General features: G+C 65.7%; 51 protein-coding genes, 2 tRNA genes, 11 pseudogenes and 2 other annotated features (2 of these 66 cut by a window edge). Of the genes and pseudogenes, 39 read left to right on the top strand and 25 right to left on the bottom strand.

Going from position 1 to position 56,686, the window contains the following annotated elements; genetic code table 11:
• The 13 genes from RNZ50_04735 to ureG form a co-directional block, all read left to right on the top strand.
• A protein-coding gene (locus RNZ50_04735; protein MDT8854356.1) for an energy-coupling factor ABC transporter permease crosses the window boundary here: on the top strand, positions 1-295 show its final stretch. 383 nt of this gene lie to the left of the window's left edge; the window shows 295 of its 678 coding nt (coding positions 384-678); the start codon falls outside the window, past its left edge; its stop codon occupies positions 293-295.
• 144 nt (positions 296-439) lie between these two features.
• Complete coding sequence (cobF, locus tag RNZ50_04740; GenBank protein MDT8854357.1) at positions 440-1,186, top strand: precorrin-6A synthase (deacetylating); 747 nt, start codon at positions 440-442, stop codon at positions 1,184-1,186.
• A 169-nt stretch (positions 1,187-1,355) separates the two neighbouring features.
• Complete coding sequence (locus RNZ50_04745) at positions 1,356-2,183, top strand: urease accessory protein UreD (GenBank protein MDT8854358.1); 828 nt, start codon at positions 1,356-1,358, stop codon at positions 2,181-2,183.
• A gap of 18 nt (positions 2,184-2,201) precedes the next feature.
• On the top strand, positions 2,202-2,504 hold the full coding sequence (locus tag RNZ50_04750; GenBank protein ID MDT8854359.1) for an urease subunit gamma: 303 nt from the start codon (positions 2,202-2,204) through the stop codon (positions 2,502-2,504).
• 9 nt (positions 2,505-2,513) lie between these two features.
• Entirely contained in the window at positions 2,514-3,080 is a 567-nt protein-coding gene (locus RNZ50_04755; GenBank protein MDT8854360.1) for a HupE/UreJ family protein, read from the top strand.
• Positions 3,081-3,091: 11 nt separating this feature from the next.
• Positions 3,092-3,397 carry an urease subunit beta gene (locus RNZ50_04760; GenBank protein MDT8854361.1) on the top strand — a complete coding sequence of 102 codons (306 nt, stop codon included), beginning with the start codon at positions 3,092-3,094 and terminating at the stop codon, positions 3,395-3,397.
• 21 nt (positions 3,398-3,418) lie between these two features.
• Positions 3,419-3,730 (top strand): antifreeze protein, encoded by a 312-nt coding sequence (locus tag RNZ50_04765; GenBank protein MDT8854362.1) that lies wholly within the window; start codon positions 3,419-3,421, stop codon positions 3,728-3,730.
• Positions 3,731-3,796: 66 nt separating this feature from the next.
• The gene (gene ureC / locus RNZ50_04770) at positions 3,797-5,506 is read left to right on the top strand and encodes an urease subunit alpha (GenBank protein MDT8854363.1); all 1,710 of its coding nucleotides are present in this window, start codon (positions 3,797-3,799) and stop codon (positions 5,504-5,506) included.
• 100 nt (positions 5,507-5,606) lie between these two features.
• Positions 5,607-5,831 (top strand): hypothetical protein, encoded by a 225-nt coding sequence (locus tag RNZ50_04775; protein ID MDT8854364.1) that lies wholly within the window; start codon positions 5,607-5,609, stop codon positions 5,829-5,831.
• Between the two features lie 113 nt (positions 5,832-5,944).
• Positions 5,945-6,169 carry a hypothetical protein gene (locus RNZ50_04780; GenBank protein MDT8854365.1) on the top strand — a complete coding sequence of 75 codons (225 nt, stop codon included), beginning with the start codon at positions 5,945-5,947 and terminating at the stop codon, positions 6,167-6,169.
• A 115-nt stretch (positions 6,170-6,284) separates the two neighbouring features.
• Positions 6,285-6,833, top strand: coding sequence for an urease accessory protein UreE (gene ureE, locus RNZ50_04785; protein MDT8854366.1), 549 nt, complete (start codon positions 6,285-6,287; stop codon positions 6,831-6,833).
• A complete protein-coding gene (locus RNZ50_04790; GenBank protein MDT8854367.1) occupies positions 6,830-7,468 on the top strand; it encodes an urease accessory UreF family protein in 639 nt (212 codons plus the stop codon). Before ureE ends, RNZ50_04790 begins: the two co-directional genes overlap by 4 nt.
• Positions 7,465-8,088, top strand: coding sequence for an urease accessory protein UreG (gene ureG / locus RNZ50_04795; GenBank protein MDT8854368.1), 624 nt, complete (start codon positions 7,465-7,467; stop codon positions 8,086-8,088). Before RNZ50_04790 ends, ureG begins: the two co-directional genes overlap by 4 nt.
• A 5-nt stretch (positions 8,089-8,093) precedes the next feature.
• Here the strand turns inward: ureG and RNZ50_04800 are convergent, their stop codons facing one another.
• Positions 8,094-9,029, bottom strand: coding sequence for a LysR family transcriptional regulator (locus tag RNZ50_04800; protein MDT8854369.1), 936 nt, complete (start codon positions 9,027-9,029; stop codon positions 8,094-8,096).
• Between the two features lie 159 nt (positions 9,030-9,188).
• On the opposite strand from RNZ50_04800, the gene chvE reads away from it, so the two are divergent.
• The 3 genes and pseudogenes from chvE (at position 9,189) to RNZ50_04815 (ending at position 12,337) form a co-directional block, all read left to right on the top strand.
• Positions 9,189-10,256, top strand: coding sequence for a sugar ABC transporter substrate-binding protein (gene chvE / locus RNZ50_04805; protein ID MDT8854370.1), 1,068 nt, complete (start codon positions 9,189-9,191; stop codon positions 10,254-10,256).
• A 57-nt stretch (positions 10,257-10,313) separates the two neighbouring features.
• Entirely contained in the window at positions 10,314-11,849 is a 1,536-nt protein-coding gene (gene gguA / locus RNZ50_04810) for a sugar ABC transporter ATP-binding protein (protein ID MDT8854371.1), read from the top strand.
• A pseudogene (locus RNZ50_04815) lies at positions 11,846-12,337 on the top strand (sugar ABC transporter permease). The gene gguA and the pseudogene RNZ50_04815 overlap by 4 nt, the downstream one beginning before the upstream one ends.
• A 16-nt stretch (positions 12,338-12,353) precedes the next feature.
• Here the strand turns inward: RNZ50_04815 and RNZ50_04820 are convergent.
• Positions 12,354-13,417 (bottom strand): IS630 family transposase gene (locus tag RNZ50_04820; GenBank protein ID MDT8854372.1). Its coding sequence is split into 2 segments (ribosomal slippage): positions 12,354-12,923 and positions 12,926-13,417, totalling 1,062 coding nucleotides; the frame shifts between segments, so codons are not numbered across the junction.
• A 127-nt stretch (positions 13,418-13,544) separates the two neighbouring features.
• On the opposite strand from RNZ50_04820, the pseudogene RNZ50_04825 reads away from it, so the two are divergent.
• The 4 genes and pseudogenes from RNZ50_04825 to RNZ50_04840 all read left to right on the top strand — a co-directional run bounded on the left by RNZ50_04825 (position 13,545) and on the right by RNZ50_04840 (position 17,874).
• Positions 13,545-14,207 (top strand): annotated as a pseudogene (locus tag RNZ50_04825) (sugar ABC transporter permease).
• Positions 14,208-14,214: 7 nt separating this feature from the next.
• Positions 14,215-15,186 carry a GguC family protein gene (gene gguC / locus RNZ50_04830; protein MDT8854373.1) on the top strand — a complete coding sequence of 324 codons (972 nt, stop codon included), beginning with the start codon at positions 14,215-14,217 and terminating at the stop codon, positions 15,184-15,186.
• Positions 15,187-15,209: 23 nt separating this feature from the next.
• Positions 15,210-16,952 carry an L-arabinonate dehydratase gene (gene araD / locus RNZ50_04835; protein MDT8854374.1) on the top strand — a complete coding sequence of 581 codons (1,743 nt, stop codon included), beginning with the start codon at positions 15,210-15,212 and terminating at the stop codon, positions 16,950-16,952.
• Between the two features lies 1 nt (position 16,953).
• The gene (locus RNZ50_04840) at positions 16,954-17,874 is read left to right on the top strand and encodes a Gfo/Idh/MocA family oxidoreductase (protein ID MDT8854375.1); all 921 of its coding nucleotides are present in this window, start codon (positions 16,954-16,956) and stop codon (positions 17,872-17,874) included.
• A 3-nt stretch (positions 17,875-17,877) separates the two neighbouring features.
• Here RNZ50_04840 and RNZ50_04845 read toward each other — a convergent pair whose 3' ends face one another.
• Positions 17,878-18,729 carry a hypothetical protein gene (locus RNZ50_04845; GenBank protein ID MDT8854376.1) on the bottom strand — a complete coding sequence of 284 codons (852 nt, stop codon included), beginning with the start codon at positions 18,727-18,729 and terminating at the stop codon, positions 17,878-17,880.
• A gap of 389 nt (positions 18,730-19,118) precedes the next feature.
• On the opposite strand from RNZ50_04845, the pseudogene RNZ50_04850 reads away from it, so the two are divergent.
• Positions 19,119-19,321: pseudogene (locus RNZ50_04850) on the top strand (transposase).
• Here the strand turns inward: RNZ50_04850 and RNZ50_04855 are convergent.
• A pseudogene (locus tag RNZ50_04855) lies at positions 19,320-19,544 on the bottom strand (acyl-CoA transferase). The pseudogenes RNZ50_04850 and RNZ50_04855 overlap by 2 nt on opposite strands.
• 261 nt (positions 19,545-19,805) lie before the next feature.
• On the opposite strand from RNZ50_04855, the gene RNZ50_04860 reads away from it, so the two are divergent.
• The 9 genes and pseudogenes from RNZ50_04860 (at position 19,806) to RNZ50_04900 (ending at position 27,083) form a co-directional block, all read left to right on the top strand.
• A complete protein-coding gene (locus tag RNZ50_04860; GenBank protein ID MDT8854377.1) occupies positions 19,806-20,660 on the top strand; it encodes a universal stress protein in 855 nt (284 codons plus the stop codon).
• A gap of 120 nt (positions 20,661-20,780) precedes the next feature.
• Positions 20,781-21,752: a tripartite tricarboxylate transporter substrate binding protein gene (locus tag RNZ50_04865; protein ID MDT8854378.1), complete on the top strand. Its 972-nt coding sequence runs from the start codon at positions 20,781-20,783 to the stop codon at positions 21,750-21,752.
• A gap of 38 nt (positions 21,753-21,790) precedes the next feature.
• Entirely contained in the window at positions 21,791-22,294 is a 504-nt protein-coding gene (locus tag RNZ50_04870) for a tripartite tricarboxylate transporter TctB family protein (GenBank protein ID MDT8854379.1), read from the top strand.
• Positions 22,295-22,306: 12 nt separating this feature from the next.
• Complete coding sequence (locus RNZ50_04875) at positions 22,307-23,827, top strand: tripartite tricarboxylate transporter permease (protein MDT8854380.1); 1,521 nt, start codon at positions 22,307-22,309, stop codon at positions 23,825-23,827.
• A complete protein-coding gene (locus RNZ50_04880) occupies positions 23,824-24,183 on the top strand; it encodes a transposase (protein MDT8854381.1) in 360 nt (119 codons plus the stop codon). Before RNZ50_04875 ends, RNZ50_04880 begins: the two co-directional genes overlap by 4 nt.
• On the top strand, positions 24,180-24,527 hold the full coding sequence (gene tnpB, locus RNZ50_04885; GenBank protein MDT8854382.1) for an IS66 family insertion sequence element accessory protein TnpB: 348 nt from the start codon (positions 24,180-24,182) through the stop codon (positions 24,525-24,527). Before RNZ50_04880 ends, tnpB begins: the two co-directional genes overlap by 4 nt.
• 218 nt (positions 24,528-24,745) lie before the next feature.
• Positions 24,746-25,066: a transposase gene (locus RNZ50_04890; protein ID MDT8854383.1), complete on the top strand. Its 321-nt coding sequence runs from the start codon at positions 24,746-24,748 to the stop codon at positions 25,064-25,066.
• Positions 25,067-25,136: 70 nt separating this feature from the next.
• A pseudogene (locus tag RNZ50_04895) lies at positions 25,137-25,787 on the top strand (transposase).
• Positions 25,788-25,839: 52 nt separating this feature from the next.
• Positions 25,840-27,083, top strand: a protein-coding gene (locus tag RNZ50_04900) for an IS3 family transposase (protein MDT8854384.1) whose coding sequence is annotated in 2 segments (ribosomal slippage) — positions 25,840-26,143 and positions 26,143-27,083 — 1,245 coding nt in all. Because the reading frame shifts where the segments join, the coding sequence is not laid out codon by codon here.
• Positions 26,136-26,252, top strand: a sequence feature (AL1L pseudoknot). Its footprint overlaps the gene before it by 117 nt.
• A 57-nt stretch (positions 27,084-27,140) precedes the next feature.
• Here the strand turns inward: RNZ50_04900 and RNZ50_04905 are convergent.
• From RNZ50_04905 to RNZ50_04920, 4 genes and pseudogenes are all read right to left on the bottom strand, one after another.
• Positions 27,141-27,471: pseudogene (locus RNZ50_04905) on the bottom strand (hypothetical protein).
• A pseudogene (locus RNZ50_04910) lies at positions 27,461-27,928 on the bottom strand (IS21 family transposase). Before RNZ50_04910 ends, RNZ50_04905 begins: the two co-directional pseudogenes overlap by 11 nt.
• A gap of 114 nt (positions 27,929-28,042) precedes the next feature.
• On the bottom strand, positions 28,043-28,387 hold the full coding sequence (locus tag RNZ50_04915; protein MDT8854385.1) for a hypothetical protein: 345 nt from the start codon (positions 28,385-28,387) through the stop codon (positions 28,043-28,045).
• Positions 28,320-29,843: pseudogene (locus tag RNZ50_04920) on the bottom strand (glycoside hydrolase/phage tail family protein). Before RNZ50_04920 ends, RNZ50_04915 begins: the two are co-directional and overlap by 68 nt.
• Positions 29,844-30,059: 216 nt before the next feature.
• Here RNZ50_04920 and istA (RNZ50_04925) point away from each other — a divergent pair.
• The 3 genes from istA (RNZ50_04925) to RNZ50_04935 all read left to right on the top strand — a co-directional run bounded on the left by istA (RNZ50_04925) (position 30,060) and on the right by RNZ50_04935 (position 33,546).
• On the top strand, positions 30,060-31,598 hold the full coding sequence (gene istA, locus RNZ50_04925; protein MDT8854386.1) for an IS21 family transposase: 1,539 nt from the start codon (positions 30,060-30,062) through the stop codon (positions 31,596-31,598).
• Between the two features lie 12 nt (positions 31,599-31,610).
• Entirely contained in the window at positions 31,611-32,372 is a 762-nt protein-coding gene (gene istB / locus RNZ50_04930) for an IS21-like element helper ATPase IstB (GenBank protein MDT8854387.1), read from the top strand.
• Between the two features lie 130 nt (positions 32,373-32,502).
• The gene (locus RNZ50_04935) at positions 32,503-33,546 is read left to right on the top strand and encodes an IS5 family transposase (protein MDT8854388.1); all 1,044 of its coding nucleotides are present in this window, start codon (positions 32,503-32,505) and stop codon (positions 33,544-33,546) included.
• 15 nt (positions 33,547-33,561) lie between these two features.
• On the opposite strand, the gene RNZ50_04940 is transcribed toward RNZ50_04935, so the two are convergent.
• The 7 genes and pseudogenes from RNZ50_04940 to RNZ50_04970 all read right to left on the bottom strand — a co-directional run bounded on the left by RNZ50_04940 (position 33,562) and on the right by RNZ50_04970 (position 41,519).
• Positions 33,562-34,542: a DUF2163 domain-containing protein gene (locus RNZ50_04940; GenBank protein MDT8854389.1), complete on the bottom strand. Its 981-nt coding sequence runs from the start codon at positions 34,540-34,542 to the stop codon at positions 33,562-33,564.
• Positions 34,539-34,748, bottom strand: coding sequence for a hypothetical protein (locus RNZ50_04945; GenBank protein MDT8854390.1), 210 nt, complete (start codon positions 34,746-34,748; stop codon positions 34,539-34,541). The genes RNZ50_04940 and RNZ50_04945 overlap by 4 nt, the downstream gene beginning before the upstream one ends.
• Before the next feature lie 187 nt (positions 34,749-34,935).
• Positions 34,936-35,745: pseudogene (gene istB / locus RNZ50_04950) on the bottom strand (IS21-like element helper ATPase IstB).
• A complete protein-coding gene (gene istA, locus RNZ50_04955; GenBank protein MDT8854391.1) occupies positions 35,678-37,246 on the bottom strand; it encodes an IS21 family transposase in 1,569 nt (522 codons plus the stop codon). Before istA (RNZ50_04955) ends, istB (RNZ50_04950) begins: the two are co-directional and overlap by 68 nt.
• A gap of 345 nt (positions 37,247-37,591) precedes the next feature.
• Positions 37,592-38,407 carry an IS21-like element helper ATPase IstB gene (gene istB, locus RNZ50_04960; protein MDT8854392.1) on the bottom strand — a complete coding sequence of 272 codons (816 nt, stop codon included), beginning with the start codon at positions 38,405-38,407 and terminating at the stop codon, positions 37,592-37,594.
• The gene (istA, locus tag RNZ50_04965; GenBank protein ID MDT8854393.1) at positions 38,404-39,882 is read right to left on the bottom strand and encodes an IS21 family transposase; all 1,479 of its coding nucleotides are present in this window, start codon (positions 39,880-39,882) and stop codon (positions 38,404-38,406) included. The genes istB (RNZ50_04960) and istA (RNZ50_04965) overlap by 4 nt, the downstream gene beginning before the upstream one ends.
• A gap of 203 nt (positions 39,883-40,085) precedes the next feature.
• Positions 40,086-41,519, bottom strand: a pseudogene (locus tag RNZ50_04970) (IS1634 family transposase).
• A 150-nt stretch (positions 41,520-41,669) separates the two neighbouring features.
• Between RNZ50_04970 and RNZ50_04975 the strand changes: the two are divergent.
• Positions 41,670-41,846, top strand: a pseudogene (locus tag RNZ50_04975) (recombinase family protein).
• A gap of 357 nt (positions 41,847-42,203) precedes the next feature.
• Here RNZ50_04975 and RNZ50_04980 read toward each other — a convergent pair.
• Positions 42,204-42,293, bottom strand: a tRNA-Ser gene (locus RNZ50_04980).
• Positions 42,294-43,063: 770 nt separating this feature from the next.
• Here RNZ50_04980 and RNZ50_04985 point away from each other — a divergent pair.
• A protein-coding gene (locus tag RNZ50_04985; protein MDT8854394.1) for an IS3 family transposase occupies positions 43,064-44,307 on the top strand; the annotation gives its coding sequence in 2 pieces (ribosomal slippage) (positions 43,064-43,367 and positions 43,367-44,307; 1,245 coding nt in all).
• Positions 43,360-43,476: a sequence feature (AL1L pseudoknot), on the top strand. It overlaps the preceding gene by 117 nt.
• Before the next feature lie 186 nt (positions 44,308-44,493).
• Here the strand turns inward: RNZ50_04985 and RNZ50_04990 are convergent.
• From RNZ50_04990 to RNZ50_05030, 9 genes are all read right to left on the bottom strand, one after another.
• Complete coding sequence (locus RNZ50_04990; GenBank protein ID MDT8854395.1) at positions 44,494-44,670, bottom strand: hypothetical protein; 177 nt, start codon at positions 44,668-44,670, stop codon at positions 44,494-44,496.
• Positions 44,671-44,869: 199 nt separating this feature from the next.
• On the bottom strand, positions 44,870-45,205 hold the full coding sequence (locus RNZ50_04995) for a hypothetical protein (GenBank protein MDT8854396.1): 336 nt from the start codon (positions 45,203-45,205) through the stop codon (positions 44,870-44,872).
• A 3-nt stretch (positions 45,206-45,208) separates the two neighbouring features.
• Positions 45,209-46,272 (bottom strand): IS630 family transposase gene (locus RNZ50_05000; GenBank protein ID MDT8854397.1). Its coding sequence is split into 2 segments (ribosomal slippage): positions 45,209-45,778 and positions 45,781-46,272, totalling 1,062 coding nucleotides; the frame shifts between segments, so codons are not numbered across the junction.
• 32 nt (positions 46,273-46,304) lie between these two features.
• Positions 46,305-46,550 (bottom strand): hypothetical protein, encoded by a 246-nt coding sequence (locus RNZ50_05005; protein ID MDT8854398.1) that lies wholly within the window; start codon positions 46,548-46,550, stop codon positions 46,305-46,307.
• A 421-nt stretch (positions 46,551-46,971) separates the two neighbouring features.
• Positions 46,972-47,478, bottom strand: coding sequence for a BON domain-containing protein (locus RNZ50_05010; protein ID MDT8854399.1), 507 nt, complete (start codon positions 47,476-47,478; stop codon positions 46,972-46,974).
• Positions 47,438-48,406: an alpha/beta hydrolase gene (locus tag RNZ50_05015; protein ID MDT8854400.1), complete on the bottom strand. Its 969-nt coding sequence runs from the start codon at positions 48,404-48,406 to the stop codon at positions 47,438-47,440. Before RNZ50_05015 ends, RNZ50_05010 begins: the two co-directional genes overlap by 41 nt.
• A 20-nt stretch (positions 48,407-48,426) precedes the next feature.
• Complete coding sequence (locus RNZ50_05020) at positions 48,427-48,672, bottom strand: DUF378 domain-containing protein (GenBank protein ID MDT8854401.1); 246 nt, start codon at positions 48,670-48,672, stop codon at positions 48,427-48,429.
• A gap of 93 nt (positions 48,673-48,765) precedes the next feature.
• On the bottom strand, positions 48,766-51,186 hold the full coding sequence (gene ligD, locus RNZ50_05025; protein MDT8854402.1) for a DNA ligase D: 2,421 nt from the start codon (positions 51,184-51,186) through the stop codon (positions 48,766-48,768).
• A 3-nt stretch (positions 51,187-51,189) separates the two neighbouring features.
• Positions 51,190-52,071, bottom strand: a complete 882-nt coding sequence (locus RNZ50_05030) for a Ku protein (protein ID MDT8854403.1) — start codon at positions 52,069-52,071, stop codon at positions 51,190-51,192.
• A gap of 627 nt (positions 52,072-52,698) precedes the next feature.
• On the opposite strand from RNZ50_05030, the gene RNZ50_05035 reads away from it, so the two are divergent.
• From RNZ50_05035 to RNZ50_05050, 4 genes are all read left to right on the top strand, one after another.
• A tRNA-Arg gene (locus RNZ50_05035) sits at positions 52,699-52,775 on the top strand.
• A 119-nt stretch (positions 52,776-52,894) separates the two neighbouring features.
• Positions 52,895-53,320: a hypothetical protein gene (locus tag RNZ50_05040; protein MDT8854404.1), complete on the top strand. Its 426-nt coding sequence runs from the start codon at positions 52,895-52,897 to the stop codon at positions 53,318-53,320.
• 149 nt (positions 53,321-53,469) lie between these two features.
• On the top strand, positions 53,470-54,591 hold the full coding sequence (locus RNZ50_05045; protein ID MDT8854405.1) for a glycosyltransferase: 1,122 nt from the start codon (positions 53,470-53,472) through the stop codon (positions 54,589-54,591).
• Between the two features lie 76 nt (positions 54,592-54,667).
• Positions 54,668-56,686, top strand: the 5' portion of a protein-coding gene (locus RNZ50_05050) for a glycosyltransferase (GenBank protein ID MDT8854406.1). It continues 1,233 nt past the right edge of the window; the window shows 2,019 of its 3,252 coding nt (coding positions 1-2,019); its start codon is at positions 54,668-54,670; its stop codon lies beyond the right edge, outside the window.

Genomic DNA, 56,686 nt, shown 5'->3' on the forward strand with positions numbered 1-56,686 from the left:
GGCCGAAAAGCTCATCGCGCCCCGCACCGCCTATGTCGACCTGCGCTATGGTCAGGTGCTGGCACTCTCCACCGCCTATCAGGGCGGCGTGGTGGCCTGGGTCGCCTTCTGGGCCATCCTCGGCAACGGCTTCGCCATGACCAACATCGCGGCCGTCACCAGCTTCGGCGCGGCCTACATGCTGGTCGTCCTGCTGGAACCGCTGATCGACCTCGCGGTGCTGGCCGGCGCCAAGTCGATCCGCGGCCTGAAAGGCTCGGCCCTCGTCACCCCGCGCCTGCACCACGCGGCCTGACACCCGCCCGAAGCCACCCACAGGCGCGGCCCCGACCCTGGGCCGCGCCTTGCCTTTTTGCCCGCTTTCACCTTTGCCCAAATATCCTCGGGGGGTCCGGGGGCAGACAGCCCCCCGGTCCGCCGCCGGGCGCCGGAGTCCCCCATGATCACCCTCACCCTGGTCGGCATCGGCACCGGCAACCCCGAACACCTGACGCTGCAGGCGATCCGCGCGCTGAACCGCGCCGACCTGATCCTGATCCCGCAGAAAGGCCCCGACAAGGCCGACCTCGCCGACCTGCGCCGCAGCATTTGCGCCGAGGTCGTCACAAACCCCGCCACCGTCATCGCAGGCTTCGACCTGCCGCGGCGCGATGCCGCCAACCCCGATTACCGGCGCGGCGTTGATGACTGGCACGACGCCATTGCCGCCGCCTGGGCGCACGAGATCGCCAGCCATCTTGGCACAAATGGCAGCGTCGCCCTGCTGGTCTGGGGCGATCCCTCGCTCTACGACAGCACGCTGCGCATCGCCGCGCGCCTGCGCCCCGCCCCGGCGATCACCGTGATCCCCGGCATCACCTCGATGCAGGCGCTGACGGCGGCCCATGCCATCCCGATCAATGAAATCGGCGCGCCCTTCACCGTCACCACCGGCCGCCGCCTGCGCGACGAGGGCTTCCCGCCCAGCGTCGACACCGCGCTGGTGATGCTCGACGGCGAATGCTCGTTCCAGCATCTGCCGCCCGAGGGGATGACGATCTGGTGGGGCGCCTATGTCGGCATGGCCGAGGAAATCACCGACTCCGGCCCGCTGGCCAGCGCCACCCCCCGCATCCTTGCCGCCCGCGCCGAGGCCCGCGCCCGCCATGGCTGGATCATGGACATCTACCTGCTGCGCCGGACCTGATTTTTCGTAGAAGAATCGCGCCATTCGCGCGTCGCACGATTTTCACGCCAACCGCCCGGAAAATCGGCATTTCATCGCAGACCCCGGTGCCCTGCGGGCCAGTTCGCTGCGGCGGGCATGCGTCCGGCGGCGCCGGGTGCTTTGCTGAACCCATGCCAGCGGAGTCCCGATGAACGCCCTTTCCCCGCCCTTCCCCGCGATGCAGCGCAGCCATGGCGAAGCTGTGGTCACACTGGTGCCGGGGCCGGGGCGCGCCAGGCTCAGAGGTCTGCGCCAGATCGGCTGCGCCAAGGCGATCCTGCCGCGCTGCGAGGGCGCGGTGCCCGAAGTGGTGTTCCTGAACACCGCCGGCGGGCTGACCAGCGGCGACTTGCTGTCCTACGCGCTGACCCTCGGGCCGGGCTGCCGGGCGCTGGCCACAACCCAGACCGCCGAGCGCGCCTATGCCGCCCCGCACGGGCCCGCGCGGGTCACGGTGCGGCACGCGGTGGGTGCGGGCGGCTGGCTCGACTGGCTGCCGCAGGAGACCATCCTGTTCCAGAATGCCAACCTTCACCGCCAGACCCGGATCGACCTAGCCCCCGGTGCCGGCTGCCTGCTGCTGGAAAGCCTTGTGCTCGGCCGCGCGGCGATGGGCGAAACCGTGACCCGCCTGCACCTGACCGACCGGCGCGAGATCACCCGCGTCGGCCGCCCGCTGCTGCTTGACCCCTTCGCGCTTGACGGCACCATTCTGTCGCGCGCCGACAGTCCCGCGCTGCTTGGCGGAGCGCGGGCGATGGCGGTGCTTGCGCTGGTCGGCGCGGGCGCCGAAGATTCCCTTGCCCCGGTGCGCGCCGTGCTGGACGAGGCGGGGGTCGAGGCTGCCGCCTCGGCCTTCGACGGCAGGCTGCTGGTGCGGCTGCTGGCGGCCGACGGCTGGCCGCTGCGGCGGCAGGTGGCGCGGCTGCTGGGCGTGCTGCGCCGGGGTGCGCTGCCCCGCGTGTGGCAGATGTGATGCGATGAGAGGACCAAGATGAACCTGACCCCCCGCGAGAAGGACAAGCTGCTGATCAGCCTTGCCGCCATGGTGGCGCGCGGCAGGCTGGCGCGCGGCGTCAAGCTCAACCACCCCGAGGCGATTGCGCTGATCACCGATTTCGTCGTGGAAGGCGCGCGCGACGGGCGCACGGTCGCCGACCTGATGGAGGCGGGCGCGCAGGTCATCTCCGCCGACCAGTGCATGTCGGGCATCCCCGAGATGATCCATTCCGTGCAGGTCGAGGCCACCTTCCCCGACGGCACCAAGCTTGTCACCGTTCACCACCCGATCCGCTGAGAGGTTTCCATGTCCCATACCCGTCTGTCGCCCCTGCTGGCCGCGCTGCTGCTGATCCCTGGCGCGGCCCTTGCCCACACCGGGCACAATGCCGGCGCGCCCTTCCTTGCCGGACTGGGGCATCCGGTCGGCGGGGCCGATCATGTGCTGGCGATGCTGGCCGTCGGCCTCTGGGCGGCTGTCAGCGGCGGGCGCGCGCTCTGGGCGATGCCGCTGGCCTTTGTCGCGGCCATGCTGGCGGGCGGCGCGATGGGGGCGATGGGCGTGCCCTTGCCGGGGGTCGAGCCGGTGATTCTCGCTTCGGTCATCGTGCTGGGATCGGCGGCGGCGCTGGCGCTGCGGCCGGGGCTGGTGCCTGCACTGGCGGCGATCGCGCTGTTCGGGGTGGCGCACGGGTTTGCCCATGGCGCCGAAGGGCCGGGCAGCGGGCTTGCGCCTTATGCCGCGGGCTTCGTGCTGGCCACGGCGGCGCTGCACGGCGCGGGGCTGGGGATCGGCCTGCTGGCCCGGGCACAAGTCGCGCGGGTGCTGGGCGGGCTCGCGGCCCTGTCCGGCGCCGTGCTGGCCTTCGGCTGAGAGGGCGCGCGATGATCCCCGGAGAGGTCTTTCCCGCCGATGGCGACATCATCCTGAACGCGGGCCAGCCGCAGATCACCCTGACGGTTGCCAACACCGGCGACCGCCCGGTGCAGGTCGGCAGCCACTACCATTTCGCCGAAACCAACCCCGGTCTCAGCTTCGACCGGTCCGCCGCGCGCGGCATGAGGCTTGACATTGCCGCCGGAACCGCCGTTCGGTTCGAACCCGGTCAGACGCGCGAGGTGCGGCTGGTGCCTTATCGCGGCCTGCGGGTCGTGCAGGGCTTCAACGGGCTGGTGATGGGCGGGCTGTGACCCGTGGTGCAGGAGAAGTTGATGTCGAAACCCTATTCGGTCGCCGAGGCGATGCGGCTGTCCGTCCAGATGAGCATGATGGCGGTCGAGGCGCAGACGGTGATCATGTTGCGGCTCTGGGGCATGGCCGGTTTGTGGAACACCGCCGATACCGAGAACGACCGGATGATGACGGAAAAGGTCGATGCGATGCGCGATGCCTCGGCGGCGGCCGGGCGGGCGCTGGCCTCGGGCGCCTCGCCCAACGGGGTGGCGCTGGCCGCGCTGAAACACGTTCGGCGGCGCACCCGGTCGAACGCCGCCCGGCTGACGAAACGCGGGCCGTTCGCATGATGGCCCCCGAACCCCACCGCACAAGCCGGGCATCCCCGACCCAGCTTCAACCCTGACGGAGGCCCCATGCCGACCCCCATCTCCCGCGCGACCTATGCCGCCATGTTCGGCCCCACCACGGGCGACCGCGTCCGGCTGGGCGACACCGACCTGATCATCGAGGTGGAGCGCGACCTGACCACCTATGGCGAGGAGGTGAAGTTCGGCGGCGGCAAGGTGATCCGCGACGGCATGGGGCAAAGCCAGATCTCCCGCGCCGGGGGGGCGGTGGACACGGTGATCACCAACGCGCTGATCGTGGACCATTCCGGAATCTACAAGGCCGATATCGGCCTGCGTGACGGCATGATCCACCGCATCGGCAAGGCCGGGAACCCCGACACCCAGCCCGGCGTGACCATCATCATCGGCCCCGGCACCGAGGTGATTGCCGGCGAGGGGCGGATCCTGACGGCGGGCGGGTTCGATTCGCACATCCATTTCATCTGCCCGCAGCAGATCGACGACGCGCTGCATTCGGGCATCACCACCATGCTGGGCGGCGGCACCGGGCCCGCGCATGGCACGCTCGCCACCACCTGCACGCCGGGGCCCTGGCATATCGGGCGGATGCTGCAGGCCTTCGACGCATTTCCGATGAACCTCTTGCTGTCGGGCAAGGGCAACGCCAGCGTTCCTGCGGCGCTGGAGGAACAGGTGCGCGCCGGCGTCGCCGCGCTGAAACTGCACGAGGACTGGGGCACCACCCCCGCCGCCATCGACTGCTGCCTGACGGTGTGCGACGCGATGGACGTGCAGGCGCTGATCCACACCGACACGCTGAACGAATCGGGCTTTGTCGAGAATACCCTCGCCGCGATCAAGGGCCGCACCATCCACGCCTTCCACACCGAGGGCGCGGGGGGCGGCCATGCGCCCGACATCATCAAGGTGGTGGGGTCGGCAAACATCATCCCCAGTTCCACCAACCCGACCATGCCCTACACGACGAACACCATCGAGGAACACCTCGACATGCTGATGGTGTGCCACCACCTCGACCGGTCGATCCCCGAGGATGTGGCCTTTGCCGAAAGCCGCATCCGGCGCGAAACCATCGCCGCCGAGGACGTGCTGCACGACATGGGGGCCTTTTCCATCATGGCATCCGACAGTCAGGCGATGGGGCGGGTGGGCGAGGTGATCATCCGCACCTGGCAGACCGCGCACAAGATGAAGGTGCAGCGCGGGCGGCTGGCCGAGGAACTGGGGGCCAACGACAATTTCCGCGTGCGGCGCTACATCGCGAAATACACCATCAACCCGGCGATCGCGCATGGCATCTCGGCACATGTCGGGTCGGTCGCGGAAGGCAAGCGCGCCGATCTGGTGCTGTGGAACCCGGCCTTCTTCGGTGCCAAGCCGGAGATGGTGCTGCTGGGCGGCATGATCGTGGTGGCGCAGATGGGCGACCCCAACGCCTCGATCCCCACGCCGCAGCCGGTTTACACCCGGCCGATGTTCGGGGCGTTCGGCGGGGCGCTGCACCGCTCGGCCGTCACCTTCGTGTCGCAGGCGGCGGTGGAGGACGGCGTGGCCGACCGGCTGCGGCTTGCCAAGGCCACGCCGGCGGTGCGGGGCACGCGCGGCATCGGCAAGGCCGACATGGTGCTGAACGCCGCCCGGCCGGAAATCGAGGTCAACCCCGAAACCTACGAGGTGCGGGCCGATGGCGTGCTGCTGACCTGCGAACCGGCAGGCGAATTGCCGCTGGCGCAGCGGTATTTCCTGTATTGACCGGCGCGGCGGGGCGGATTTCCCCGCGGCACGTCTGGACATTTCTGCACCGCGGCATAAGTCGGAAGGGGGGGAGGACGGACCGCCAGAAGGAGCCGCCATGAGCCTGCACCCTGCCAACTCTCCGCTAAGCCCGGAAGCCGCCGCAGCCCTGGACCTGTTTTTCGCCGTCGAGGCCACGGGCTGCAATTCATGGTTGCTGCGACAGGGACGCGAGGCCGAATTCGCGCGCCTTCACGCCCTGCCCGACGCGGCGCTGGCCTCGATGGGCCTGACGCGCGACGGCCTGCCGCGCCACCTGTTCCGCGACATATTCCGCAACTGACCTGCGCGCCCTGCATCGCGGCAATGCAGATGCAGCATTTGCGCTTGCCGCGCTGGTAAGATAACCTGACCACATGGGAGGAAAACTTGGGTTCCATGCCCGGAGGTTTCCAGATGTCTGTCTCTAGCTACCCGCACACGCCACATGCCCTTCACGGACAGTTGGGCGACATGCTGCACGACATGGCCGTCCGCATGTCCGCGCACGCCGAGCGCCGGGGCCGCCACGCCGAGATTGCCCGGCTGGAAGCGAAAAGCGATGCCGAACTGGCCGCGCTTGGCATCCAGAGCCGCGACCAGATCGCGGCCCATGTGTTCCGCGACCTGTTCTACGTCTGACCCCGGGCTTGCCGGGAAAAGCCGCGCATCGGCCTGCAACCATGCCACGGCACTTTTCAATCGGTCGGGGGCGGGCTATCGCTGGGGCATGAACTGTCCGCGAAAGGGGCCTGCCATGTCCGATCCTGTCGAAGCGCGTATCCTGCACCGTGTCGGCTGCTGGCCCGGACCGAGTGCCGGGGTTGTCAGTCTGGACCATGACGCCCGCTTTCTGCGCCGCAAGCGGCTGGTGACCGAAAGCGGCGAAAGCCTGCTGGTCGATCTGCCGGAAACTGTCGGTCTGGAACATGGCGACGCGTTCGAACTGGCCGATGGCCGCCTGATCGAGATTGCCGCCGCCGAAGAGCCGCTGCTGGCGGTCACCGGCGACCTGGCGCGTCTGGCCTGGCACATCGGCAACCGCCACACCCCCTGCGAAATCCAACCCGGCCGCCTGCTGATCCGCGACGATCATGTGCTGGAAGGCATGTTGCGCGGGCTTGGGGCACATGTGACCGAGGTCGTCGCCCCCTTCCGCCCCGAGGGCGGCGCCTACGGGCTGGGCCGCACCATGGGGCATGAGCATGGACCCGAGGTTCACGCCAATCGGCCCGCCCATGTCCTGCACCACGGCGCGCACCTGCACACCGCCGACGACGACGAAACCCCGGCCGAGCCGGAATGACCGACGCCGGGTTGCTGACGCTGGTGCAATGGCTGTCGCCCGGCTTTCCGACCGGGGGCTTTGCCTGTTCGCACGGGCTGGAATGGGCGATTGCGCAGGGCGAGGTGGCCGATGCCGGGGCGGTTCGGCAATGGCTGGCGGATGTGCTGGCACATGGCGCGGGGCGGTCGGATGCGATCCTGCTGGCCCACGCGCTCGACCCCGCCGCCGATCTCGATGCGCTGACCGATCTGGCCCGCGCGCTGTGCGGTTCGGCCGAACGCCTGCGCGAGACCGAGGATCAGGGCGCGGCCTTTGCTGCCACCACCGCCGCGCTGACCGGGCTTGCGCTGGCGGCGCGGCCCCTGCCGGTGGCGGTGGGTCAGGCGGCGCGCAGGCTGGGGCTGGCACCGCAGCAGGTGATCGCGCTGTATCTGCACGCCTTTGCCGCCAACCTCGTCTCTGCCGCCGTGCGCTTCGTGCCGCTGGGCCAGACAGAAGGCCAGCGCGCCCTTGCCGCCCTGCACCCGCTGATCACCGATCTGGCGACCGAAGCCGCCACCCTGCCGCTGGGCGCCATCACCACCGCCGCCTTCCGCGCCGACATGGCGGCGATGCATCACGAAACCATGGATGTCAGGATATTCCGCACATGACTTACGCCCACGGCCCGCTGCGCGTCGGGATCGGTGGCCCGGTCGGGGCCGGCAAGACCACGCTGACCGAGCAACTCTGCCGCGCGCTGGCGCAACGCTGCTCGATGGCGGTGATCACCAACGACATCTACACCCGCGAGGATGCCGACTACCTGATGCGCGCGCAGGTGCTGCCTGCCGAGCGCATCCGCGGCGTGGAAACCGGCGGCTGCCCGCACACCGCAATCCGCGAGGATGCCAGCATCAACCTTGCCGCCGTGGCCGACCTGCGCCGCGCCTTTCCCGCGCTTGACCTGATACTGATCGAGTCGGGCGGCGACAATCTGGCGGCGACCTTCAGCCCGGAACTGGCCGACCTGTCGATCTATGTCATCGACACCGCCGCCGGGCAGGACATTCCGCGCAAGCGCGGGCCGGGGGTGACACGCTCCGACCTGCTGGTGGTCAACAAGACCGACCTCGCACCGCATGTCGGCGTCGATCTGGAGTTGCTGGAGGCCGACACCGCCCGGGCGCGCGGCCCACGGCCCTATGTCATGGCGCGGCTGCGGCAGGGCGACGGCGTGGCGCGGATCGTCGATTTTCTGGTGCGCGAGGGCGGGCTGACGCTGACTCCCTGAGGCTTTCACCCGGGCGGGTCTTGCGCCACCAGCCGCCCCAGAACCTCAAGGCAATGCGTGGCGACCGGCGACAGGCGGCGGTCGCGCAGGGTGATCAGCGCATAGGGCGCGACGTGGATCGGCTGCGCCACGTTCAGGATCACCAGCCCGCTGCGCCCCTCGGTCAGCAGTTGCGCCACCTCCTGGCTGACGGCGGTCACGATGCCCGGACCGCGCAGCAGCGCCATCACCATCAGCAGCGAGGCGGTGTTGATCACCCGAAGCGGAAGCGCCGGGCCATGCGCCAGAAACGCCTCGTCCACCGCGCGGCGGATCGGGGTGCCGGTGCCCTGGATCACCCATTCGTCGGCCAACAGGTCTGCCAGTGCCACCGGGTCCGGCCCGGCGGAGGCATGGTCGGCATGGGCCACGATGCGAGCGACCTCGCCGCGCGCCGGGCGCACCGACAGGGGCTCGGGCGGCAGGCGGGCGGGCAGCCGCCCCAGCATCATGTCGTGCCGCATCGCCAGCAGGCCGTGCATCAGTTCTTCGCTGGTGCCGACCTCGACATGCAGTTCGACATCGGGCACCAGGGCACGCAGCGCCCGGATCGCCGGTGCGACATAGCCCACCGCCGCCCCCGTCACCGCCCCGATCCGCACTACCCCGCCCCGGCCAAGGCGCAGCCGGTCAACCTCCTCTGCGGCACCCTGCAATTCGTCGAGGATGTTGCGCGCCCGCCGCGCCAGACTTTCGCCCGCCGCCGTCAGCGTCATCCCGCGCGGGTTGCGCGCGAACAGCGGCACCCCGACGAGGCTTTCCGCCTCGGCCAGCGTGCGCGAGGCGGCAGGCTGCGTCATCGCCAGCGCATGTGCGGCTATCGACAGTTGGCCATGTTCGGCAATTGCCGCGATCAGCCGCAGGTGCTTCAGCATCAGTCGTGTCGCCAGAGTCCCGACCATCATGCCAATCCTGTCATGCTCTTTTCCAATTTCGGCATTTGATTGGTATGGCGCGCAAAGTCTAGTGTGGAGTTCGGGCCAACCCGGTCCATAACGAAGAGCCCCCGGGGGCAACGGTCACAGCAAGACCGCATCCCACCTGTGGCAGGGAGGAACACCATGAAGATCCTAACGTCAGTTCTGGCGTCTTTCGCGCTTGGCGCGGCGCTTCTCACCGCCCCTGTCCTGGCGCAGGACAAGGGCACGGTCGGCATCGCGATGCCGACGAAATCCTCGGCCCGCTGGATTTCCGACGGCAATTCGATGGTCGAGCAGTTCACCGCCGCAGGCTATGCCACCGATCTGCAATATGCCGAGGACGACATCCCGAACCAGCTGGCCCAGATCGAGAACATGATCACCAAGGGCGTCAACGTGCTGGTGATCGCGGCCATCGACGGCACCACCCTGTCGAACGCGCTGGAAAACGCTGCCGCCAGCGGCATCAAGGTCATCGCCTATGACCGGCTGATCCGCGACAGCGGCAACGTCGATTATTACGCCACCTTCGACAACTTCAAGGTCGGCGTGCAGCAGGCGACCAGCCTGGTGAACGGCATGAAGGAACGCTTCCCCGACGTGAAGCCGTGGAATGTCGAGCTGTTCGGCGGCAGCCCCGACGACAACAACGCCTTCTTCTTCTACGACGGCGCCATGTCGGTGCTGCAACCGCTGATCGATAGCGGCGACATCGTGATCGGGTCGGGCCAGATGGGGATGGACCAGGTCGGCACCCTGCGCTGGGATGGCGCGGTGGCGCAGGCGCGGATGGACAACCTGCTGTCGGCCAACTACACCGACAAGCCGCTGCACGGCGCACTGTCGCCCTATGACGGGCTGTCGATCGGCATCCTGTCGTCGCTGAAGGGTGTGGGCTACGGCTCGGGCGACCTGCCGATGCCGATCGTCTCGGGGCAGGATGCCGAACTGCAATCCATCAAGTCGATCATCGCCGGGGAACAGTATTCCACCGTGTTCAAGGACACCCGCGAACTGGCGCGCGTGACGGTTGGCATGGTCGAGGCGCTGCTGTCGGGCGGCACGCCGGAAATCAACGACACCACGACCTACGACAACGGCGTGAAGGTGGTGCCGTCCTACCTGCTGGAGCCGGTGTCGGTGGATGCCGGCAACTATCAGGCGATCGTGATCGACTCCGGTTATCACAAGGCCGAAGACCTGAAGTGACACCCCGGCCCTGCCGCCATGCGCGGCGGGGCCTTCCCCCAACCCCCGCAGGCACCCATGACCCCCATCCTCGAGATGCGCGGCATCACCAAGACGTTTCCCGGCGTCAAGGCGCTGGACAACGTGAACCTGTCGGTGCTGCCGGGCGAGATTCATGCGCTGGTGGGCGAGAATGGCGCGGGAAAATCCACCCTGATGAAGGTGCTGTCGGGCGTCTACCCGCACGGCTCGTATCAGGGCGGCATCTTCTTCGAGGGGCAGGAATGCCGGTTCGGCGGCATCCACGATTCCGAGGCCAGGGGCATCATCATCATCCATCAGGAACTGGCGCTGGTGCCACTCTTGTCGATTGCCGAGAACATCTATCTCGGCAACGAGATCACCCGGCGCGGCGTGATCGACTGGCAGGAGACGTGGCGGCGGACCGATGCGCTGCTGGCCAAGGTCGGCCTGCGCGAAAGCCCGCAGGCGCGGATCGATTCATTGGGGGTAGGCAAGCAGCAACTGGTCGAGATTGCCAAGGCGCTTTCCAAGAAGGTCAAGCTGCTGATCCTGGACGAGCCCACCGCCGCCTTGCAGGAAAACGATTCCGCCGTGCTGCTGGACCTGCTGCTGGAGTTCAAGGCGCAGGGCATCACCTCGATCCTGATCAGCCACAAGCTGAACGAGATCAGCCGCGTGGCCGACCGGCTGACCGTGCTGCGCGATGGCGCCACGGTGTCCGACATCGCGCGCGAAAACATCACCGAGGCCCGGATCATCCGCGACATGGTGGGGCGCGACATGGCGCACCGCTACCCCGAACGCACGCCGAAGATCGGCGAGGTGCTGATGCAGGTTTCCGACTGGAACGTGTTCCACCCGCAGCACCCCGACCGCCCGGTGATCCGCAACGCGCATCTGACGGTGCGGCGGGGCGAGGTGGTGGGTATCGCGGGCCTGATGGGTGCGGGGCGCACCGAGTTTGCCATGAGCCTGTTCGGCCGCAGCTGGGGCACCAGGATCAGCGGCCGTGTCACGCTGGGCGGCAAGGCGGCCGATCTGGCCGATGTGCCCGCCGCGATCCGCGCGGGCCTTGCCTATGTGACCGAGGACCGCAAGGCGCTGGGTCTGGTGCTGGAAGAAAACATCCTGCGCAACACCACGCTTGCCAACCTGCCCGGCGTGTCGCGGCGCGGGGTGATCGACAGCAACCGCGAACGCAAGGTGGCCGAGGATTACAAGACCCAGCTCAACACCCGCACGCCGACGGTGTTCCAGCGCGTCGTCAACCTGTCGGGCGGCAACCAGCAGAAGGTGGTGCTGGCCAAATGGCTGTTCACCGACCCCGACGTGCTGATCCTCGATGAACCGACGCGCGGCATCGACGTGGGCGCCAAGTTCGAGATCTATGCCATCATCAACCAGTTGGCCGACCAGGGGCGCGGCGTGATCCTGATCTCGTCGGAAATGCCGGAACTGCTGGGCATGTGCGACCGGATCATGGTGATGAACAAGGGCAGCTTCGTGGGCGAGTTGTCCCGCGCGCAAGCCAGTCAGGAGCGGATCATGCAGACCATCATGACCGCCGAAACCAGCGGGGCGAACGCATGACGAAACCTTCCGGCATCGGGGCCTATCTGCGCGGCCACATGCGCGAATACGGCATGTTGCTGGCCCTGCTGGCGATCATGGTGTTCTTCCAGATCACCACCGACGGCACGCTGATGCGGCCGGTCAACCTGACCAACCTGTTTTTGCAGAACAGCTACATCATCATCATGGCGCTGGGGATGCTGCTGGTGATCGTGTCGGGGCACATCGACCTGTCGGTGGGGTCGGTGGTGGGCTTCGTCGGCGCGCTGGCCGCCGTGATGATGGTCGACTGGGACATGCACCCGCTGCTGGTGATCGTGATCTGCCTTGCCGTCGGCACCTGCATCGGCGCGGCGCAGGGCTACTGGATCGCCTACTGGCGCATCCCGTCCTTCATCGTGACGCTGGCGGGGATGCTGGTGTTCCGGGGGGCGACGCTGTGGCTGTTGAACGGCAAGTCGGTCGGGCCGTTCTCCAAGGGGTTCCAGTCGCTGTCCACCGGCTTCTACCAACCTGCACTGATCAGCACTCATGCGCCCATTTACGCATCCCGATGGATTTGATGCGCGCGGGCTGGGCGATCAGCTTGTTCCAAGCATCACAGCAATGATCGACAATTTCGTTGTAGGATTCGAAGATGTGGTTGGAGAGCCAATTATCCCGCATGAACTGCCAGATGTTTTCGACGGGATTGAGTTCAGGGCATTTGGCTGGCAGCGGAATGATGCTGATATTCTCTGGTATGATGAGTGCGGCGGTCATATGCCACCCAGCCTGATCCATGAGCAGTACGGCATGGGCACCAAGCGCCACGGTTCGAGCGATTTCAGCAAGATGCAGATTCATCGCGTCCGTATTGCAAACCGGCAGGACAAGCCCTGCGCCCTTGCCCAGTGCCGGGCAGATTGCTCCGAAGATGTAGGCTGATATGGTTCGTTGGTCATGCGGTGCGGAGGGCCGTGTTCCACGTTGTGCCCATCGGCGCGTGATCTTGTTTTTCTGACCGACTCGGGCCTCGTCCTGGAACCAGACTTCTATTGCAGTGCCTTGTGGCAGGCGCGCGCGGACTTTTTCCAGTTTGGTTGCAAAGCCCCCTTTTTAAACCCCTCCAGCGCCTCTGTGTCTTGTGCATGGTGGCGCGGTCGCGCCGTGAGCTTCACATAACCCAGCTTCTTCAACTCCCGGCTCACGGTCGTTTCGTCAATCGAGACCGTAAATTCCTTATAAAGCCACTGTGCAAGGTCGATCAGTCGCCAGCGCACGACTCCATGGATTGCAGGGATCGGTCCGCTTTCGACGATCGCCACAAGCGCCTGGCGTTGGACATCATTGAGCTTGGGTCGATTGCCACGCGCTTTACCATCAATCAGCGCATCCGGCCCGCGGGCATTGAGCCGCACAACCCAGTCGCGTACAATCTGCAGACCCACACCGCCGATCCGCGCGGCATCGCTGCGGCTGCCGCCATCGTAGATCTCAGCCAGCGCCAGAAGCCTTCGGCTTTGGTTCGCGTTCTTCGTCTTCCGTGCCAAGCGCCTCAATGTCGCCCCGTCAAAGTCCAACCGCAATGCTATCGCTGCACCCATGGCCATGCCCTCCCTGATCTACCGCAATAGATTCAGACTTTTGGCGCTTTGGGAATCCCCCGTGAGTCAGCTTTCGCACCGCTTGGTATTCGTGCCCGATTTCCTGCCGTTCATCGCCCCGCTGCTGGGGATGGAGCGGCTGAACGGCTTTGCCTTCGTCACCGGAATCGTGATCGTGGGCATGATCCTGTGGATGGCCTGGACCGCGCGCAAACGCGCCGCCGCCTATGGCATGGTGGACGAGCCGCTGGCGTTCTTTCTGGTCAAGAACCTGATCGTCGGCGCGGCGATCCTGTACATCGCCTGGCTGCTTGCGACCTTCCGGGGCATCCCGAACGTGCTGGTCACCATGGGCATCCTGATCGTGGCCTACATGTTCCTGACCAATTCCACCACCATCGGCCGCCGCATCTACGCCATCGGCGGCAACGAGAAGGCGGCAAAGCTTTCGGGCATCAAGACCGAGCGGCTGACCTTCCTTGCCTTTGCCAACATGGGGTTTCTGGCGGCACTGGCGGGGCTGATCTTTGCCGCCCGCCTGAACACCGCCACCCCCAAGGCGGGCGTGTCCTTCGAGCTTGACGTGATTGCCGCCGTGTTCATCGGCGGGGCGTCGATGTCGGGCGGGGTCGGCACCATTGTCGGTGCGGTGGTGGGCGCCTTCATCATGGGGGTGATGAACAACGGCATGTCGATCCTGGGGATCGGCATCGACTATCAGCAGGTGATCAAGGGGCTGGTGCTGCTGGCCGCCGTGATCTTCGATGTCTACAACAAATCCAGATCCTGAGGCCGCCATGCACCTGAGCCAGATCATCGACGGCGGCGTCATCTGCCGCACCGGCGGCGCCACCCGCCATGTTCCGGGCGCCACCAGCATCCTTGCGCTGGCGCAGGAGGCCATCGCCTCGGGGCGCGCGCTGGCCGATACCGTGACCGCCCGCGGGCGCGGGGACGATGCCGACCTGCCCGCCCTGCTGGCCGCCGGGAAGATCGACTGCCCGCTGCGCCACCCCGACCCGGCGCACATGGTCATCACCGGCACCGGGCTGACGCATCTGGGCAGCGCCGCCGCCCGCGACGCGATGCACGCCAGGGCCGAACTGGAAACGCTCAGCGACAGCATGAAGATGTTCCGCATGGGGCTGGAGGGCGGCAAGCCCGCGCCGGGCACGCCGGGCGTGCAGCCGGAATGGTTCTACAAGGGCAGCGGCCACGGCGTGCGCGGCCCCGGACAGCCGCTGGCCCGGCCCGCCTTCGCGCTGGATGGCGGCGAGGAACCCGAGATTGCCGCCTTCTACCTGATCGCGCCCGACGGCACCCCCTGCCGCATCGGCTTTTCGCTGGCAAACGAGTTTTCCGACCATGTGATGGAACGCATCAACTACCTCTACCTCGCCCATTCCAAGCTGCGCGACGCGGCCTTCGGCCCGGAACTGCTGCTGGGCGACCTGCCTGCCGATGTGCAGGGCACCAGCCGCATCCGCCGCAACGGCGCGGTGATCTGGGAAAAGCCGTTCCTTTCGGGCGAGGCGAACATGTCGCATACCCTTGCCAACCTTGAACACCACCACTTCAAGTATGGCCTGTTCCGCCAGCCTGGCGATCTGCACGTCCACATGTTCGGCACCGCGACGCTCAGCTTTGCCGATGATATCCGCACCGAACCCGGCGACCGGTTCGAGATCGAAGCCCCCGTCTTCGGTCTGCCGCTGTGCAACCCGCTGGTGCCTGCCACCGATACGGTGCCGCCCGTCCGCGCCCTCTGACCTGCTTCCCGAAAGGACCAACAATGACGTTCCAACCCGCCCCATGGCCCCGCCGCTTGCGTTCGCAGGAATGGTTTGGCGGCACGTCCAAGGACGCGATCTACCATCGGTCGTGGATGAAGAACCAGGGCCTGCCGGCCGACCTGTTCGACGGCCGCCCGGTGATCGGCATCTGCAACACCTGGTCGCAACTGACGCCCTGCAACGCCCATCTGCGCGATCTGGCCGAACGGGTGGCGCATGGCATCTACGAGGCGGGCGGGTTGCCGATGGAATTCCCGGTGATGAGCCCTTCCGAATCCGCCTTCCGGCCCACCGCGATGATGTTCCGCAACCTCTGCGCGATGGATGTCGAGGAATCGCTGCGCGGCCAGTGCATCGACGGCGTGGTGCTGCTGGCGGGCTGCGACAAGACCACCCCCGCCCTGCTGATGGGCGCGGCCTCGGTCGATATTCCGGCGATCCTCGTGTCGGGCGGCCCGATGCTGAACGGTTATTTCCGCGGCGAGCGGGTCGGGTCGGGCACCCATCTGTGGAAATTTTCCGAAGCCGTGAAGGCGGGCGAGATGACGACCGAGGAATTTGTTGACGCCGAAGCCTCGATGTCGCGCTCGGCCGGGTCGTGCAACACGATGGGCACCGCGTCCACCATGGCGAGCATGGCCGAGGCGCTGGGAATGGCGCTTTCGGGCAACGCCGCGATCCCGGCGGTGGATTCGCGCCGCCGCGTCATGGCGCATATCACCGGGCGGCGGATCGTTCAGATGGTGAAGGACGACCTGAAGCCTTCTGACATCCTGACCCGGCAGGCGTTCGAGAATGCCATCCGCGCCAACGGCGCCATCGGCGGGTCGACCAACGCGGTGATCCACCTTCTGGCCATCGCGGGCCGGGTCGGGGTGGACCTGACGCTGGATGACTGGGACCGCTGCGGCCGCGACGTGCCGACCATCGTCAACCTGATGCCGTCGGGCAAATACCTGATGGAAGAATTCTTCTATGCCGGCGGCCTGCCGGTGGTGATGCGGCGGCTGGGCGAGGCGGGCCTTCTGCACAAGGACGCGCTGACCGTATCGGGTGGCCCGGTGTGGGACGAGGTGCGCGACGTGGCGAACTGGAATGACGAGGTCATCCTGCCCGCAGACAGGGCGCTGGCACAGTCGGGCGGCATCGCGGTGCTGCGCGGCAACCTGGCCCCGAACGGCGCGGTGCTGAAGCCTTCGGCCGCCACCCCGGCACTGATGGTGCATCGCGGCCGCGCCGTGGTGTTCGAGGACATCGACGACTACAAGGCACGGATCGACGATGAAGATCTGGATATCGACGAAACCTGCGTCATGGTGCTGAAGAACTGCGGCCCGCGCGGCTATCCCGGCATGGCCGAGGTTGGCAACATGGGCCTGCCGCCCAAGGTGCTGCGGAAAGGCATAACCGATATGGTGCGGATTTCCGATGCCCGCATGTCGGGCACCGCCTTCGGCACCGTGGTGCTGCACACCTCGCCCGAGGCGGCGCGCGGCGGGCCGTTGGCGGTGGTGCAAAACGGCGACATGATCGAACTGGATGTGCCGCAGCGGCGGCTGCATCTCGATATTCAGGATGCCGAGTTGCAGGAACGGCTGGCCGCCTGGGTGCCGAACACCCCGGTGCCGACCGGCGGCTATGCCCAGCTTTACCACGAGCGGGTGATGGGGCCGGAAACCGGGGCGGATTTCGATTTCCTCGTCGGCTGCCGTGGCAATGCCGTGGCGAGGGAAAGCCACTGACATGGCAATACCCGTCGCCGTGGTCGGTATCGGCAAGATTGCCCGCGACCAGCACCTGCCCGCCATTGCCGCCAACCCGGCCTTCCGGCTGGTGGCGGCGGTTTCGCGCCACGCACAGGTAGAGGGCGTGCCGAGCTTCACCACCTTCGATGACTACCTTGCCCACGGCCCCCACGCCGCCATCGCGCTTTGCACTCCGCCCGATGCGCGGCTGGCGGTCTGCCTGCAAGCCATCGCCGCTGGGCGCGACCTCTTGATCGAAAAGCCCCCCGCCGCCACGCTGGGCGAGATTGAAACCATCATCGACGCCGCCCGCAGCGCCGGGACCACCCTGTTCGCCACCTGGCATTCGCGCTTCGCCCCCGGCGTGGCGACGGCCCGCGACTGGCTGGCGGGCCGACGGATCGACGCCGTGCAGATTATCTGGCGCGAGGACGTGCGGCGCTGGCACCCGGGGCAGGACTGGATCTGGCAACCCGGCGGCTTCGGCGTCTTCGATCCCGGCATCAACGCGCTGTCGATCCTGACAGAAATCCTGCCCGGCCCGATGCATGTCGACACGGCCGAGCTTGAGGTTCCCGCCAACGCCGCCACCCCCATCGCCGCCCGCCTGGCGATGACCGCGCGCGGCTCCATCCCTGTCTCGGCCGATTTCGACTGGCGCCAGACCGGCCCGCAGACCTGGGAAATCGCGGTTAAATCCGAAGGCCACCACCTGCTGCTGGCCCAGGGCGGCGCCCTGCTGGCGATTGATGGCGACGCAGTGGCGCTGGACCCCGAGGCGGAATACCCCGCCATCTACCGCCGCTTCGCCCGCCTGATCGCCGACCGCACTTCGGATGCCGACACCGCCCCGTTGCGGCTGGTCGCGGACGCCTGCCTGAAAGGCCGCCAGATCGCGGCCGAACCGTTCATCGCCTGACCGTCAGATTTCGCAGGAAAGGTCGATGATCGCCCGCTCCGCAAAGCGGCCACGGAACACCTCGTACTGAAACTCCTCCAGCGGGCGGTCGGGGTCGTCGGTGCGCAGCCGCCCGCTGACCGCGATACGGTAGACCGGCCCGGCATCGACGGTCTTGCCGCCCGAGGGCGGAAACCGCCGGTTGTCGCCCAGAAACAGGCTGGTGAAGCGCAGCCAGCAGGTCCGCGCCCCGATCACCCCGGCCAGCGCGGGCAGCGCCATCTCGTCCTGGGTTGGCGATTCCACCTTGTCGAACTGCACCAGCACCGGGCCGACCGCACGCCGCGCGACCACCCGCAACGACCCCCAGGCCTTGGATTCGGCGGGTTTCGGGCGATCCTCCAGCAGCACGTTCGGCGGGCGCAGGCCAAGCTTGCGCATCAGCTCGTTCACCCCGGCGCTGCCCCCGGCCAGAATGAAGGCCGAAAGCACCAGCGACAGCGCCGACCCTTCCCCCGTGCCCCCGGCAAGACCCATGATCCGGGCGAAGATGTCGTAATCGAACCCGGTCACCACCAGATACCCGGCCGCCACCGCCACCAGCGACTTGACCGCCTTGCCGTTCAGGAACTCGCGGTAGACCCGCCACTGGAACAGCACCGTCAGCGCGAACTCCAGCACGGTCGCCGCCACGAACAAGCCCAGCAGCGCCTTCAGCAGGGCCTCGGCATTGACCAGTTGCGGGGCCGACGCATCCTGCGCCAGTGCCCCGGGCGCGCCCAGCGCCAGCAGCGCCCCCACCGCAGCCAGCACACGCAGGGCCCGCGCCAGCCGCGCCTTCACAACAACCAGAGCCGGACCAGCCATCTCGACCACGATCCCTTCCTTGCGGTTCCTGCGGGTTTCCGCCCTGTGGCAGAATGGGTGCCACTGCCCGGTGAAACCGTCCGCCAAACGGCGTTCGGGCCGTCATTCCAATTATGTCACGGATCAGACCCTGAGTCTGCGCATTCAAGAAGCCCGCCGATCCCCGTGCAACGGTTCGAGGCGGGTCGCGTGCGTGGGGTCATCGCTTCGGGGCGGCGCCGTCCCGACCCGGACGCATCGCGGCTGCAATGATCGCGTCACGCCATGTTGGCATTGGCAATCCAAGCGACTCCACCGCCCCGGCGAACGTGCATTCACCAGACCACCGCCGCGCCCAGGGTCAGGACCCATGATCTTGCACGCGCGGCGTGATTCAGCCCCCGCACGAAGACTGAACGATGAGCAACCTGTTCTGGCTGACGGACGCGCAGATGGCGCGACTTCAGCCGCTATTTCCGAAGAGCCACGGCAAGCCCCGCGTCGATGACCGGCGGGTGCTGATCGGAATGGCAGTCATCAATCGCAATGGCTTAGGATGGCGCGGCCTGAGAAGCATGGCCCGCCAAAGACCCTCTACAACCGTCGGAAGCGGTCGAGCGACCCTGCACGACCACCTCGATCTCGGCACGCTGCTGGCAGTGCCAGCGCAGCGGCGACAGCGTGACCTCCGGCACTCCCGGTTCGCCGTCACGCAGGATCAGGAGGCCAGCGGCACGTTCGGGAAGCACTTCGCCGCGCAGGGCCGTGGCGAGCCGCGATGAGAGGCGCGCGTGCCGCGCGTTGAGATATGGTTTCGCGGAGGCTGGGGAAAAGAAAACTTCCATGCGAAAGGCGAACTGGCGAACTCGTCCGTGCAAGTTGCCACCCCGTGAAGCGTCCCTTCGACGACCACCCGACCGACAGATCGCCGCCGAAAGCCGGCAAGGAATGCGCCCTTCCACATATGCCTTTCCGGCGAAAGTAACAGCCGTGCGTTTTTTGTCGTCGCAAGAAACAGGCTTGCGCTATACCAAAAAGAAAAAATGATAGACCAGAATGTTGGACAGGTGGGTTGCCCACGGGAGCCCCCACAGGGAGGCTTGAAGATGCTCGCAAAGATACTCGTCCCCGTGCGTGGTGATGGCATGGGCAAAACGGTCATCACCCATGCGGCGGTGCTGGCCCACCGGCACAAGGCGCATATCGTTGTCGCGCATTGCCGCCTGAGCCCACAAGACATGATGCCCCACAGAATTGCGCTGCCAGCCTTTGCCCGCAAGGCCATCGTGTCGCAGGCGGCGCAGCTGGCTGACCAGGAGGAGACGGCCCTGCGCTCCTCGCTCCACGCCTTCGCGGCCGAGCTTGACCTTGCCGAAACCGACAAACCTGATGGCACCCGGGCAACGGTGGAGTTCATCGAGGAATTCGGCACCATGGCAGAGGTGATCAAGCACAACGGGCGGCTTGCCGACCTCGTCGTGGTGGCCAAGCCCGACCGCGACCGTAATCTGGGCACCAACGCCCTGAAGTCGGGCTTGTTTCAGACCGGTCGGCCCATCCTGATGTGCCCTCCCCGCACCGAGGTTTCAGGCGACTTTGCCGCGCATCTGGCCGTCGCCTGGAACGGGTCACTCGAGGCCGCAAGAACTGTCGCGCTCACTCTGGACCTTGTTTCAGCAGCGGAACGGGTGACGATCCTGGCCGTCGGGCGTGGACAGCCTCATGCGGCTTCGCCAGAGGAACTCCTCGATTATTACCGTCTGCGCGGGATCAAGGCCGAGATCTGCCGCTTCGAGGCCCGCTCTCCGGGCCCGGCGTTGCTCAAGAAGACCAAGGACATCGGTGCAGGTGTTTTGGTCATGGGTGCCTATGGGCAAAGCCATGAACGCGAGACGCTGTTTGGCGGAAACACGCAGACCGTCGTGGACAAAGCCGACATCCTGGTCGTGATGGCACACTAGAAGTTTGATCTTGCGCGCAACAAAAGGTTGCCCGGAAAGAAAACCTCGCAATATAGTGTCTATCAGAGAGCTTCTGCCCACGCAGGCGGTGCCCGGTTCCCATCACGGAGGAGAAGACTTATGCCGATTACGAAGCGCGCCTTCTTGACCTTGTCCTGCGCGGCGCTGGCCACCATGACCCCGACACTTGCCCTCGCACAGGAATGGCAACCCCGACGCCCGATTGATTTCGTGATCATGGCCGGGCCAGGAGGAGGGGCTGACCAGATCGCGCGGTTCATCCAGTCGGTGGCCGAGAAGATGGACCTCTCAAAGCGACCGCTCGTGCCGAACAACAAGGGTGGCGGTTCGGGGGCCGAGGCACTGCTGCACGTCAATGGCGCGGGCGACCCCGACCACACGATCCTTGTGACGCTTAACTCGTTCTTCACCACGCCGCTGCGGCAGGCAAACCTGGGGATCGACATCCAGAACTTCACGCCCATCGCGTTGATGGGGGTCGATCCCTTCGTGCTGTGGGTTCATGCTAAGTCCGGGATCACCACCGTGGACCAGTTCGTGGAAAAGGCGCGCGAGATGAACGGCGAGTTCGTCATGGGCGGCACCGGCACGGGGCAGGAAGATTCTATCGTGATTGCATTTCTGGCAGGCGCCTATGACCTGAAGATCAAGTACATACCCTATGACGGCGGCGGGGCGGTTGCCCGCGATCTGGCCGGTCAGCAGGTGATGGCGACGGTAAACAACCCGGCCGAGGCCAAGGGGTTCTACGAGGCGGGCGACTTCGTGCCGCTGCTGGCATTTTCGGATGAACGTCTGGCGGCCTTTCCCGACGTGCCGACGATTCGCGAACTCGGACACGATTTTTCCTACGCCAACCAGCGGGCCGTGGTCGGTGCACCCGGAATGTCGGAGGAGGCAGCGGAATACTACCGCTCGATCTTCACCACGATCTACGAAAGCGAGGACTGGCAGGGCTATCTTGCCTCTGAAAGCCTGTCGCCGCTGTGGATGAACGCCGACGAGCAGCGCGCCTACTGGGCGAAGGAAGTCGAAAGTCACCGCGCCCTGCTGGCTGCGCTGGATAGTTGAGCCTTCGACGATCCGGGCCTGAACGGCAGGGGATTTTTATGCGCTACGGCGAAATTCTGACCGCGTGCGTTCTGGCGCTCTTCTCGATCTATCTCATGTGGAAGAGCGCCGACCTGCCGATCGGCTACATCGAGGGAAAGGGTCCTGGCGGCGGGGCCTGGCCGTTCTGGCTTTCGGCGGTCATGCTGATTTCCTGCATAGCGATTGCGATCAATTGGGTGCGTGGAACCAGCCCGCTGTCGAAGTCGGACAAGCCGTTTCTGGACAGCCATGGCTGGCGGATGATCGGGCTGGTCGGCGGCGGGTTGATCGGCTTTGTCGCCCTGATCGCGGTCATCTCGATGTACGGGGCAATCGCTGTCTTCCTGCTCTATTACCTGCGGTTTCTGGGACGACATTCCTGGGCGTTGAGCATCGGGCTGTCGGTCGCTACACCGATCCTGTTTTTCTTCTTCTTCGAGGGGGCGATGCGGATCACAATGCCGACCGGATTGCCATTCATGGACCCGGTGTTCGATTTTCTTTACGAAATCATCTACTAGGCGGTGTCTGCGATGGAAATCCTCTCCCTTCTTGGCAGCGGCATGTTGTTGTCTTTGCAGCCCCTGAACCTTCTGTTGATCCTGCTGGGTGTCACGGTCGGGCTTTTCATCGGGGCGATGCCTGGGCTGGGGTCGGTCAACGGGGTTGCGATCCTGCTGCCGATCACCTTTCTGGTTCCGCCCACCGGGGCAATCATTTTCCTGGCCGCGATCTACTATGGTGCCATGTATGGCGGCGCGATCTCGTCCATTACGCTCGGCATCCCCGGGGCGTCGACGGCAGTCGCGACGACGTTTGACGGCAGGCCCCTTGCCCGTCAGGGCCGGGCCAGCCTTGCGCTGGTCACGGCGGCGCTGGCCTCGTTCGTGGGGGGCAGCGTGGCCAATGTCATCTTCACGCTGTTCGCGCCCGTGTTGGCCAGCGTCGCGCTGTCTTTCGGGCCACCTGAAATTTTTGCCCTGATGCTGCTGGCCTTTGCGACCTTCGTGGGGCTTGGCGGTGACGACATACCCAAGACGATCTTTTCCATCTGTTTCGGGCTGGTTCTTGGCGCTGTCGGGTTCGACCAGATATCGGGCGCGCCGCGCCTTGTGCTGTTCGAAATCAATGGCTTCCTGCAGGGCATCGGGTTTCTGGTGCTGGCGATCGGGGTCTACGGCATTGGCGAGATGCTGTGGACGATCGAGGAATCCCGCGGCGAGATCGAAAGCTCCAACCCGAAGATGACGATGCGGGGCATGGCATCCGACGCGGCAGAGGCAACGCGCGACGGCTGGAAGGGCATGACGATCGGATCGCTGCTGGGCTTTTTCGTCGGCATCCTTCCAGCCGCCGGCGCGACGCCTGCTTCGCTGATGTCCTATGGTGTGGCCAAGATGATTTCCCGCAAACCCGAAGAATTCGGGCGCGGCAAGGTCGACGGCATCTCGGCGCCCGAGTCTGCGAACAACTCCGCCTCGACCGGGTCGATGCTGCCCATGCTGACGCTGGGGATTCCCGGCTCGCCGACGACAGCCATTCTCCTCGGCGGCATGGTCATGTGGGGCTTGACGCCGGGACCGCGGCTGTTTCTGGACGAGCCCGAGTTCGTTTGGGGGTTGATCGGATCCTTCTACATCTCGAACCTCGCCGCGCTCGTGATCAATCTCGCGTTCATCCCGGTGTTCATCTGGATGCTGCGGATGCCGTTCAGCGTGCTTGCACCCATGATCTTCGTGCTGTCGATCGTCGGGGGCTATGCTGCGATGAACGACATGTTCGACATCTGGCTGATCCTGATCTTCGGCATCGGGGCCTTTGTGCTGCGGCGGCTCGACTATCCGCTGGCGCCGGCCGTTCTGGCCATCGTGCTGGGCCCGATTGCCGAGCCGACGCTGCGCCAGTCGCTGCTCTTGTCATCGGGCGATCTGTCGATCTTCTTTACCCGCCCCATCGCCGGGCCGATAACTGTCGTCGCTTTAATCCTGATCTTCCTGCCCGCCTTCAAGCTGCTGCGGCGCGGGGGAGCCAAGGGGCGCGATAAGGCCACCTGACTCGACACCGCGCCCCGCTTCTTTGGACGGATGAAGATAAGCGGTCGATCTGCCAGCAGACGACGGCGCCAGGCGTTTCCGTGGCTCAGTTGGCGCTTCGCTATTCGGTGAACGCGAACCTGATCTTCAAATGGCTGCGTGATCCCAGGCATCGGCCCAAGTTTGGACCGGGATCAGAGGAAGCAGGTTTGCGCTTTCTGCCGATGGAGATCGTCAAGGAAGCGCCGATCACCCGACCGATGCCTTTTGCAGAGAACCACATCGAGATCGAACTGGCGGGTGGGCACCGGATGCGCATCAGCGGTGGATATGATCCTGAAGCCTTGGCGCGGCTAATCCGGGGTCTGTCGGTTTGATCCCGGTTCCGGGCAACAAGCGGGTCTGGCTGGAAGCGGGCGTCACCGACATGCGAAAGGGCTTTGCGGCGCTGGCAGCGCAGGCCGAAGCGGTGCTGCAGCTGGATCCGTTTGCCGGGCATCTCTTTGTCTTCCGGGGTCGTCGCGGCGACGTGGTCAAAGTCATCTCGTGGGATGGTCTGGGCGCCTGCATGTTCCTGAAGCGGCTGGAGAAAGGGCGGCTCGTCTGGCGCTCGGCCAAGGAGGGGAAGGTGGCGCTGACGCCTGCACAGTTGTCGATGCTGCTGGAGTGGATCGACTGGCGGCCACCGCAGCGGACGTGGCGGCCTTTGGCAGCGGGATAATCTGCAGGGCCTGCAAGAGAAGGATTCCCACAACGAATACAGTGCGATAAACTTCCCGTATGCTCGATCAGACGTGAGCGCGACGAGCGGGGCATCTTGCGCACTGGTGGGCGTTTGCGGAGATTTGTCGCCTGACTTGCGAGGAGCACAGGTGAATGGATTGGGTCGAAGCTGATGCCATGCTTCAAGGCAGGCATGAAGACGGAGATTATCGCCGGATCGAGGTGATAACGGGGAAGCGGCGTAGACGTAACTGGACCGCCGAGGAGAAGGCAAGGATCGTTTCGGAGAGCGCGGAGCCGGGTGCGTCCATTTCCGACGTGGCGCGCCGTTGGGGTGTGAACCGAGGCCTGCTGACGGTTTGGCGACGCCATGTTGGCCTGGTTCAGGCGCGTCCGACACGCGGGACCGCAACGGGGCTGCACTTCGTCCCGATATCGATTGCCGGCGACGATCGTCCTCTTTGTCGTGATCTGGATGCGGCGGTTTCCGGTCTGGCGAGTGATCCGGGTGGTGTCGCGGGAGTGGTGGAAATTTGAAGGCGGCGTAATCTCCGGGTGAACTGAAACCCACCCAGCCGGCGGCGCCAACCGCCAGGGAGATCACGCCATGAACGACATTACCGACAGCTCGGCCTTTTCGCTACTGCCCGACACGACCGGGTATGACCCGATCGAGGAGCGCCTGCGGGCGAGCGTCCGCGCGACCATCGAGACCATGTTTGAAGAGGAACTGGCCGAGTTTCTCGGCCGCATGCGCTACGGTCGCGGCGACGAGAAGGCGAAGGGCTATCGCCACGGGCACCGCGAGCGGCAGCTGACCGGCACCTTCGGCACCGAAACGGTGCGCGTGCCCCGCGCCCGGGTCGAGGACGAGGACGGCAAGGCTAAGGAATGGCGCTCGAAGGCGCTGCCGCGCTACCAGCGGCTGACGAAGAAGGCCGAGGCGCTGATCGCGGCGGTCTATCTTGCCGGGACCAACACCCGGCGCGTCAAGCGGGCGCTGTTCGGGCTGTTCGAGGGCGCCGTCAGCAAGGATGTGGTCAGCCGGGCCTGGCGCAAGGTGAAGGTGGACTGGGATGCCTGGTCGGCCCGCAGCCTGGCCGAAGAGGACATCGTCCGGCTGATCCTCGACGGCACCGTGATCCGGACCCGGCTGGACCGCAAGGCCACCAACATCTCGGTTCTGGCGGCGATCGGCATCCGCCGCGACGGGCAGAAGGTATTGTTATCCATCAAGAACATGGGCGGAGAGAGCACATTGAACCGCCCCGGGTTTACCGGAGGGCAAAACTCTCGGAGAATTGCCCGTTATGGAACAGACCTCAAAGAAGAAGACCTCGAAGCCGTATTCACCTGAGTTCCGCGAGCGTGCGGTGCGGCTGGCGATGGAACACCGCGATGATTATCAGAGCGAGGCTGCGGCGCTGACGGCGATTGCAGGTAAATTGGGCTGTTCGACGGACAGCCTTCGCGTCTGGATGCGACAGGTCCAGCGCGATGGTGGCGAACGGCCGGGACCTACCAGCGCTGAGATCGCGCGGATCAAAGAGCTTGAGCGCGAGAACCGGGAACTGCGGCAAGCGAACGAGATTCTGCGCAAAGCTTCAGCGTATTTTGCCCAGGCGGAGCTCGACCGCCCGTTTCGCAAATGACTGCTTTCATTGAGGAAAGCCGAGAGGCATTCGGGGTCGAGCCGATCTGCAGGGCACTGCAGTTTGCCCCTTCCACCTTTTATGACCGGCGGGCGATCATGCGTGATCCTGACCGGGCCTCGGCCCGGGCCAAATCGGATGCCGCCCTGAGCCTCAAGATCGACGCGGCCTGGGATGCCAACCGCAAGCTCTATGGCGCGCGGAAGATCTGGCATGTTTTGCGACGGCAGGGTGAAGACGCCGCCCGCTGCACCGTGGAACGATTGATGCGCCATCTGGGCATCAGGGGCGTGGTCCGTGGCAAGAAGGTCATCACGACCAATCCTGACACGTCTCTGCCTTGCCCGGACGACAAGGTGAACCGGCTGTTCATGGCGGATCGGCCGAACAAGCTGTGGGTTTCAGATTTCACCTATGTGCCCACATGGTCCGGCACCGTCTACGTGGCCTTCGTCATCGACGTCTTTGCACGTCGTATTGTCGGTTGGCGCGTCTCGACATCGATGAAGACCCAGTTTGTGCTCGACGCGCTGGAGCAAGCGATCTGGCAAAGAAAGACGCCGGATAACAAGAGCTTGGTCCACCATTCGGACCGCGGATCACAATACCTGTCGATCAAATACACCGAACGCCTGGCCAAGGCCGAGATCGACCTTTCCGTTGGAACAGTTGGCGATGCCTATGACAACGCCTTGGCTGAATGCGTCATCGGCCTGTTCAAGACAGAGGTCATCAACCAGATCGGCCCCTGGAAATCAATGCGCGAGGTCGAATGGGAAACGCTGAAATGGATCGATTGGTATAACAACCGCCGCCTGCTTGGCCCAATCGGATACATCCCACCCGCAGAAGCAGAGGAGGCGTTCTATGCAAACCTGAACTCACTCGATATGGTCGCGTAGTCATTGAACAAACCACCCTCCGGTAAACCCGGGGCGGTTCAGAGACCGCTGGCGAGGGCAGCGGTGCAGTGTTCGGACCGTTGCCTCGTTGATCTCGCTGGCGGCGAAGTCGAAGCCCGGGAGGTCCTTGCAGGCCGGGGTGAGGCGGAGCAGGAAACCGTCCGGGGGACTGTTTCCCCGCCGAACGCCGACTTCATGTGGTATGCGATGGAGCGGACCTCGCGTTCGGCCAGTTCGGCCTTCAGCAGTTGCGACAGGATCGGGATGGCAGCCTCAAAAGCTGTTGCCCCTTGCTCGATCAGATCGGTGACGGCCTGCGCCACTCCATGCATCTTCAGGCTGCGCGAGCCATGATGACGATGGCGCCGCTGGCGGGATCATGACGCATGGCGACCTCCGGCGATCTGGATACGCAGGCCGTCATAGCGTTCGACATTCGCCTTGGGCTCGCGGCGCAAGGTCAGCGCCTTTTGCGTGTCGATGTTCGGGCCCGCCGTCTTGCCGCCAACCAACCGGTGCAGCAGGTTCAGCACATGGGTTTTGGTCGGCACGTCCTCGCTGAGGGCAAGTTCCACGGCAGTGAGCACGGCCTGTTCATCGTGCTGAAGCACCAGGGCGAGGATATCAACCATCTCGCGATCCCCGCCCGGTCGTCGCATCATCTGCTCCTGCAACTGTCTGAAGGCAGACGGCAATTCCATGAATGATGCGCCGTTCCCGAGGGCTCCGGGCTTGCGCTGGATGACAGCCAGATAATGCCGCCAGTCGTAGATCGTCCGCGCCGGCAGATCGTGACTGCGCTGGATCAGCCGGGCATGTTCACACAGGATGTTGCCCTCGGCCGCGTCACGCCACCCGATGCACGGGACGAAGGGGACAGGCGCATCGGGTGGAGCGGGTTTTTTCCGCGGTGGCATCTGGGAAGAGACCGCCACGAGGTCGTGCCTGACGATGAACTTTCACGCGGGCCCTTGCACCGCTTCAGGTTGGTGTTTCGACAACCGGCCGGAGCGCTTTTCGCCCGGCAGACGGTTCTCAGACGCCAAGAGTTCCATGCGCACCTGCGTGCCGGCGCCCCCCTCGACGATCCTGCGCGCGTCCTGCAACCGCCCGATCCCTGCCATCGTGCCACCCGCCCGCACGAAATCGCAGGCAGTGTCACGGGCCGCGCCCTGCACGACTGCCTCGATCTCGGCCTGGGGCTGGTAGTAGTAGCGCAGGGGTGACAGCGTGACCTCAGGTTCCCCCGGCTCGCCATCGCGCAGGATCAGCAGGCCACCGGTGGGCACACGTTCGGGCAGCACGTCGCCGCGCAGGGCGGTGGCGGGCAGAGCCAAAAGCCGCGCGTGCAGCGCGGCTAAGATGGTTTCGCGGGGGGTGGGCAACCAACGCCGCCTCATAATCCTCGTCGGCGCGCGCGACCTGCCACTTCAGCGCCTGCGGCAGTTCTGTTTCCTGCGCACGGACCAGTTCCAGCGCCTCGCCCTCGCGCGACGCCACGAGGTCGTCATGGGCCAAGGTCACGACGGACACCCGGCCCCGGATGACGAAGCGGATCACGCCTTCGGTCTCGATGGCATCGAACCCGAAATGCCGGGCCAGCGTGCTGATCGAGGAGCGCGGGGCTTCCAAGGCGGTGATGGCGTAACCTTCGACAGCCCCCCAGAGGCCGGACACGTCGGTCAGGGCTTCCGGCATCCCGGCGCGCAGGCAAAGATGGCGCACCAATGCCGCAAGCGATACCGCCCCCAGCCGCCCGGTCAGCCAGTGGCCCAGCCGCCAGTTCGGTCCATCGGTCCAGACACCGGTCAGTTCGGGGAAGAACGGATAGGGTCGCGCGTCCCAGGTCCAGGCGGCGCATTCCGGCACATGCACCATGCGTCCACCGTAGATGCCGGAGATCGGGTTGTTGGCCGGGTCGCCCCAATGCAGGTAGCTCGCTTCCAGATAGGCCCGCTGGATCGCGTCATCCCGCCAGCCCCGCGAGAAATACGGCGTGAAGCTCTCGGACGACTTTGGGTCAAAGAAGACATTCGGCTGGTTCGTGCCCCGGTCGATGGCGGGACAACCCAGTTCGGTAAAGCGGATCGGTTTCGATTGCGGCACCCATGCGGTGGCCAAGCCGCTCTCCACACCGCCTGGCCGATTGTAGTGCGGGTTCGTCCACCAGGCGCGCATGTCCTTCGGGCGAAACACCCAAGGCTTTGCCGCAGCCCCATCAGTAATCGGCGTGCGGATCTGCGCGGACCGATCGGCGGCGCTGGCGTAGAACCAGTCGAAGCCTTCGCCCCCGGCGATGTTCGCCTGCAGATAGGCACGGTCGTAGATCGCAGGCCAGCCTTCAAGCGCATCGGCGTGGTCGAAACCGTCGCGCCAGTCCGACAGCGGAAGGTAGTTGTCGATCCCGACAAAGTCGATGTTGGCGTCCGACCAGAGCGGGTCGAGGTGGAAATAGACATCATTGCTGCCGTCCTGCGGTTGATGGCCGAAATACTCCGACCAGTCGGCGGCATAGCCGATCTTCGTGCCAGCCCCGAGGATGGAACTCACATCGGCCGCGAGGGTCTTGAAGGCGGTGACAGCCGGATAGGTGCTGGCGCTGGAACGGATGGTGGTCAGCCCCGGCATCTCGGTACCGATCAGGAAGGCATCGACCCCGCCCGCCGCAGCGCAGAGGTGCGCGTAATGCAGGACCATGCGGCGCAGGCCCCAGTCGCTGGGCGAGCCGGTGAAGCTGACGGTCTCGCCCGACACGCTGAAGGGCACCTCGAAAAATTGCCGTGACGACGCTGCCTTTGTAGGATGAAGGGGGCGTTTGGCTACTGGATGCGTGTTTCGCTTGATGGTGGGCATCGATTTCACGGGATCATGGGCAGTCATTTCGCGTGAAGCTGGGCACTGATTTCGCGGGATCGCGGGCAGGTCTGGTCGGCAAATTGAGGATAGTTGCGCCTTCAGGAATGAAGGGGTGGCTTGATGCCGACAGGACGATTGAACATGCGCCGGATACGAGATGTTTTGCGATTGAAGCTTGGGCAAGGCCTGAGCGAGCGGTCCATTGCCGCTTCCCTCGGTCTGAGCAAGGGGAGCGTCGGAAGCTACACCCAACGGGCGCGTCATGCCGGGCTCACGTGGCCCTTGCCGGAGGGGATCGATGACGACAGCCTTGAACTTCTTTTGTTTCCAGCCCCGCCCACGGTGCCGGACGCGGAGCGGCTTGTGCCCGACTGGGCGGAGATTGACCGCGAGTTGCGCCGCCCTGGGGTGACGCGGATGCTGCTCTGGGAAGAATACCGTGCCGCGCACCCCGGGGGTTTTGCCTATACTTGGTTTTGCACGCATTACGAGGCTTGGAAGGGTCGGGTGCGCCCGACGATGCGCCAGACACATGTGGGCGGCGAGAAGGTGTTCGTCGACTTTGCCGGCGACACCATCGACGTGATCGACCCCACGACCGGCGAAGCGCGGGCCATGAAGCTGTTCGTGGCGGCAATGGGGGCATCGAATCACACCTATGCCGAGGCGGTGGCATCGGAGGGGTTGGAAGATTGGATCCTCGCGCATATCCGGATGTTCGCCTTTCTGGGCGGCGTGCCAAAGGCGGTGGTTCCGGACAATCTGAAGTCCGCCGTGATCAAGGCAGACCGGTTTGATCCGGGGCTGAACCGGACCTATGCCGAGATGGCGGCGCATTATGGCACCGCCGTTCTGCCCGCCCGGCCGCGCAAACCCCGGGACAAGGCGAAGGTGGAAGTGGCTGTCCAAGTGGCACAACGCTGGATTCTGGCGCGGCTGCGGAACCACCGGTTCTTCTCATTGGCCGAGTTGAACGTGGCGATCCGGCGGCTGCTGGACGAGTTGAACATGCGCGTGATGCGCGGCTATGGCGCCAGCCGCGCCGATCTGTTTGCCACTTTGGATCGGCCCAATCTTCAGCCCCTACCGCCCGAACCTTATGTCTTCGCCCGCTGGAAGCGCGCCCGCGTGGCACCCGACTATCACGTTGAGGTCGACAGCTCATGGTATTCCGTGCCCTTCGCGCTGATCAAACAAGAGGTCGATGTTCGCACAAGCGGCCAGACGGTCGAGATATTCCATCGTGGTCAGAGGGTTGCGAGCCACGTGCGCACCCCGGGGCGGCGCAGCCATGTCACCGTGGCCGACCATATGCCATCGGCCCATCGTCGCTTTGCCGAATGGACCCCGGCCAGAATGCTGGCGCAGGCAACCAAGACCGGCCCCGCCGTCGCCGCCTTTTGCGAGATGGTGATGGCTGACCGCCCCCATCCTGAACAGGGGTTCCGCACCTGCCTGGGTGTGCTGGCCTTGGTCAAAACCTATGGGCCGGAGCGCGTTGATGCGGCCTGCCAGCGGGGTGTGACCATCCGGGCCCGCACCGTCACCTCCATTCGTTCGATCCTCAAGACCGGCCTCGATCGCGCCTTCCTGGAAGGCTCCGAAGAGGTCGCCCCCCTCCAGCACGCCAACATTCGTGGCGGCAGCTATTACCATTGAGAAAGGACTAAAATGCTGACCCATCCCACCCACGACCGACTGTTGGCGCTCGGCCTGACCGGCATTGCATCGGCGCTCGAAGAACAACGCAGGTCAACCGCCTTCGACGCCCTCTCGTTCGAAGAGCGTCTCGGCCTGCTGGTCGACCGCGAGGCTGCAGAGCGCGACACCAAGAAACTGGCCTCCCGGCTCAAGTTTGCGGCTCTGCGCCAAGATGCCAGCGTCGAGGATCTGGACCTGCGCAGCCCACGTGGTCTTGACCGCAGTGTCATGGCGCATCTTGCCGATGGCGGCTGGATCGCCCGGCACGAGAACCTGCTGATAACCGGGCCGACCGGTTTGGGCAAAAGCTGGATCGCCTGCGCCCTTGGCCACAAGGCGTGCCGGGATGGGCGGCCCGTCCTCTATCAACGTGCGCCGCGCATGTTCGAGGCCCTTGCTCTGGCCCGTGGCGATGGCCGCCATGAACGCATCCTCAAAACCATCGCCCGCATGGATGTGCTGATCATTGACGATTGGGGCCTCGCCGTCCTCACCGCCCCGGAGCGCCGTGACCTGCTGGAAATCCTCGAAGACCGCCACGGCCGCGCTTCCACCATCGTCACAAGCCAACTCCCCGTTGACCAGTGGCACGAAGCCATCGGCGACCCAACGCTCGCAGATGCCATCCTCGACCGCCTCGTTCACAACGCACACCGCCTCACCCTCTCAGGTGAAAGCCTGCGCAGGCGCTCCGCCGTCACAAAAAAGCTTGACCAAATCGTTCAAGCCTGACTCCATGAAAGCGTCGGCCAGCCTGCCCACGATCCCGTGAAATGACTGCCCAGAATGGCGCGAAACGCGTGCCCACGATCGCGCGAAATCAGCGCCCATTCTCCGCGAAATCCGCAACTGGAGGATAACGATGGCGCAGATGGGGTTCTTTGATCTTTCAGACCGTTACGCGAGCCTTGATGCCAAGCGGGACCCGTTGGTCGAGATCGACGCCATCGTGCCTTGGGAGGAGTTTCGTCCGACGCTGGAGCGGGTCTGGCGGAAGCCTGAGGCGGAGCGGAAGTCGCGGGCAGGGCGCAAGCCGATGGACGCGGTGGTGATGTTCAAGACGCTGGTGCTGGGCGCGCTCTACAACCTGTCCGATGACCAGATGGAGTATCAGGTGCGCGACCGGCTGTCCCTCATGCGGTTTCTTGGTCTGGGGCTCGAGGACCGGGTGCCCGACGCCAAGACCGTCTGGCTGTATCGCGAGGGTCTGGCGCAGGCGGGTGTGGTCGATGCGCTGTTCAAGCAATTCGACGGGTATCTGGCGCGGCAGGGTTATATCGCGCGCGGCGGGCAGATCCTGGACGCCTCCATCGTGCCGGTGCCGCGCAACCATAACAAGCGGGATGAGAACAAGGCGATCAAGAACGGCGAGGTGCCGGAGGGCTGGGCCGACAAGCCCGCCATGCGGTCGCAGAAAGATACCAATGCGCGCTGGACCAAGAAGCACGGGAAATCCCACTACGGCTACAAGAACCACGTGAATGTGGACCGTCAGCATAAGCTGGTGCGCCGCTACCATGTCAGCGATGCAGCGCTGCATGACAGCCAGGCAGTGGATCACCTCCTGATGCAAGGCAACACCGGCTCGGACGTCTGGGCCGATCCGGCCTATCGGTCCGAGGAGATGGAGGCCAAGCTGCGCGCCCAGGGCCTGAGGAGCCGCATCCACCGCAAGGGAAAGCGCGGCAAACCGCTGAGCGAGCAGGGCAAGGCCAGCAACCGGACCAAGTCCGCCGTACGCGCCCGGGTCGAACATGTCTTCGGCGCACAGACCAACGACATGGGTGGGACGCTGGTGCGCACCATCGGCATCGTGCGTGCGAAGGCCAAGATCGGGATGAAGAACCTCGCTTACAACATGCGCCGCCTCGCCCAGCTCCGCCGCCTGAACCCATGTCCGGCGTAATCCGGGGCGCGGACTTCAGGCCGAAGAGGCCGCGGCCCGCCATAGCCGGGCGGAATGGCCCCCAACTACGCCGCCGAAAACTACAGCAAGCCGCTTCCCGCAGCCTTCAGGCCGCCAAACCAGCCCTGAACAGCGGAGAACAAGGAAAAATCGAGGTGCCCTGAAGTTGCCCGGCGTCGCCGCGCCGAACAGCGCGGAGACTTGCGTTGCCGCCGTGCCGGTCTTGTCCACCGATCCGGCAAAACCCGCCGCCGGAGAACAGGTGATCCGCCCACGCCACGGGAAGGCGGGTTGGCCCGGTGTGGCGGCATTGGCGCTGTAGGGGTTCGGCAGGGTGTTGCCGGGCGGCACATCCATCAGGAGGAAGGGATAGAAGGTGACGCGCAGCCCGCGCGCCTTCATCTCCTGGATCGCCTGCACCACCGCGAAATCCGCCGGCGTGCCGCCATAGACCGGCCGATCCTCCGCGTCGCGGCTGACCAGATGCGCACTGGCCCGGCTGACCCCGTTCACCGACCAGTTGGCCGGCGTCGTGGCCTTTGTGGCAACCTCGACACCCGGCTTCACCTTGCAGGATCCCGCGCGCAGGTCGTTGCCGAACCAGGCCACCACGAGGCTGACACTTTCGACCGGCGAGGCAATGGCCTGCAGCCGGTCCAGCGTCACCACGATGTCGGGCTGATCCGGCAGCGCGTTCAGGTTTTCCGCGACCGTCGCACCGCCGCTGCCTTTGCGGATGTCTGTCTCGGTGATCCGGTCGGATGTCAGCACGCCTTGCGCGTCCTGCGCATCAACCGACAAGTCGGATCCTGACCGCACTTCGGAGGCCGCAAAGCCGCTCTCCGGCTCGAAATCAGTGCCATCGAATGTCACGTTTCGATCATGGTCGGTGAAGCCGAGCGTTACCCCATCGGCGAGCACGATGCGCCAGCACCAGGCCAGCGTGGTCGTGCCCTCGTCGAGATGGGCCTGAAGTGCGGGTGGGAGGGACTTCACTTCCGCCCCCAGCCACGCCACAGGGCGACCGAGGCCAGCGCTGAGGAAACGACGCCCCCGGCTGTGCCCGTCAGGGCGTAGAGATTGAACGGGTGCAGATCGAAGCTGCCGCTCACCAGATCGAAATCCGCCAGCCCGGCCATGGCAAGCCCGGAGGCAGCAAGACAGGCCAGATAGACCAGCCCTCGTGCGAGGTTCCAGTTCATGATGTCGCCTTTCCATTGAAGAATTTCATGAGCCGCTGCACCACGACAGGGCGGCAGGTTGTCAATCGGCACGCAAACCTGACCCCCTATCGGCGCCCAATTTTGCCCCCCCTATGCGGTGTCGAGATCAGTGCCTGAGCCGGCGGAACTGATCACGGAGTGGAGGCGGGTCAGGCCCTGATCTGGGTCAGGCGCGGTGCTTGAAGCGCCAGGACTCGTTGCCGGTTTCGACGATTTCGCAATGGTGGGTGAGGCGGTCGAGCAAGGCGGCCGTCATTTTGGCGTCGCCGAAAACGGTGGGCCATTCGACGAAGGCGAGGTTTGTTGTGACGATGACCGAGGTGCGTTCGTAGAGGCGGCTGATGAGGTGGAACAGGAGTTGACCGCCAGACTGGGCGAAGGGCAGATAGCCCAGCTCGTCGAGAATGACGAAGTCCATGCGGGTCAGATAGTCCGCCGTGCGGCCTTGCTTGCCACCGCGGGTCTCGGTCTCCAGCCGGTTCACCAGATCGACGACGTTGAAGAAGCGGCCGCGCGTGCCGTTGCGAATGAGCGCGCGGGCGATGGCGATCCCAAGGTGTGTCTTGCCGGTGCCGGTGCCACCGATCAGGACGACATTGCGCTGGTCGGCCACGAAGCCGCCGGTGGCCAGATCGCGCACCAGACCCTCGTTGATCGGCGTGCCGGTGAAGTCGAAGGCGTCATTCGTCGGGCGGACCTTCCACTGGAAGGTCCGCTGACCCTCCTCATTCCTTGGCCAGCGGCAGCTTGGCGATGGTCATCTGGTAGCGGATGGACCGGGCCCCTCGCCAGCGGTCTCGAACCGATGGCGACACGCTGGCTCGATCTCGGCGATCTCGGACTGCAGCAGATCCCCTACAATGCGCGGCGGTTCATGCTGGCGTTTGATGCCGTTGCCCATGACCTCGTCATAGGCACTGCGCATCCCGTAGAGCTTGAGGCTGCTCATCAGGTCGAGGATTTGGGTTCGTTCCATGACTGGTTGTCCTCCTGAGGCTGTCATATCTGGCACAATCTGCCACCGGCGCATGGGTGAGGCGCAGGCTTGCGGGCGTGAGCAGCAGCGGTGGCGGTGCGGCGTCCTTGCTGCGGGCAAGGATGTTGATGATGACCGGGGCGGAATGGACGCCTTGATCGAGGGCTTCGCGGCAGGCCGCTTCGACCGCCTGCAGCCCGTCATCCCGCACGCAGGTCAGGATCTGGACCATCTGACGATCACCATCGTCGCTGCCCTTCAGCTTGCGCCGGACAGCGGCCATGGCCTGCGGCAGGACCCAGTCCCTGAACGGGGCACCATTGCGCAGGGCGCCGGGCTTACGCGCCAGAACAGGCACATAGTGCCACGGATCATAAACCGTCTCACCCCGACCAAAGGCGCGGGGATGTTCTGCGACCACCGCGCCATCCTGCCGGATGACGATCCGGTCGGCATAGGCATGGACATCGACAGGCCGCCCGACCGCCGTGGCCATGACGGAATACTTGTTGTTGTCGAACCGGACCGTGCAGGTCTTCGACACGGAAGCAGGCACGCTGTGGAAGCCGTCGAAGGAGCCAACATAGGGAACGAGATGGGGGCGCTCGGCCTCGAACATCTCCCAGATCGTCTTGTCGGTCTGTTCGGGATGGCGGTGCGCCTTGGCATAGGCCACGCATTTGTCCATCAGCCAGGCGTTCAGCTTTTCCAGGCTCCTGACCCGCAGGCGCGGCGTGAAGAACCGCTCGCGCACCAACCCGACCTGGTTCTCGACCTGGCCCTTCTCCCAGCCTGAGGCAGGCGTGCAAGCGACAGGCTGGACCAGGTAATGGCTGCACATCTGCAGGAAACGGCGGTTGTATTGCCGTTCCTTGCCACTGAAGACCGCCTCGACCGCCGTCTTCATGTTATCGTAAATCCCGCGCGTGCAGGTGCCCTTGAAGAAGGCGAACGCCCGGTCATGCGCGTCAAAGACCATCTCCTGGCTCTCGCGCATGTAGGCCCGGACGAACATCATCCGGCTGTGGCAAAGCCGGACATGCGCCACCTTCACGGTGACGGTTACGCCCGAGATCAGGATGACCTCGTGGCTCCAGTCGAACTGATACGCCTCACCCGGCGCATAGTAGAGCGGCACATAGGCCTCGGCCGTCGCGGCCCCCCGGTTCTGCGACCAGGCCTTGGCGAACCGACGCACGGCATCATAGCCGCCCTCGTATCCGAGCCCGCGCAGTTCCTCGAAGATCCGGATCAGCGTCAGCCGTTCTCGTGACGCCTTGCCCGCATTGGCCGACAGGAACTGCTCCAGCTGACCCTGCCAAGGCCCGATCCGCGGCATCGGCTGTCGCTCCCGCTCATAGGTGAAGTCCGTCTCACCCGACCGCAGGATCTTGCGCACGGTATTGCGCGACAGATGCAGATCCCGGGCGATCTTCTTCATCGACCAACCCTGAACATGAAAGGCCCGCCGGACCCGCGCGATCGTATCCACCCGCTTCAACTCCCCCTCCGTCCGCTGCCCCGCAACGAACGGTCTGACAGATCAGCAGGGGGGTCAAAATTGCACGCCGATCACCCCGCCTGAGGGGTCAAAATTGCATGCCGAAACACAAACCCGGAGTCACGCCGTCAGGCTGTCCCCGGACAAAACGTTGAACGCGATGGAGGTCGGACAAATGCCCACGATGGCAACTTGTGCTTTTCGCCCCAATGTCATGCTGATCCTTCTGGGCCGGGCCTTCGCCTGCGTCCTGGGCTGTAGCGCGTCAACCAGCATGTCCGTGACCGTCAACCACGTTGGCCGGTTTTAGGCCGCTGGGTTGGCGTATCTGGAATTGTTTTTCGCTCAGCCTTCTCCTTTGTCCTTGTTGTCGGCGATGGTTGTCGTTGGCGGTCTGCTCAGCGCCTCTTTGTTGGAGGCGGCCGCGCGCTGGCGGAAGCTTTCGGCATTCATCTCCAGGATCGCTGCGTGATGAACCAGCCGGTCGATGGCGGCGACGGTCATCGCCTTGTCCGGGAAGATCTGGTCCCAGCCGCTGAAGGGCTGGTTGGCGGCGATGGCGATGCTGCGGCATTCGTAGCGCCGGGCGATCAGCTCGAAGAGCACGCCTGTCTCGGCCTGATCCTTGTGGGCGTAGGTGATGTCGTCGAGGATGATCAGGTCGAACTTGTCGAGCTTGGCGAGCGCGGCTTCGAGCACCAGATCGCGGCGGGCGGCCTGAAGTCGCTGCACCAGATCGCTGGTGCGGGTATAGAACACGCGGTGTCCCCGCTCGATCAGGGCATGGCCTATCGCGCAGAGAATGTGCGTTTTGCCCGTGCCGGAATTGCCGATGGCGATCAGGTTGCCGCCGCCCTCCAGCCAGTCGCCGGCCGCCAAGGCCTCGATCCGGGCGCGCGGCAGGGTTGGCAGCGCCTTGAAGTCGAAGGTCGCCAGCGTCTTGCCAGCCGGTAGCTGTGCCTCGTTCATGTGGCGCTGAATGCGGCGCATGTCGCGCTCGGCCAGTTCGTATTCCGCGAGGACAGCCAGAAAGCGGGCAGCGGGCCAGCCTTCGGTGTCGGCACGGGTGGCGATGTCGGCCCAAAGCTTGTGGAAGCTGGGCAGGCGCAGCGCGGTCAGCATGCCGGGCAGCGTGTGGATGTCGATCTCGCGGGAGGTCATGCGCAGGCTCCCAGAAGGGCATCGAAGCTGTCGAGCGAGGGATGGGCGACGGTGACATCTGTCGGCAGCGCCGTTTGCTTGGGGCTCAGGCGGAGCGTCAGCAGGTCAGGGTCCGGCGCCCGGCCGGCGTCGAGATCGTCCGTCAGGAGATGTGCCAGTTCCGCCTCGCAGGCCCGGTCGTGGGCGATGAACAGCAGGTCGACCATGCGGCGGCAGGCGTCGCGGCGGGGCAGATCGCGCTGTAGCACCTTCCAGGCCTCAGCGTATTCGGTTCGCGGGAACAGGCTGTCGCGGTAGATCGAACTCCACAGGGCTTGCGGTTTGCGCCGCAGCGCATGGATGACGTGATGGTAGTTGATGACATGCACGCGATGGCCGTCGCCGCGACCACGCGCCCTTGTATGGCTGACGACCAGGGTGCTGCCGAGAAAGGCCTCAAGGCGATCGTCGTAAAGGTGGACCCGCAAGCGCTGCCCGATCAGCTGCGACGGGGCGCTGTAGAAGATGCTCTTGACCAGAAAGCCGCCGGTGCGGGTGACCGGAACCACGGTCTCTGTAAAGTCGGTGGTGCGCCGGAGCGGCAGGGGCTTCAGATGCGCCCGTTCCACCTGCGTGGCCGCCGCCCGCTGCCGGTTGCGCCGTGCCACCAGAATGTCGACGAAGCGCCGGTAGTCCTCAATGCTGGCGAAGTCGCGGCTGCCGCGCAGGATCAGCGCCTGTTCGATGGCCTTCTTCAGGTGCCGGTTCTGGGATTCCACCGCGCCGTTCTCATGAGCTTCCCCGCGGTTGTTGCGACTGGCCTCCATGCCGTAATGGCCGACGAAGGCATTGTAGCGCGTGGTGATATCCTGGCGCTGGTCAGCCGTCAGGTTGCGGAAAGCGGCCGAGAGGCTGTCGGTGCGATGCTCCTGTGGTGCCCCGCCGAGCGACCAGAGCGCCTGCTGCAGGTTCTCGGCCAAGGCCGTGAAGCTCTCCCCGCCCAGGACCACCCCGACATGCTCCCACCGGCTGTAGACCATGACGAAGTGGTAGAGCAGATGCGGGAATAGCTGGCCCGCGATCGTCACCTCCAGCTCCTCGGCATGAGTGAAGTCGGACTGGGCCATGCGGCCCGGCTCCGGCGTCTGGCGGAAGATGATGTCGCGCTCGGGCCCGTTCAGCGCCCGCCACTGCCGCACCCGCCGTTCCAGGGTGCGCCGGATGCGGTCGTCGGGGAAGGCCAGCGGGTGCAGGCCCTGAAGGTGGCGCAGCAGGGTGACGGCCTGCAAAGTGCTGTCCCTCTCCAGCAAAGGAAGGATGTCGCCCTCCCAATAACCCTCGAGGGGATCGGCCACCGTGCGCCCGTGAACAATCTTGCGGTTCGAGGGCAGCGTCGGATTGGCATCGAACCGTCGGGCCGTGCGCTCGCTGAACCCGGCGCGGGCGGCCGACGTGCGCTGACTGTGATATCGGAGGTCGGACATGTATAATCTCAATTGCTGGTCGGTGATGGGTTTGTAGGCCAACCCGGATCCTCCGTTTGACGGCAGAGGAACCCGGCTTACCAACCCGCAGCGACCAGCACCTTCCCCGAAATCAATCAAGCCGGTGCGGCTGCCCTCCAGACGGGCATGCCCGTCTTCCGTTCAGCCCCACCGGCCAAGGTGGTTGCCGGCACCGGCCAAGATGGTTGTCGCGCAACAGGGGCGATCTCGATGTCGGACTTCAGCACGCGGAAGCCGCGCTCGATGTCGGCGAGGGACTTGTAGCGCAGGACGGCCTCGGCCGGCGTGAGGTCGGGGGCATTGGTCAGGAGCGCGAGCTTGCCGTCGAAAAGCTCGGCCTCGGCGAGGGCCGCCTCGTTCAGCGACCAACTGAAGCGGTCGGCCGCGTAATCGACCTGAATGAAGCGCGTCAGTTCCGCTTCGGCCACGGCGCGGGCAAAGCGGCTGTAGGCGCCGCGGTCGGAAGCGCGGCGGCCGCGGGCGGTGTCACCGGCATCCTGGGCATCGAGCTTCTTCACCATCTTCGCAGCCATCGCTTCAAGCTCGGCGATCCGCGCCCGGCGATGTTCGGATTGAAGCGCGGCCCGATCCTGATCATGCGCCACGATCAGCCGGTGGCCGGCGAAGCTGGCTTCGGCGAGGCCCTCGGTGAAGGCGAGGCTCCGGAAGGTCTCGACCAGCTCGCCGTAGCGGCGGGCTGGCACCGCCAGGATGAACTCCAGCTTGCGGCCGCCGGCTTCCCGCTCGGCCATCGCGGTCAGTTCGGAGATGTTGTCGAGGCTCAGGAGCCCGCGGTCGGCCACCAGGATCACGCGCTGCACGGGAAAGCGCTGCAGGACGGTCGTGAGCATGCCCTGCAGCGTCTTCGTCTCGGCGACATTGCCGGGATGGACGGTGTGCAGTCGGCAGGGACCCGCCACCGGTTCGAGGGTCCATGCCGACGGCAGTCCCTCGGCGGTCTGGACCACGCCCAGCACGAACTGGCGGGCGATGCCCCCGGTCTCCTTGTTCATTCCGAAGGCGCGGATGTCGTCGTCCACCTCGCCTTCGCCATGGATGCGCACGGTGGTGAGATCGTAGAAGACCACGGCCAGATCCCGGTCGACCAGCGGCCGGATCTGGCGGGCGAGTGCCGCCTCGACGGCCTCTGCGTGATCCATCAGCGCGTCCATCGCCCGCAGCAGATGCAGGTGATTGATCGCCACGGGCATCGCGGGCATGGCCACCGTTTCCAGCCAGCGCAGGCAGCCCAGCTTGCTGTCCGGCGCGCAGAGCCGGTTGAAGACCATGGCGCGCACCAGCGCCTCGACATCGATCTCGCGGCGACCGGAACGCAGGGCCGCGGTGAGCGCACGGTCGAAGCCGAGCTCCTTCCAGAGCTCATGCAGCGCAAAGACATCGCCATATCCCAGGGCTGCGTCGTAGATCACCTCCGAGGCAGAGTTCTCGGCCCGGCCGGCCGCGCGGTTCAGGCCACTGATGAGGGCGCCGAGCTGGCCGGGCTTCAGGGCATCGAGGCGCCCGAGGTTGGCCACGACGCGCAGCCGCGACTAGCCCGCGTCGTTGCGGAAGGACTCGACGATCTGCAGGTAGCGGCGGACGCCGGACTCGGTGATGCGGGTAAACATGGAATGCAAGATACGCTGCTATGCGCTTTTATAAAAGATACTTTATCTGCGCAGCGTGTAACTACAAGACCTGCGTCGAAATGGCCGCCGCACCGCTCTAACTCCTTGAATTACCTACGCCGCCAACCGCCAGTCCACGAAGAACCGCCATCCAACTGTCGAACTTGGGTACCCCGGCTTGATCCGCTGTGGGACGAGTTGTTCCCTGCCGAGCAGGCCCGCATCGTGACGCTGCTGGTTGAATGTGTCGACATCGGCACCGAAGGACTGAACGTTCGATTGCGCGTAGATGGACTGGCTACCTCGCAACCAATAACAGCGAGATGAACCCCCTTCGCGAAGATAGGTCCCTTAGCACTTGCGAAGAGTGCCCGTTGTCGCCCTGCAATACCAGCCGAAGGGGCTTGCTGCGCCGGCGAACGTTTGAGTTGCGTTCCATCTCGCCAAGCGCCACTGGTGTCGAAATGTGCGGCGCGCCCGCGCCGAAAATAAAGCAATTTCAAAGAGATACTCGTACTAAACCGAATGGGCGCAGGCAACAGGTCCGGAGAATATCGACCCGGAGAGACACCGTTCGGGCCTGTTCGCGTGGGCACCGGTTAACAGCCCGTCCAGCATAACCCCCGAAAACAACGGAAAAATCTTGCCACGGCCTAATCGGGAGAACGCTTTCGTGAGGGCAAGTGGCGGAGGCGGTGGGATTCGAACCCACGGTGGGGTTCCCCCCACGCTCAGTTAGCAACCGAGTGCTTTCGGCCTCTCAGCCACGCCTCCGACGACTTTCATTTAACGATGCTCGGCAAGGGGGGCAAGAGGGAAACCTGAGGCGGGGTCGCGTTGTGGAAGGCAGTGTTGGTCAATCTGGTACATAGTGCGTGCCGCGCGCGGGGAAATCTTGTGGGGCGGGAGGAGTTTGCGAAGATTTTCGCCTGATTTGCGAGGGGCACCGCCGCAAGGACCGGGTCGAATCCGGTGCCCTGCTTAGAGGCAGGCAGGAAGGTGACCATCGCCGGATTGAAGTTCACGGGGACGCAGCACCGGGCAGCGTCCGAGGACGGGTAAATTCGTCGGCGCAGCGGGAGGGTGTTCATGAGTGTTTGGGCGAGGGGAGTTTGGCTGCAACCACTGACCTTTCAGAGACCTTGCAAAGCTCTGCAAAAGCAAGGTCGGGGCGGCTTGCTGCGCTTGGTCGCCGAAGCTGTCATGCAGCTTGGGATCGAAGGCGACTGATCGGCGACGGCGGCCGCGAACGTGCAGAGAAGAGCAGGACATGGCGCGGTTGCCGTGACCGCCCGCTTGCCCCGCTCGAGGGGGCTCAACGGAAGGTGCCAAAGCTGCCGCAGGGCACCTTTCCCGGCTTTCGGGAGGCCGACAGGACTTCCGGACAGGCGCGGTTGAATCAGGAGGCGTGGATCGGCGTCTCGATCCGCCGCGTTGACGAACGGGAGTAGTGGTTTGAACGGCATCCTGACGGCCCGGTGTCGAAGCTGTGTTGAACCGCCCCGGGTTTACCGGAGGGCAAAACTCTCGGAGAATTGCCCGTTATGGAACAGACCTCAAAGAAGAAGACCTCGAAGCCGTATTCACCTGAGTTCCGCGAGCGTGCGGTGCGGCTGGCGATGGAACACCGCGATGATTATCAGAGCGAGGCTGCGGCGCTGACGGCGATTGCAGGTAAATTGGGCTGTTCGACGGACAGCCTTCGCGTCTGGATGCGACAGGTCCAGCGCGATGGTGGCGAACGGCCGGGACCTACCAGCGCTGAGATCGCGCGGATCAAAGAGCTTGAGCGCGAGAACCGGGAACTGCGGCAAGCGAACGAGATTCTGCGCAAAGCTTCAGCGTATTTTGCCCAGGCGGAGCTCGACCGCCCGTTTCGCAAATGACTGCTTTCATTGAGGAAAGCCGAGAGGCATTCGGGGTCGAGCCGATCTGCAGGGCACTGCAGTTTGCCCCTTCCACCTTTTATGACCGGCGGGCGATCATGCGTGATCCTGACCGGGCCTCGGCCCGGGCCAAATCGGATGCCGCCCTGAGCCTCAAGATCGACGCGGCCTGGGATGCCAACCGCAAGCTCTATGGCGCGCGGAAGATCTGGCATGTTTTGCGACGGCAGGGTGAAGACGCCGCCCGCTGCACCGTGGAACGATTGATGCGCCATCTGGGCATCAGGGGCGTGGTCCGTGGCAAGAAGGTCATCACGACCAATCCTGACACGTCTCTGCCTTGCCCGGACGACAAGGTGAACCGGCTGTTCATGGCGGATCGGCCGAACAAGCTGTGGGTTTCAGATTTCACCTATGTGCCCACATGGTCCGGCACCGTCTACGTGGCCTTCGTCATCGACGTCTTTGCACGTCGTATTGTCGGTTGGCGCGTCTCGACATCGATGAAGACCCAGTTTGTGCTCGACGCGCTGGAGCAAGCGATCTGGCAAAGAAAGACGCCGGATAACAAGAGCTTGGTCCACCATTCGGACCGCGGATCACAATACCTGTCGATCAAATACACCGAACGCCTGGCCAAGGCCGAGATCGACCTTTCCGTTGGAACAGTTGGCGATGCCTATGACAACGCCTTGGCTGAATGCGTCATCGGCCTGTTCAAGACAGAGGTCATCAACCAGATCGGCCCCTGGAAATCAATGCGCGAGGTCGAATGGGAAACGCTGAAATGGATCGATTGGTATAACAACCGCCGCCTGCTTGGCCCAATCGGATACATCCCACCCGCAGAAGCAGAGGAGGCGTTCTATGCAAACCTGAACTCACTCGATATGGTCGCGTAGTCATTGAACAAACCACCCTCCGGTAAACCCGGGGCGGTTCAGTGTCAGCAAAGTGCCATGGTGCGCCGCTGGTTCAGATGTCGTTGCCCCGACGGGCCGTCATGGTGGCATCTTCCCTTTTCGGCGCCCCCGTTCCTGATGCGGCATCCTTGGGCACCGCGGCTGGCACAGGGGCCGCCCCCAGCATCAGTTTTGCCGGGTAACACCAATGTCGGCACCGGGGCTTTCGTATTTCACGCGCAACCGCTCCAGCAGTTGTTCGATCCGCGTGGGTGTGGTGGTGCCGGGAAGCCCGTCGTAAGCGCGCTTGAGAAGCATGTCCATCTGGCTGTCGGCTGTGGCCTTGCCTGTATCCGTTTTCATCGGGTGCTGCACTTTTTTTGATTGCGCCGTTCACGGGGGCGAGTGTCGGCCCCGCTGCCGGGCGACAGGATTCCTGCAGTTCGGGAACGCCGTCCTTCTCTACGGGCTTGCGCGGGTGGATGCGACCGGCCGGGCGCTGGCGTCGCCATCACGGGGTGATGACGCACCAGAAACCCGGCCGGGGCGGCGTGGAGTGCGGTCAGAGGCTGCGGATCAGATCGCAGATGCGAACCATGCGCCCGTCCGGCTCGTTGGTCGATCCGGCCAGGCCGGTGTAGGGTTCAGGGGCGGCGGACGCGCCGGGGGCCTGCACTTCCGCTCCCGCAGCGGAGCCGGTCACGGTCGTTGACGGGGCTTGCGTGGCTCCGGCCTGATCGCTCTCAGGCTGCACCGCGTCGGGCTGCACGCCTTCTGCGGTTTCCGGGTCGGTCTGACCTTCCTGCGTCGACGGTGCCACGCCTGCGCCCTGACCTGCCTCGGCTGCGCAACGCGCGCGCAGGGCGGCCTGATCGTCCTGGCTGATACCAACCTGCACTGATCAGCACTCATGCGCCCATTTACGCATCCCGATGGATTTGATGCGCGCGGGCTGGGCGATCAGCTTGTTCCAAGCATCACAGCAATGATCGACAATTTCGTTGTAGGATTCGAAGATGTGGTTGGAGAGCCAATTATCCCGCATGAACTGCCAGATGTTTTCGACGGGATTGAGTTCAGGGCATTTGGCTGGCAGCGGAATGATGCTGATATTCTCTGGTATGATGAGTGCGGCGGTCATATGCCACCCAGCCTGATCCATGAGCAGTACGGCATGGGCACCAAGCGCCACGGTTCGAGCGATTTCAGCAAGATGCAGATTCATCGCGTCCGTATTGCAAACCGGCAGGACAAGCCCTGCGCCCTTGCCCAGTGCCGGGCAGATTGCTCCGAAGATGTAGGCTGATATGGTTCGTTGGTCATGCGGTGCGGAGGGCCGTGTTCCACGTTGTGCCCATCGGCGCGTGATCTTGTTTTTCTGACCGACTCGGGCCTCGTCCTGGAACCAGACTTCTATTGCAGTGCCTTGTGGCAGGCGCGCGCGGACTTTTTCCAGTTTGGTTGCAAAGCCCCCTTTTTAAACCCCTCCAGCGCCTCTGTGTCTTGTGCATGGTGGCGCGGTCGCGCCGTGAGCTTCACATAACCCAGCTTCTTCAACTCCCGGCTCACGGTCGTTTCGTCAATCGAGACCGTAAATTCCTTATAAAGCCACTGTGCAAGGTCGATCAGTCGCCAGCGCACGACTCCATGGATTGCAGGGATCGGTCCGCTTTCGACGATCGCCACAAGCGCCTGGCGTTGGACATCATTGAGCTTGGGTCGATTGCCACGCGCTTTACCATCAATCAGCGCATCCGGCCCGCGGGCATTGAGCCGCACAACCCAGTCGCGTACAATCTGCAGACCCACACCGCCGATCCGCGCGGCATCGCTGCGGCTGCCGCCATCGTAGATCTCAGCCAGCGCCAGAAGCCTTCGGCTTTGGTTCGCGTTCTTCGTCTTCCGTGCCAAGCGCCTCAATGTCGCCCCGTCAAAGTCCAACCGCAATGCTATCGCTGCACCCATGGCCATGCCCTCCCTGATCTACCGCAATAGATTCAGACTTTTGGCGCTTTGGGAATCCCCCGTGAGTCAGCTTTCGCACCGCTTGGTATGAGGCCGGTGAAATGGGCGCGGATCTCGAATTCCGGCCGCGGCGTTTCCAGCGAGGCGTCGCTGAAGAACCCCGCGCCGACCTTGTCCCACCATGCTTCGGTGGCAACCGTGTCATCGTTGCTGGTCTGTGCGAAACCGGGTGCCGCAAGCGCGGTGCCCAGCAGAAGGACTGCGATCGTGAATTTCATGACTTTGCCTTTCAGTTTCGGGTTTGCGCTGATGAAACTGGCAAACTTGAGGAATGTTCCCGTCCACGCTGCCCCGATGGTTCCGGCGCAAGGCTGGAACGTTGCGCGGCTTCGGCGGCAGGAAACCCGGCCGCGCAACGCGCGACGGATGTTGGAATAGCAACCCGGGCCGGAAAGGCCGCGTCAGGGAAACCGGCCGCCCCGGACGTGGGACCAGCAGGTCGGCCTCGGATCGGCCCCGCGCTTCACGCGCCGCTGTCGCGGATCGGGGCGGCCGGATTTGATGGCGCAGGATTCGACCGGGCGCCAGTCGGAATATTCGCCGGGCGGCCGGAGGCGATGCGGGTGTCGCCCCGAGGTCAGCCCGGCCGGTGCCCGGCAACGTCTGCGGCCGTCACAGGCCGGTCTGAAATCCGGTGCTTCATGGCCCCGCTTCGCGGGGCTGCAGGGTTTCGTCGACCCAAAGGCGGTTCTCCACCGCCACACCCCGCGCCGCGGCGCCGGCAACCGCCCCGGCCCGCTCGCGGTCGGCGCCAGACGGCACGATGCCCGCAAGGATCAGCCGACCATCCTCGGCCGAAACATGCACGCGCTGGGTCTGCAGACCCGGCTGCCCACGCAGCGCCGCGTCGATCCGCGCGATCAGGTCGCCTGCGTCGCGCGCGCACTCCGGCTCTCCGGAGTCCGGCCCCCCGGACTCAAGCGCCCCGGAGTCTGGAGCCCCGGAGTCTGGCGCCCCGGAATCGGGCATCCCTTCGGGATCGGCGGCCATCGAAGGCGCCACATAATGCTTGGGCCCAAGATCATCGTGGATCCAGTAGCCATTCGACGCGGCGTTGTTCGGGGCCTGAGCGGTCGGCCGACGCGCCCCGTCGCGTTCCGGACGGTCAGGCGACAGTGGGGCTGGCGGGCTGGTCTTTTCGGGCATCTCTGCTGGTCTCCTTCACAGGGTCCGGTTGGCGGAAGGCTTCTGCCCGTCGCGCGGTGCTGTCGGCGCTGGCATCCAGCACGGCGCGCAGCACGATTCCGGGGGCGGCGTGATGCACGGCATGGCCGCATTCGGGAACCAGCACGCAGGTCAGATGCGGCACCTGCTGGCGCAACCAGGGCAGGTGCCATTCCGGCTGGGCGGTCTGGTCGCACAACCCGTGCACCACGGTGACGGGCAACTGCACTCGCAAAGAAGGACCGATGTCCCTCATGCCGTCGTTGAAGCTTTTCAGTTCTGCCGCCATCGTCGCGACGGAGCGCGGCCGCGCGGCATGGGTTACCGGGAATCGCCGCAGCCAGGGCGGCACCCGGTTCGGCGCCATGAACCCCGAAATGATGCTCTGCCGCATCCGGCGCACCAGTGGCGGCACCAGGATGCGGCGCACGAAGCTGCCGACCACCGGTGCCGTCGCGATCCGCAACGCGGGCATCGGCTTTTCTGGCGTGGGCCTGCAGAACGGCGCCAGCAGGACAAGGCGCGCGGTGCGCCCGGGTCTGACACTTGCGAAGGCAAGCGCCGCCCCTGCGGCCAAGGAATGCGCCACGAAGGTGGCGCGGCCGATCCCCAGCTCAGTCAGCAGGGCGTCAAGCCATGCCGCCTGCGACAGCGGGTCCTGATGACCGTCCGGCAACGGGTCGCTCTGCCCGTAGCCCGGACGGTCGGGCGCGATCCACCGCACCCCAGCCACGTCGGGAAACGCGCTGAGGATTTCCTCCCCGAGGCTGCCGTTGCCGTGCAGCAGCACGAACGGCGCGCCGCTGCCGCGCGACAGGACGTGGAACGAGTTCCCCCAGACGGAAACGAATCCGCCCGTCCGGGGTGCCCGCTCTTCATGCGAAAGGCCGGGTTCGCGTTGGATCGCCATTTGTCACCTCCCCGGGCGTATCAGGGCCGGTCGCCAGGCCGACCGGGGGTCGCGAAAACCAGCTTGCGCCGGTCCATCATCGCGGGCAGGCGGACGGCAAGCCAGACCGCGCACAGGCCGACGATGATGTAGATCAACCGCGACAGCAGGGCTGCCTGCCCGCCGAATATCGCGGCGACCAGATCGAACTGGAACAGCCCGACCAGAAGCCAGTTCAGGCCACCCACGATCAGCAGGATCTGGGCAATGGCATCAATGGGACGCATGGAGTTTCTCCTTGTTGGGTTCATGTCGTCAACCTTGGACAGTGCGACATGTTCCTGAAAAAACGCACATGTTTTGCGCAAGCGCCGCCCGGGTCAGCTGTTCTGCACCGCCGCGGCCAGCCTGTCGGCCGTCCGGTTCGAGAGCGTGCCGGGCTTCGGGGCGGGAACGCCCGGCCCGTCCCGGCCGAGCACGTCCTTCATGCCAAACCCGTTGGCGCGCCGCAGCTGTACCAGCTCGTCCCAGGCGACCGGCAGGGCCACAGGCGCGCCGGGGCGGGCGCGCAGCGAGAAGGGGGCAACGGCCGTGGATCCGTGATGGTTGCGCATCCAGTCGATGAAGATGCGGCCGCGCCGGTCTGCCTTCGCCATCCTGGCGGTGAAGCGGCCGGGGTGACGTTCGGCCAGCAGCGTCGCGAACACGCGCGAGAACAGCGCCACCGACCCGGTGGTGGCGGTGCGCCGCAGCGGCACCACAACGTGAACCCCCTTGCCGCCCGTGACCATCGCCCAGCTTTCCAGCCCCGCCTCTGCCAGCAGGTCGCGGATCAGGAACGCCGCGTCGCGCACCTTGGCGAACCCCAGCCCCTCGTCGGGATCGAGGTCGAAGATCAGCCGGTCGGGCTTCAGCGGCGCGTCGATCCGCACGCCTTCGATGTGGAATTCCAGCGTGCCCATCTGCACGGCGGCAATCAGGCTGGCGGCATCGGTCAGATACATCCTGTCCTGCACCTTGCCATCTTCACCGGCGAAGTCGGCCTGCCCCAGGGCTTCGGGAAACCCCTTGCCGAGGTGCTTTTGAAAGAACTGCTGCCCGTCCAGCCCGTCGGGCAGACGCAGCAGCGATACCGGGCGGTTCCGGGTAACCGGCAGCATCCGGTCGGCAATCGCCTCGTAATAGCGGGCAATGTCGAGTTTCGTCACCTTGGGCCTCGGATAGACGACCCGCTCGGGGCTGCTGATGCCTACCCCCGCGACAACGGTCCGAGAGGAGGGCTCGGCGGTCACGACCTCGGCCGGCGGCTTGTCCTCGCGCAGCGCGATGAAGCTGGCATGGCGCAGATGGCCGTCGCGGGTGATCTCGGCATGGCGCACCTCGGCCACCACTTCAGGCGCAACCCATGTCACGCGGCCGGCGAGCCTCGGGGGTTCCGGCAGGGGGCAGCCGGCGCGGGTCAGGGGGGCCAGTCGCTGCACGATCCCGGCCTCGGCAGCGGCATCGAAGCCGGTGCCGACCTTGCCGCGATAGACCAGCGCGCCCTTCTCGTGGCTGGCCAGCAGCAGCGAGGCGAAGGCTCGCCCGCGCGCGGTGCTGTGCTGCCAGCCGACGATCACGAAGGCGCCGCGCTGCTCGGTCTTGGATTTCACCCAGACAGAGGATCGGCCCGGACGATAGGGCGCGTCGCGCAGTTTCGACACGATGCCTTCGCCGCCCGCCGCGCCGATCTGGCGGAAAAGCTCCGCGCCGGTGCCCGACAGCAGGGGCGACAGGCGCAGGCACCCACGGGGCACTACGGCCGCGAACAGCGTTTCCAGCAGGGCGCGGCGCTCGTGCAGCGGCAGCGTGGTCAGCGGCCGCCCGTCGAGGTGCATCAGATCGAAGGCGTAGAACACGAACGGGCCGCCGTCCTTGATCGCCAGCGCGACATCCCCGAACCGTTCCAGCCCCGCGCCCGCGACGATCTCGCCGTCGATCAGGGCGGCATCGGCGGGCAGGCGGTTCAGGGCCGGCAGCAGGGGGGCGAACCTGTCGGTCCAGTCCAGCCCGCTGCGGGTGAAGATGCGCGCCCCGCCCTTGCCCAGCGCCACCTGCGCGCGGTAGCCGTCAAGCTTGACCTCGTGCCACCAGTCCTCGCCCTCGGGCGGGGCGTCGTGCAGTTCCGCCAGTTGCGGCGGGTGGAACTTCGGGCGGTGGGCCTTGCGCCCGGGCTCCAGCGGGCGGGCGGGCGCGCCTTCGGCAATCTGGGGCATCGAGCGACCCGAGGTAACGCCGGTCAGATGCGTATCGATCAGCACCGGCCCGTTCGCCGCCGCGTCATCTTCCTTGATCAGCAGCCAGTTTTCCCGGCCATCGTCGCCGGCGCGCTTGCCCTTCATGCGGATCAGCGACCACGCCCCGGTCAGCCGCTGCCCGTGCAGGGCAAAGTGCAGATGGCCGCCCGTCAACCCCTCGTCCACGTCGTGCAGCGGTTGCCACCAGCCGATGTCCCACAGCATGACGGTTCCGGCACCATAGTTGCCCCTGGCGATCACCCCCTCGTAATCGAGGTAGTCGAGCGGATGGTCCTCGGTCCGCACCGCCAGCCGCTTGTCGGAGGGGTCGAGCGACGGGCCGCGCGTGACCGCCCAGCTGAGCAGCACGCCGTCATGTTCCAGCCGCAGGTCCCAATGCAGGCGCGTGGCGTTGTGCTTCTGGCAGGAATAGCGCGGAGCGGCCCCTTTGGCGCCGCCCGATCCCGCGGGCTCCGATGTCTTTGTGAAATCCCGCTTCGCCTTGTATCCGGCCAGATCGCGCACGGCTCACCCCGCCTTTGAGCGGGTCGGCTTCTTCGCCGGTTTGGCGGCGGGCTTTGCGGCGGGTTTGGGGTCGGCCTTGCGTGCGACCGGGGCTTTCTGGCCCTTCAGGCTGTCCTGCAGGGCCTGCATCAGGTCAACGACATTGCCGCCCTTCGGCCGCTCGCCGCCGTCGGCCACGGTGGTACGCGGCGTCTTGCGGTTGGCCTTCTTGGCGTCGATCAGGGCGCGCAGGGCGATGTCATACCGGTCCTTGAATGCCGAGGCGTCGAAGGGGGCGGTCTTGCGTTCGATCAGTTGCGTGGCGACCGAAAGCAGGTCGGGGTCTGCCTCGTCATCCTCGATGCTGGCGAACAGCGGTTCGGCCTCGCGCACCTCGTCGGCGTAATAAAGCGTCTCCATCAGCAGCCCGTCGCCGCAGGGCCGAACGGCGCAAAGATGTTCGCGCCCGCGCATGGTCAGTTGCCCCAGCCCGACCTTGCCACTTTTCCGCAGGGCATCGCGGACCACGCGGTAGGCGTCTTCGGCCAGATCGTCGGTCGGCACGATATAATAGGGCTTGTCGTAGTAGAGCGGCGAGATTTCACCGGCATCGACGAACTGGACCATCTCGAAGGTCTTCTTGGTCTCCAGCTTGATCGCGTCGATCTCTTCCTTCCTGATCAGCAGATAGGTATCCTCGCCCAGTTCATACCCGCTGAGGATGTCTTCGGTCTTGATCGACCCGATGCCCGGCACCGTCTTGTCATAGCGCACGCGTTTGCCCGACGGGCCGTGGATCTGGCGGAACGACACACGCGCGCCCGATTGCGTGGCGCTGTGCACCTCGACCCCGATGGCGACAAGCGACAGGCGCAACTGCCCCTTCCAGACCGCGCGTGAAGCCATGGCCGGATCTCCCCTCGGCCGGTCCATCCGGCACCCGTGGGCGCAACGCCGGGCGGCAGGTTTGGTTCCTGCCGACGAAAGCCGCTGCCCGGGCCAACCGCCGGGACGCCGGAACCGACCGGACAGCCCGCGTGTCACCATGAGGCCGACGGGGGAAAAGGCATGGGCGTGCCAGGGCAAGAGGTCCGGCCTGACGATGCGACCGGCCTCGGGGGCCGACCTGAGCCTTCCGCTGGCGTGACCCGCCTGATCTTCGTTGCGCCGATTTCGCCTGTGTCGATGGGCAAAGGTGAGCCGCCGAATGCTGGCAGAACGGGTATCGGCCGCACCGGCCGCTTCTGCGCATGACAACGCCCCCCCTTGTTCGTCAGCCTCCCCGGGTCGCTCTGACCGGCCGCCACAACGCTGGCCGGGCCGGTCACGCCGCCATCAGGGGGCGAGGCAAAACCCTTGCACGCCTCGCGCCGCTGCCGCAAAAAGGGCGGGATGGTCCCGGCCCTCGGCGGGAAAGAGAGGCCGATTTCCGGTCGGCGGCTCTGGTCCGAGGAAAAGTGGATTGGAAACAAACGGGTAGGGAAATGGAAGAGTCTTGCGAACCATTTTCCGAACCGGTATCAGAAGGATCACGGCCCCGTAGCTCAACTGGATAGAGCACCTGACTTCTAATCAGGATGTTGGGCGTTCGAGTCGTCCCGGGGTCGCCACTTCTGAAATTGATTGCCAATGCGGCACAAGGATGCACGATTTCGGGATTTTCCTGCAAAACCCCTGTCGGGCGTTTGCTGCGTGCCACGCCAAGTTTCTGGCAATAATCTGATATTACATGGTATTTATGCAATGTTCGGACGATGTGGTCAGCGCGACGCAGCATGGCGTCACACGCCGGGGTTCTTGCCGAACAGTCCCTGACCGCGTCACGCAGCCAGATCGCGCCGAACGTCCGGCTCGCCGCGGCATCTTCCTGCCAGGTGTCGAGTTCGTCCGCCATGCGGTTGCGCACAATGTGCTGGAATCTGTCGATCAGGCGTGCCGCAGTGTGGGCGCCGGCACCTGCGCCGCGATTGCGGCCACCCCGAGCGCTTCGTCCTGCGAGAGCGCATGTCGGCGCATCGTCATCGCCATTGCGATGCTGTGCGCGGCAGGGCATCGCGCAGGCATGGCCACGCCGCTCTCGCTTGAGCCCACGCAGCAGCGCAGGGGCTGGGGCCCGCGCGACGGCTATCCGGGCGACGCGGTTGTCGGCCGGTAGGTCATGAACCTCGGGTCCGCCTGTCCGAAGGACGTGCGGGCGCGTCAGGAACAAATCCTGAAGGCTGTTGTTCTGACCTGAGTATCTCAGCCTCTCAGGGAGCCGCCATGAACTCACCTTCACCGTTTGCAAATGCCGGGTGGTTGCCAGTGCCCGATCAAGCTCCTGCCCTGCAGCCCGTCCTGCTGTGTTTTTCGCATCTGCGCTGGGATTTCGTCTACCAGCGCCCGCAGCACCTGCTGTCCCAGGCGGCCGCGACCTTTCGCGTGTTCTATGTTGAAGAGCCGGAATTCGCGCCGGGTCCGCCGCATTTCCGCATGCGGGTCGCGCCGTCGGGCGTGACCATCCTGACCCCGGTGTTCGATCATGCCACCGACCATTGCCATGAACAACGCCTGCTGGTGCAATCGCTGCAGCGCAGCCTGGGCAAGAGCCCGCAGGTCCATTGGTATTACACGCCGATGGCGCTGCGCTTTGCGGGCGGCCTGCCCTGCGACCTGTGCGTCTATGACTGCATGGACGAGCTGTCGGCCTTTCGCTTTGCGCCACCGGACATCTGCGCCATGGAAGCGGAGCTGCTGGCACGCGCCGATCTGGTGTTCACCGGGGGGCAGAGCCTTTATGCGGCCAAGCGCACCCGGCATCCCGATGTGCACTGTTTTCCCAGCAGCGTCGACGTGGGCCACTTCGGCCGGGCACGCAGCCCGCTGGCCGATCCGCCCGATCAGGCAGGCATCCCGCGGCCGCGGATCGGCTATTTCGGCGTGATCGACGAACGGATGGACCTTGGCCTCGTGGCCCATGCGGCGGCGGCGCTGCCCGAAACGCAGTTCGTGATGCTGGGGCCGATCGCCAAGATCGACCCGCAGGACCTGCCGCAGGGGCCGAACATCCACTGGCTGGGGCGCAGGGACTACGAAGACCTGCCGCCCTACATGGCCAACTGGCAGGCGGCCTGGATGCCCTTTGCCCTGAACGATTCCACGCGCTTCATCAGCCCGACCAAGACCCCCGAGTTCCTCGCGGCGGGTCTGCCGGTGACGGCAACGGCGGTGGCCGACGTGGTGGCGACCTATGGCCGGCAGGGCCTTGTCACCATCGCGGATGCCGACACCATCGCCACGGCGCTGCGCGACAGCCTGATCCCTGCCGAGCCCGGCTGGCAGAAGGCGGTCGACCGCTGCCTTGGCTCGATGTCCTGGGCGGGCACCTGGGCCGCGATGCAGACGCTGATGCTGTCACGGGCGCGCGTCGCGGAACGGGTGGGATGATGCGCGCCGGGCGGTCCACCGGCGCCGGACATGCGCGCGGTGTCACGGCAGGCCGCGAACCGTCGAAGCGGGAATGATGCCGAATGCGGAAACCCCGCAGGCGGGGCCGGTGCCGGTGATCCTTGCCACGGACAGCAACGACCCGTCGGGCGTCGGCCACCACATGATCACGCTCGCCGCGCACCTCGGCCGGGCTTTCACCCCGCTTCTGGCCTTCGTCGCGGCACCCTCTGGCCGCGCTTTCGTGGCCCGCGCCCGGGCCGCCGGCCTTGCCGCCGACACGGTGGCCGAGGATGGCTGGCCCGACTGGCTGGCGCGTCGGCCCGGCCCCCTGCTGCACGTTCATGCGGGCATCGGGTGGGAAGGGCATCCGCTGATCGCAGCTGGACGGCGCGCGGGGATGACCGTGCTGCGCACCGAACATCTGCCCTGGCTGATCGACGATGCCGCGCAAAGGCAGGATTACGCCGCCATGCTGCGCGACGTGTCGCAGCTGATCGCGGTGTCACCGGGCTCGGCGCAGGGCTGGCTGGCGAAGATCGCCCGGATGCCGCATCAGGTGCCGCTGTCGGCGATTCCGAACGGGGTGGCCCAGCCGCACCCCCGCATCCCGGCCCCGGACCTGCGCCGGAACCTCGGGATCGCGGAAGGGGCGCCCCTTGTGCTGCACGTCGGGCGATTCACGGCACAAAAGGCACAGGCGGCGCTGGTGGCGGCCTTTGCAGCGGTGCAGCCCGCGCATCCCGCGGCGCGGCTGGTCATGGTTGGCGAAGGCCCGCTGCGCGCGGCGGTCGAGGCCGACATCGCGCGGCGCGCGCTGGCGGGCGTCACGCTGCTTGCGCCCCGCGACGACATCGCAAGCCTGATGCAGGCTGCCGACCTGTTCGTGCTGCCCTCGCTGTTCGAGGGGCTGCCGCTGGTTGCACTCGAGGCGATGGCGGCGGGGCTGCCGATCATTGCCACCCGCACCGAGGGGATTGTCGATGCGCTGGGGCCGGACCATCCGTTCCTGGTGCCGCCCGATGCGCCGGACGCGCTGGCCGCGTGCCTTGCCGCGCGCCTGGCCGACCCGGATGGCGCGCGTGAAGTGGCGCGGCACCAGAGCCGCCGTTTCCGGCAGGGCTTCACCGCCGACGCGATGGCACGGGCCACCGAAACCGCCTATCACCGCGCGCTTGCCGACCGGCGCGCCCGGCAAGGACCGCCTGCCATGCAAAGCCCGACGCGGATCGGTTTCATCGGCGCGGGGGGCATCGCCGCGCGTCATCTGGGCGTGCTGTCGGGCTTTTCCGACGTGGCCGTGACCGCCATCGCGGACCCCGATACCGCCTGCGCCGCGGCCCTCGCCGCGCCTTTCGGTGCCAGTGTCCACGACAGCGCCGCGGCGATGCTGCACGCGGTGACGCTGGACGCGCTGTTCATCTGCCTCCCGCCCGGTGCCCATGGCCCGGCCGAGCGTGCCGCCCTGGCTGCCGGCTTGCCGTTCTTCGTCGAAAAGCCGCTGTCGGCCGACCTTGCCACCGCCGAGGCGATTGCGGCAGAGGTGGCTTCGGCGGGGATCGTCACGGCGGTCGGCTATCACTGGCGCTATCTCGACACGGTCGATGCCGCCCGCCACGCGCTGCGCGGGCGCGTGCCGCAACTGATGCAGGGCTTCTGGCTGGACCGGACGCCGCCGCCCGCCTGGTGGGGCCGGGCTGCGCAGTCGGGCGGGCTGATGGTGGAACAGGCCACCCATCTGATCGACACGCTGCGCCTGCTGGGCGGCGGGGTAAGCGCGGTCTATGCGCAGGGCAACCACCTGCCGCGCGACCGGTTTCCCGGCCTGGGCGTGGCGACCGCCTGCACCGCCACGCTGACCTTCGCGTCTGGCGCGGTGGCGACCCTGTCTGCCACCTGCCTGCTGGAATGGCAGCACCGTGTCGGCCTGCACCTGTTCGCGGAAGGGCTGGCGATCGAGCTTTCGGAACACGGGGTGATGATCGACCACGGCGCGGGCCGTCACCCGCAACCGGCCGACGGCGACCCGGTCTGGCGCGCCGACCGCGATTTCATCGACGCGGTGCGCGGGCGGCCGAACCTGATCCGCACTTCC

Source organism: Paracoccaceae bacterium Fryx2, from assembly GCA_032334235.1.
Taxonomy (GTDB): domain Bacteria; phylum Pseudomonadota; class Alphaproteobacteria; order Rhodobacterales; family Rhodobacteraceae; genus JAVSGI01.

What these genes read in the sequence shown, in the direction of transcription:
- RNZ50_05020 (MDT8854401.1), bottom strand. Translation starts at nt 48,672, where the DNA reads ATGCGTCCCATTGATGCCATTGCCCAGATCCTGCTGATCGTGGGTGGC.
- RNZ50_04775 (MDT8854364.1), top strand. Translation starts at nt 5,607, where the DNA reads ATGAGCCTGCACCCTGCCAACTCTCCGCTAAGCCCGGAAGCCGCCGCA.
- istB (MDT8854392.1), bottom strand. Translation starts at nt 38,407, where the DNA reads ATGACCTCCCGCGAGATCGACATCCACACGCTGCCCGGCATGCTGACC.
- RNZ50_04750 (MDT8854359.1), top strand. Translation starts at nt 2,202, where the DNA reads ATGAACCTGACCCCCCGCGAGAAGGACAAGCTGCTGATCAGCCTTGCC.
- RNZ50_04745 (MDT8854358.1), top strand. Translation starts at nt 1,356, where the DNA reads ATGAACGCCCTTTCCCCGCCCTTCCCCGCGATGCAGCGCAGCCATGGC.
- RNZ50_04870 (MDT8854379.1), top strand. Translation starts at nt 21,791, where the DNA reads ATGCGCTACGGCGAAATTCTGACCGCGTGCGTTCTGGCGCTCTTCTCG.
- RNZ50_05015 (MDT8854400.1), bottom strand. Translation starts at nt 48,406, where the DNA reads ATGGCGATCCAACGCGAACCCGGCCTTTCGCATGAAGAGCGGGCACCC.
- istB (MDT8854387.1), top strand. Translation starts at nt 31,611, where the DNA reads ATGCTGACCCATCCCACCCACGACCGACTGTTGGCGCTCGGCCTGACC.
- RNZ50_04780 (MDT8854365.1), top strand. Translation starts at nt 5,945, where the DNA reads ATGTCTGTCTCTAGCTACCCGCACACGCCACATGCCCTTCACGGACAG.
- RNZ50_04765 (MDT8854362.1), top strand. Translation starts at nt 3,419, where the DNA reads ATGTCGAAACCCTATTCGGTCGCCGAGGCGATGCGGCTGTCCGTCCAG.
- ureG (MDT8854368.1), top strand. Translation starts at nt 7,465, where the DNA reads ATGACTTACGCCCACGGCCCGCTGCGCGTCGGGATCGGTGGCCCGGTC.
- ureE (MDT8854366.1), top strand. Translation starts at nt 6,285, where the DNA reads ATGTCCGATCCTGTCGAAGCGCGTATCCTGCACCGTGTCGGCTGCTGG.
- RNZ50_04860 (MDT8854377.1), top strand. Translation starts at nt 19,806, where the DNA reads ATGCTCGCAAAGATACTCGTCCCCGTGCGTGGTGATGGCATGGGCAAA.
- cobF (MDT8854357.1), top strand. Translation starts at nt 440, where the DNA reads ATGATCACCCTCACCCTGGTCGGCATCGGCACCGGCAACCCCGAACAC.
- RNZ50_04935 (MDT8854388.1), top strand. Translation starts at nt 32,503, where the DNA reads ATGGCGCAGATGGGGTTCTTTGATCTTTCAGACCGTTACGCGAGCCTT.
- RNZ50_04840 (MDT8854375.1), top strand. Translation starts at nt 16,954, where the DNA reads ATGGCAATACCCGTCGCCGTGGTCGGTATCGGCAAGATTGCCCGCGAC.
- istA (MDT8854386.1), top strand. Translation starts at nt 30,060, where the DNA reads ATGCCGACAGGACGATTGAACATGCGCCGGATACGAGATGTTTTGCGA.
- RNZ50_04945 (MDT8854390.1), bottom strand. Translation starts at nt 34,748, where the DNA reads ATGAACTGGAACCTCGCACGAGGGCTGGTCTATCTGGCCTGTCTTGCT.
- RNZ50_04875 (MDT8854380.1), top strand. Translation starts at nt 22,307, where the DNA reads ATGGAAATCCTCTCCCTTCTTGGCAGCGGCATGTTGTTGTCTTTGCAG.
- gguC (MDT8854373.1), top strand. Translation starts at nt 14,215, where the DNA reads ATGCACCTGAGCCAGATCATCGACGGCGGCGTCATCTGCCGCACCGGC.
- RNZ50_05005 (MDT8854398.1), bottom strand. Translation starts at nt 46,550, where the DNA reads ATGAAATTCACGATCGCAGTCCTTCTGCTGGGCACCGCGCTTGCGGCA.
- araD (MDT8854374.1), top strand. Translation starts at nt 15,210, where the DNA reads ATGACGTTCCAACCCGCCCCATGGCCCCGCCGCTTGCGTTCGCAGGAA.
- RNZ50_04800 (MDT8854369.1), bottom strand. Translation starts at nt 9,029, where the DNA reads ATGGTCGGGACTCTGGCGACACGACTGATGCTGAAGCACCTGCGGCTG.
- RNZ50_04865 (MDT8854378.1), top strand. Translation starts at nt 20,781, where the DNA reads ATGCCGATTACGAAGCGCGCCTTCTTGACCTTGTCCTGCGCGGCGCTG.
- RNZ50_05010 (MDT8854399.1), bottom strand. Translation starts at nt 47,478, where the DNA reads ATGCCCGAAAAGACCAGCCCGCCAGCCCCACTGTCGCCTGACCGTCCG.
- RNZ50_04990 (MDT8854395.1), bottom strand. Translation starts at nt 44,670, where the DNA reads ATGAAAACGGATACAGGCAAGGCCACAGCCGACAGCCAGATGGACATG.
- gguA (MDT8854371.1), top strand. Translation starts at nt 10,314, where the DNA reads ATGACCCCCATCCTCGAGATGCGCGGCATCACCAAGACGTTTCCCGGC.
- chvE (MDT8854370.1), top strand. Translation starts at nt 9,189, where the DNA reads ATGAAGATCCTAACGTCAGTTCTGGCGTCTTTCGCGCTTGGCGCGGCG.
- RNZ50_04755 (MDT8854360.1), top strand. Translation starts at nt 2,514, where the DNA reads ATGTCCCATACCCGTCTGTCGCCCCTGCTGGCCGCGCTGCTGCTGATC.
- ureC (MDT8854363.1), top strand. Translation starts at nt 3,797, where the DNA reads ATGCCGACCCCCATCTCCCGCGCGACCTATGCCGCCATGTTCGGCCCC.
- RNZ50_05030 (MDT8854403.1), bottom strand. Translation starts at nt 52,071, where the DNA reads ATGGCTTCACGCGCGGTCTGGAAGGGGCAGTTGCGCCTGTCGCTTGTC.
- RNZ50_04790 (MDT8854367.1), top strand. Translation starts at nt 6,830, where the DNA reads ATGACCGACGCCGGGTTGCTGACGCTGGTGCAATGGCTGTCGCCCGGC.
- RNZ50_04760 (MDT8854361.1), top strand. Translation starts at nt 3,092, where the DNA reads ATGATCCCCGGAGAGGTCTTTCCCGCCGATGGCGACATCATCCTGAAC.
- RNZ50_05040 (MDT8854404.1), top strand. Translation starts at nt 52,895, where the DNA reads ATGGTATTTATGCAATGTTCGGACGATGTGGTCAGCGCGACGCAGCAT.